The 55,578-nt window shown below is 72.3% G+C and carries 54 protein-coding genes (2 of these 54 cut by a window edge); 22 read left to right on the top strand and 32 right to left on the bottom strand.

Annotated elements, in window-relative coordinates; genetic code table 11:
* On the top strand, positions 1-553 hold the 3' portion of the coding sequence (locus IA22_RS0116240) for an HAD family hydrolase (protein ID WP_014154807.1). It extends 74 nt beyond the left edge of the window; only the last 553 of its 627 coding nucleotides appear in the window; its start codon lies beyond the left edge, outside the window; its stop codon occupies positions 551-553.
* Between the two features lie 141 nt (positions 554-694).
* Here IA22_RS0116240 and IA22_RS0116230 read toward each other — a convergent pair whose 3' ends face one another.
* Positions 695-931 carry a hypothetical protein gene (locus IA22_RS0116230; protein ID WP_014154806.1) on the bottom strand — a complete coding sequence of 79 codons (237 nt, stop codon included), beginning with the start codon at positions 929-931 and terminating at the stop codon, positions 695-697.
* Positions 932-1,098: 167 nt separating this feature from the next.
* Here IA22_RS0116230 and IA22_RS38020 point away from each other — a divergent pair, with 167 nt between their 5' ends.
* Positions 1,099-1,482 carry a cold-shock protein gene (locus IA22_RS38020; protein ID WP_014154805.1) on the top strand — a complete coding sequence of 128 codons (384 nt, stop codon included), beginning with the start codon at positions 1,099-1,101 and terminating at the stop codon, positions 1,480-1,482.
* Between the two features lie 48 nt (positions 1,483-1,530).
* Here IA22_RS38020 and IA22_RS0116220 read toward each other — a convergent pair whose 3' ends face one another.
* From IA22_RS0116220 to IA22_RS0116205, 4 genes are read right to left on the bottom strand one after another with little or no spacing between them, the layout of a single operon-like run.
* A complete protein-coding gene (locus tag IA22_RS0116220; protein WP_014154804.1) occupies positions 1,531-2,436 on the bottom strand; it encodes a 1,4-dihydroxy-6-naphtoate synthase in 906 nt (301 codons plus the stop codon).
* Positions 2,408-3,127 (bottom strand): futalosine hydrolase, encoded by a 720-nt coding sequence (locus tag IA22_RS0116215; protein WP_030123982.1) that lies wholly within the window; start codon positions 3,125-3,127, stop codon positions 2,408-2,410. The genes IA22_RS0116220 and IA22_RS0116215 overlap by 29 nt, the downstream gene beginning before the upstream one ends.
* A gap of 25 nt (positions 3,128-3,152) precedes the next feature.
* Entirely contained in the window at positions 3,153-3,635 is a 483-nt protein-coding gene (locus IA22_RS0116210; RefSeq protein WP_030123981.1) for a hypothetical protein, read from the bottom strand.
* A gap of 27 nt (positions 3,636-3,662) precedes the next feature.
* A complete protein-coding gene (locus IA22_RS0116205; RefSeq protein WP_030123980.1) occupies positions 3,663-5,105 on the bottom strand; it encodes an MFS transporter in 1,443 nt (480 codons plus the stop codon).
* Positions 5,106-5,547: 442 nt separating this feature from the next.
* On the opposite strand from IA22_RS0116205, the gene IA22_RS0116200 reads away from it, so the two are divergent.
* Both IA22_RS0116200 and IA22_RS0116195 read left to right on the top strand, forming a co-directional pair.
* Positions 5,548-6,480: a DUF3027 domain-containing protein gene (locus tag IA22_RS0116200; protein WP_014154800.1), complete on the top strand. Its 933-nt coding sequence runs from the start codon at positions 5,548-5,550 to the stop codon at positions 6,478-6,480.
* Between the two features lie 285 nt (positions 6,481-6,765).
* Positions 6,766-9,942 (top strand): sacsin N-terminal ATP-binding-like domain-containing protein, encoded by a 3,177-nt coding sequence (locus tag IA22_RS0116195; RefSeq protein ID WP_015578233.1) that lies wholly within the window; start codon positions 6,766-6,768, stop codon positions 9,940-9,942.
* Positions 9,943-9,960: 18 nt separating this feature from the next.
* Here IA22_RS0116195 and IA22_RS0116190 read toward each other — a convergent pair whose 3' ends face one another.
* Positions 9,961-10,224 (bottom strand): hypothetical protein, encoded by a 264-nt coding sequence (locus IA22_RS0116190; RefSeq protein ID WP_014154798.1) that lies wholly within the window; start codon positions 10,222-10,224, stop codon positions 9,961-9,963.
* A 252-nt stretch (positions 10,225-10,476) separates the two neighbouring features.
* Here IA22_RS0116190 and IA22_RS0116185 point away from each other — a divergent pair, with 252 nt between their 5' ends.
* Positions 10,477-11,328, top strand: coding sequence for a DUF5707 domain-containing protein (locus IA22_RS0116185; RefSeq protein ID WP_030123978.1), 852 nt, complete (start codon positions 10,477-10,479; stop codon positions 11,326-11,328).
* Positions 11,329-11,352: 24 nt separating this feature from the next.
* On the opposite strand, the gene IA22_RS0116180 is transcribed toward IA22_RS0116185, so the two are convergent.
* Both IA22_RS0116180 and IA22_RS0116175 read right to left on the bottom strand, forming a co-directional pair.
* Entirely contained in the window at positions 11,353-13,761 is a 2,409-nt protein-coding gene (locus tag IA22_RS0116180) for an HAD-IC family P-type ATPase (protein ID WP_030123977.1), read from the bottom strand.
* Between the two features lie 140 nt (positions 13,762-13,901).
* Positions 13,902-14,189, bottom strand: coding sequence for a DUF2530 domain-containing protein (locus IA22_RS0116175; RefSeq protein ID WP_014154795.1), 288 nt, complete (start codon positions 14,187-14,189; stop codon positions 13,902-13,904).
* Positions 14,190-14,365: 176 nt separating this feature from the next.
* Between IA22_RS0116175 and IA22_RS0116170 the strand changes: the two genes are divergently transcribed.
* A complete protein-coding gene (locus IA22_RS0116170; RefSeq protein ID WP_014154794.1) occupies positions 14,366-15,817 on the top strand; it encodes an NCS2 family permease in 1,452 nt (483 codons plus the stop codon).
* Positions 15,818-15,857: 40 nt separating this feature from the next.
* Here the strand turns inward: IA22_RS0116170 and IA22_RS0116165 are convergent, their stop codons facing one another.
* Entirely contained in the window at positions 15,858-16,073 is a 216-nt protein-coding gene (locus IA22_RS0116165; protein ID WP_030636013.1) for a hypothetical protein, read from the bottom strand.
* Positions 16,074-16,207: 134 nt separating this feature from the next.
* Here IA22_RS0116165 and IA22_RS0116160 point away from each other — a divergent pair, with 134 nt between their 5' ends.
* From IA22_RS0116160 to thpR, 3 genes are all read left to right on the top strand, one after another.
* A complete protein-coding gene (locus IA22_RS0116160) occupies positions 16,208-16,648 on the top strand; it encodes a MarR family winged helix-turn-helix transcriptional regulator (protein ID WP_014154792.1) in 441 nt (146 codons plus the stop codon).
* A 91-nt stretch (positions 16,649-16,739) separates the two neighbouring features.
* Entirely contained in the window at positions 16,740-18,074 is a 1,335-nt protein-coding gene (locus tag IA22_RS0116155) for an MFS transporter (protein ID WP_014154791.1), read from the top strand.
* A 130-nt stretch (positions 18,075-18,204) separates the two neighbouring features.
* Positions 18,205-18,786, top strand: a complete 582-nt coding sequence (gene thpR / locus IA22_RS0116150) for an RNA 2',3'-cyclic phosphodiesterase (RefSeq protein WP_030123976.1) — start codon at positions 18,205-18,207, stop codon at positions 18,784-18,786.
* 152 nt (positions 18,787-18,938) lie between these two features.
* Here thpR and IA22_RS0116140 read toward each other — a convergent pair whose 3' ends face one another.
* The 4 genes from IA22_RS0116140 to IA22_RS0116125 all read right to left on the bottom strand — a co-directional run bounded on the left by IA22_RS0116140 (position 18,939) and on the right by IA22_RS0116125 (position 22,598).
* Positions 18,939-19,934, bottom strand: a complete 996-nt coding sequence (locus tag IA22_RS0116140; protein WP_014154789.1) for an aldo/keto reductase — start codon at positions 19,932-19,934, stop codon at positions 18,939-18,941.
* 45 nt (positions 19,935-19,979) lie between these two features.
* Positions 19,980-20,954 (bottom strand): prolyl aminopeptidase, encoded by a 975-nt coding sequence (pip, locus tag IA22_RS0116135; RefSeq protein WP_015578240.1) that lies wholly within the window; start codon positions 20,952-20,954, stop codon positions 19,980-19,982.
* Between the two features lie 46 nt (positions 20,955-21,000).
* Entirely contained in the window at positions 21,001-21,831 is an 831-nt protein-coding gene (gene nadE, locus IA22_RS0116130) for an ammonia-dependent NAD(+) synthetase (RefSeq protein ID WP_015578241.1), read from the bottom strand.
* Positions 21,832-21,950: 119 nt separating this feature from the next.
* On the bottom strand, positions 21,951-22,598 hold the full coding sequence (locus IA22_RS0116125; RefSeq protein WP_015578242.1) for a hypothetical protein: 648 nt from the start codon (positions 22,596-22,598) through the stop codon (positions 21,951-21,953).
* 225 nt (positions 22,599-22,823) lie between these two features.
* Here IA22_RS0116125 and IA22_RS0116120 point away from each other — a divergent pair, with 225 nt between their 5' ends.
* Positions 22,824-23,318 carry a hypothetical protein gene (locus IA22_RS0116120; protein ID WP_014154785.1) on the top strand — a complete coding sequence of 165 codons (495 nt, stop codon included), beginning with the start codon at positions 22,824-22,826 and terminating at the stop codon, positions 23,316-23,318.
* Between the two features lie 31 nt (positions 23,319-23,349).
* On the opposite strand, the gene IA22_RS0116115 is transcribed toward IA22_RS0116120, so the two are convergent.
* The 3 genes from IA22_RS0116115 to IA22_RS36800 all read right to left on the bottom strand — a co-directional run bounded on the left by IA22_RS0116115 (position 23,350) and on the right by IA22_RS36800 (position 26,668).
* A complete protein-coding gene (locus IA22_RS0116115) occupies positions 23,350-24,003 on the bottom strand; it encodes a response regulator transcription factor (protein ID WP_014154784.1) in 654 nt (217 codons plus the stop codon).
* A gap of 95 nt (positions 24,004-24,098) precedes the next feature.
* Entirely contained in the window at positions 24,099-25,793 is a 1,695-nt protein-coding gene (locus tag IA22_RS0116110) for a sensor histidine kinase (RefSeq protein ID WP_030123975.1), read from the bottom strand.
* Positions 25,794-26,287: 494 nt separating this feature from the next.
* Positions 26,288-26,668 carry a VOC family protein gene (locus IA22_RS36800; protein ID WP_030123974.1) on the bottom strand — a complete coding sequence of 127 codons (381 nt, stop codon included), beginning with the start codon at positions 26,666-26,668 and terminating at the stop codon, positions 26,288-26,290.
* 192 nt (positions 26,669-26,860) lie between these two features.
* Between IA22_RS36800 and IA22_RS0116095 the strand changes: the two genes are divergently transcribed.
* The 3 genes from IA22_RS0116095 (at position 26,861) to IA22_RS0116085 (ending at position 29,450) form a co-directional block, all read left to right on the top strand.
* The gene (locus IA22_RS0116095; protein WP_030123973.1) at positions 26,861-27,700 is read left to right on the top strand and encodes an alpha/beta fold hydrolase; all 840 of its coding nucleotides are present in this window, start codon (positions 26,861-26,863) and stop codon (positions 27,698-27,700) included.
* A gap of 138 nt (positions 27,701-27,838) precedes the next feature.
* Positions 27,839-28,252, top strand: a complete 414-nt coding sequence (locus tag IA22_RS0116090; protein WP_014154780.1) for a hypothetical protein — start codon at positions 27,839-27,841, stop codon at positions 28,250-28,252.
* Positions 28,253-28,424: 172 nt separating this feature from the next.
* Positions 28,425-29,450, top strand: coding sequence for a hypothetical protein (locus IA22_RS0116085; RefSeq protein WP_014154779.1), 1,026 nt, complete (start codon positions 28,425-28,427; stop codon positions 29,448-29,450).
* On the opposite strand, the gene IA22_RS0116080 is transcribed toward IA22_RS0116085, so the two are convergent.
* Entirely contained in the window at positions 29,438-30,049 is a 612-nt protein-coding gene (locus tag IA22_RS0116080) for a TetR/AcrR family transcriptional regulator (protein WP_030123972.1), read from the bottom strand. The genes IA22_RS0116085 and IA22_RS0116080 overlap by 13 nt on opposite strands.
* 111 nt (positions 30,050-30,160) lie before the next feature.
* On the opposite strand from IA22_RS0116080, the gene IA22_RS0116075 reads away from it, so the two are divergent.
* The 3 genes from IA22_RS0116075 to IA22_RS0116065 all read left to right on the top strand — a co-directional run bounded on the left by IA22_RS0116075 (position 30,161) and on the right by IA22_RS0116065 (position 33,142).
* Positions 30,161-31,189 carry an aldo/keto reductase gene (locus tag IA22_RS0116075; RefSeq protein ID WP_014154777.1) on the top strand — a complete coding sequence of 343 codons (1,029 nt, stop codon included), beginning with the start codon at positions 30,161-30,163 and terminating at the stop codon, positions 31,187-31,189.
* 92 nt (positions 31,190-31,281) lie between these two features.
* On the top strand, positions 31,282-32,160 hold the full coding sequence (locus tag IA22_RS0116070) for a DUF4429 domain-containing protein (protein WP_014154776.1): 879 nt from the start codon (positions 31,282-31,284) through the stop codon (positions 32,158-32,160).
* A 340-nt stretch (positions 32,161-32,500) separates the two neighbouring features.
* On the top strand, positions 32,501-33,142 hold the full coding sequence (locus IA22_RS0116065; protein ID WP_014154775.1) for a TetR/AcrR family transcriptional regulator: 642 nt from the start codon (positions 32,501-32,503) through the stop codon (positions 33,140-33,142).
* Between the two features lie 59 nt (positions 33,143-33,201).
* Here the strand turns inward: IA22_RS0116065 and IA22_RS0116060 are convergent, their stop codons facing one another.
* Together IA22_RS0116060 and IA22_RS0116055 are read right to left on the bottom strand one after the other, a co-directional pair.
* Positions 33,202-34,176: an endonuclease/exonuclease/phosphatase family protein gene (locus tag IA22_RS0116060; RefSeq protein ID WP_078468403.1), complete on the bottom strand. Its 975-nt coding sequence runs from the start codon at positions 34,174-34,176 to the stop codon at positions 33,202-33,204.
* Between the two features lie 100 nt (positions 34,177-34,276).
* Positions 34,277-35,041 carry a GDSL-type esterase/lipase family protein gene (locus IA22_RS0116055; RefSeq protein WP_209443739.1) on the bottom strand — a complete coding sequence of 255 codons (765 nt, stop codon included), beginning with the start codon at positions 35,039-35,041 and terminating at the stop codon, positions 34,277-34,279.
* Between IA22_RS0116055 and IA22_RS0116050 the strand changes: the two genes are divergently transcribed.
* On the top strand, positions 35,040-36,020 hold the full coding sequence (locus IA22_RS0116050; RefSeq protein ID WP_030123969.1) for a YncE family protein: 981 nt from the start codon (positions 35,040-35,042) through the stop codon (positions 36,018-36,020). The genes IA22_RS0116055 and IA22_RS0116050 overlap by 2 nt on opposite strands.
* Here the strand turns inward: IA22_RS0116050 and IA22_RS0116045 are convergent.
* From IA22_RS0116045 to IA22_RS0116030, 4 genes are all read right to left on the bottom strand, one after another.
* A complete protein-coding gene (locus IA22_RS0116045) occupies positions 36,017-36,622 on the bottom strand; it encodes a TetR/AcrR family transcriptional regulator (RefSeq protein WP_014154771.1) in 606 nt (201 codons plus the stop codon). The two genes, IA22_RS0116050 and IA22_RS0116045, sit on opposite strands and share 4 nt — an antisense overlap.
* Positions 36,623-36,683: 61 nt before the next feature.
* The gene (locus IA22_RS0116040) at positions 36,684-37,400 is read right to left on the bottom strand and encodes an ABC transporter ATP-binding protein (protein WP_015578253.1); all 717 of its coding nucleotides are present in this window, start codon (positions 37,398-37,400) and stop codon (positions 36,684-36,686) included.
* Positions 37,397-38,521, bottom strand: a complete 1,125-nt coding sequence (locus IA22_RS0116035; RefSeq protein ID WP_014154769.1) for an ABC transporter permease — start codon at positions 38,519-38,521, stop codon at positions 37,397-37,399. Before IA22_RS0116035 ends, IA22_RS0116040 begins: the two co-directional genes overlap by 4 nt.
* A gap of 171 nt (positions 38,522-38,692) precedes the next feature.
* Entirely contained in the window at positions 38,693-39,094 is a 402-nt protein-coding gene (locus IA22_RS0116030; protein WP_030123968.1) for a PPOX class F420-dependent oxidoreductase, read from the bottom strand.
* A 151-nt stretch (positions 39,095-39,245) separates the two neighbouring features.
* On the opposite strand from IA22_RS0116030, the gene IA22_RS0116025 reads away from it, so the two are divergent.
* Together IA22_RS0116025 and IA22_RS0116020 are read left to right on the top strand one after the other, a co-directional pair.
* Positions 39,246-39,800 carry a GNAT family N-acetyltransferase gene (locus IA22_RS0116025; RefSeq protein ID WP_030123967.1) on the top strand — a complete coding sequence of 185 codons (555 nt, stop codon included), beginning with the start codon at positions 39,246-39,248 and terminating at the stop codon, positions 39,798-39,800.
* A 112-nt stretch (positions 39,801-39,912) separates the two neighbouring features.
* Positions 39,913-41,649, top strand: coding sequence for a GAF domain-containing SpoIIE family protein phosphatase (locus IA22_RS0116020; RefSeq protein WP_030123966.1), 1,737 nt, complete (start codon positions 39,913-39,915; stop codon positions 41,647-41,649).
* A gap of 40 nt (positions 41,650-41,689) precedes the next feature.
* Here the strand turns inward: IA22_RS0116020 and IA22_RS0116015 are convergent, their stop codons facing one another.
* The 8 genes from IA22_RS0116015 to IA22_RS0115980 all read right to left on the bottom strand — a co-directional run bounded on the left by IA22_RS0116015 (position 41,690) and on the right by IA22_RS0115980 (position 49,081).
* Positions 41,690-42,301, bottom strand: a complete 612-nt coding sequence (locus IA22_RS0116015) for a Uma2 family endonuclease (RefSeq protein WP_030123965.1) — start codon at positions 42,299-42,301, stop codon at positions 41,690-41,692.
* Positions 42,302-42,450: 149 nt separating this feature from the next.
* The gene (gene serC, locus IA22_RS0116010; protein ID WP_014154764.1) at positions 42,451-43,569 is read right to left on the bottom strand and encodes a phosphoserine transaminase; all 1,119 of its coding nucleotides are present in this window, start codon (positions 43,567-43,569) and stop codon (positions 42,451-42,453) included.
* Positions 43,570-43,678: 109 nt separating this feature from the next.
* The gene (locus tag IA22_RS0116005; protein ID WP_030123964.1) at positions 43,679-44,887 is read right to left on the bottom strand and encodes a cytochrome P450 family protein; all 1,209 of its coding nucleotides are present in this window, start codon (positions 44,885-44,887) and stop codon (positions 43,679-43,681) included.
* Entirely contained in the window at positions 44,884-46,119 is a 1,236-nt protein-coding gene (locus tag IA22_RS0116000; RefSeq protein ID WP_030123963.1) for a cytochrome P450, read from the bottom strand. The genes IA22_RS0116005 and IA22_RS0116000 overlap by 4 nt, the downstream gene beginning before the upstream one ends.
* Positions 46,116-46,775 carry a GTP-binding protein gene (locus IA22_RS0115995; RefSeq protein ID WP_014154761.1) on the bottom strand — a complete coding sequence of 220 codons (660 nt, stop codon included), beginning with the start codon at positions 46,773-46,775 and terminating at the stop codon, positions 46,116-46,118. Before IA22_RS0115995 ends, IA22_RS0116000 begins: the two co-directional genes overlap by 4 nt.
* Positions 46,756-47,127 carry a DUF742 domain-containing protein gene (locus IA22_RS0115990; protein WP_014154760.1) on the bottom strand — a complete coding sequence of 124 codons (372 nt, stop codon included), beginning with the start codon at positions 47,125-47,127 and terminating at the stop codon, positions 46,756-46,758. Before IA22_RS0115990 ends, IA22_RS0115995 begins: the two co-directional genes overlap by 20 nt.
* Positions 47,124-47,555, bottom strand: a complete 432-nt coding sequence (locus IA22_RS0115985) for a roadblock/LC7 domain-containing protein (RefSeq protein ID WP_014154759.1) — start codon at positions 47,553-47,555, stop codon at positions 47,124-47,126. The genes IA22_RS0115990 and IA22_RS0115985 overlap by 4 nt, the downstream gene beginning before the upstream one ends.
* A complete protein-coding gene (locus IA22_RS0115980; protein ID WP_030123962.1) occupies positions 47,552-49,081 on the bottom strand; it encodes an ATP-binding protein in 1,530 nt (509 codons plus the stop codon). Before IA22_RS0115980 ends, IA22_RS0115985 begins: the two co-directional genes overlap by 4 nt.
* A gap of 449 nt (positions 49,082-49,530) precedes the next feature.
* Here IA22_RS0115980 and IA22_RS0115975 point away from each other — a divergent pair, with 449 nt between their 5' ends.
* On the top strand, positions 49,531-51,294 hold the full coding sequence (locus IA22_RS0115975) for an LCP family protein (protein ID WP_030123961.1): 1,764 nt from the start codon (positions 49,531-49,533) through the stop codon (positions 51,292-51,294).
* 103 nt (positions 51,295-51,397) lie between these two features.
* Positions 51,398-54,226 (top strand): FAD-binding and (Fe-S)-binding domain-containing protein, encoded by a 2,829-nt coding sequence (locus IA22_RS0115970; protein WP_030123960.1) that lies wholly within the window; start codon positions 51,398-51,400, stop codon positions 54,224-54,226.
* Positions 54,227-54,274: 48 nt separating this feature from the next.
* Here the strand turns inward: IA22_RS0115970 and IA22_RS0115965 are convergent, their stop codons facing one another.
* The gene (locus IA22_RS0115965; RefSeq protein WP_030123959.1) at positions 54,275-55,168 is read right to left on the bottom strand and encodes a LysR family transcriptional regulator; all 894 of its coding nucleotides are present in this window, start codon (positions 55,166-55,168) and stop codon (positions 54,275-54,277) included.
* A gap of 141 nt (positions 55,169-55,309) precedes the next feature.
* Here IA22_RS0115965 and IA22_RS0115960 point away from each other — a divergent pair, with 141 nt between their 5' ends.
* A protein-coding gene (locus IA22_RS0115960) for an EamA family transporter (RefSeq protein ID WP_014154754.1) crosses the window boundary here: on the top strand, positions 55,310-55,578 show its beginning. 679 nt of this gene lie beyond the right edge of the window; 269 of the gene's 948 nt are visible here — the first part of the coding sequence; it begins with the start codon at positions 55,310-55,312; the stop codon falls past the right edge of the window.

Here is a 55,578-nt window from a genome sequence, read left to right as displayed (position 1 = left end):
CATCAAGGCCGCCTACGTGAGACTCGCCGCCGAGACGGGTGTGTACATCGACACGGACCTCGTCGTCAGCCGCCTCGGGCCGCCGCTCGAGGACGAGATGGCCAACTGGTTCCCGGCCGACGAGATCGCCGCGGCCTGCGACCGGTACCGCGCGATGTACCCGGACACGGCGATCGCGCCGACCACCGCGCTCCCCGGTGCCAGGGAGGCCGTGGAGGCCGTCCAGGCGCTCGGCGGGCGGGCCGTGGTCGTCACCGCCAAGTACGAACCGAACGCCAAGCTCCACCTGGCGCACCTCGGCATCGCGGCGGACGTCCTGATCGGCGGCCTCTGGGCCGAGGGCAAGGCGGAGGCGCTCCTGGAGCACGGCGCGCGGGTCTACGTCGGCGACCACACCGGGGACGTACGCGGGGCCCACGCCGCGAACGCCCTGTCGGTCGGCGTCACCACCGGCCCGTGCGACGAGGAGGAGCTGCGGACGGCGGGAGCCGACGTGATCCTTCCGGACCTCACGGCGTTCCCCGCCTGGCTGAGGACCTTCGCGGGCGCCTGACGACCGGGGCAGGGGCCGGGCCGGGAGCCGCGGACACCTGATTCGCGCCATTGTCCGGGAGCGGCCCGGTCCCCTCCCGGGAGGGCGCGCGCCCGAGGATCCGGCGCGGGAGCGGGGTCCGGCCGCGGGAGGCGTGGGCGGCTACCTCGCGGCGGCGCGCTTCGGGGAGTTCTTCCACACCGAGCGCACCACCCCCGCGCCCGCGATCAGGAAGCCCAGGCCCATCAGCATGCACACCGCGTACGCGACGGGCGGGAAGGGGTCGGTGCCCAGGAACAGGGGGGCGACGGTGACGAGGGTGGCCAGTGCGCCGATGAAGAAGACGATCGCGCCGACCTGTACGAGCCGGTCGCCTGCGCCGGAAGGAGTAGTACTCACCCGGCCAGGGTAGTTCCCAGCTCGGCGGAACCCTTCGGCGACGTCTTGTGTCCGGCTCCCGGGCCATTAGCCTGGGACACGGCGGGTCGCAGACCCGCTGTACTGCTATCCGGAGCCGTTTTCCGCGGCTCCCCCGCGCACCGACGAGATCGAGGACGAGGACAGACGTGCCCACGGGTAAGGTCAAATGGTTCAATTCGGAAAAGGGCTTCGGCTTTCTTTCCCGCGACGACGGCGCCGACGTCTTCGTCCACTCCTCCGTTCTCCCGGCCGGCGTCGAAGCGCTGAAGCCCGGTCAGCGCGTCGAATTCGGTGTGGTCGCCGGCCAGCGCGGTGACCAGGCCCTCTCCGTGGTGATCCTCGACCCCACACCGTCCGTCGCCGCCGCGCAGCGGCGCAGGCCCGACGAGCTCGCCTCGATCGTGCAGGACCTCACGACCGTCCTGGAGAACATCACGCCGCTGCTGGAGCGTGGCCGCTACCCCGACAAGGCCGCGGGCGCGAAGATCGCCGGCCTGCTGAGGGCCGTCGCCGACCAGCTCGACGTCTGACGCACCCGGCGGACGGCCGGACCCCGGCGGGTCCGGCCGTCCCCCCGGTCAGCGCCCGGTGACGGAGAACGCGTCCGGGGCCAGTGCCGGCACGAGGCCCTCGGCCGCCGCCCGGGTCAGCAGGCCGCGGATCGCCGCGTAGCCGTGCTCACCGAGGTCGGCGGTGAACTCGTTGACGTACAGCCCGATGTGCTGGTCGGCCACGGACGGGTCCATCTCCTGGGCGTGCTCCAGGACGTACGGGCGCGAGCGCTCCGGGTCGTCCCAGGCCATCCGCACCGACGTCCGGATCGCCTCCGACAGCCGGTTCAGCGTCTCCTCGCCCAGCGAGCGCTTGGCGATGATCGCGCCGAGCGGGATCGGCAGGCCGGTGGTCGACTCCCAGTGCTCGCCCATGTCGGCGAGGCTGTGCAGACCGTAGTTCTGGTAGGTGAAGCGCGCCTCGTGGATGACCAGTCCGGCGTCGACCCGGCCGTCGCGCACCGCGGGCATGATCTCGTCGAACGGCATGACGACGATCTCGCCCACCCCGTCCGGCACGACCTCCGCCGCCCACAGCCGGAACAGCAGATAGGCGGTGGAGCGCTCGCTCGGCACGGCGACGGTCTTCCCCGTCAGGTCCGTGCCCGCCTCCTTCGTGAGGACGAGCGGCCCGCAGCCACGTCCGAGGGCTCCCCCGCACGGCAGCAGGGCGTACTCGTCGAGGACCCAGGGCAGGACGGCGTAGGACACCTTCAGCACGTCGAGCTCGCCCCGCTCGGCCATGCCGTTGGTGAGGTCGATGTCGGCGAAGGTCACGTCGAGGGCGGGCGCGCCGGGGACCCTTCCGTGCGCCCAGGCGTCGAAGACGAAGGTGTCGTTCGGGCACGGCGAGAAGGCGATCCGCAGCGCGGGGAGCGGTGCCCCGGCCGGGTCGGTCGCGGTGTCAGTCACGGTGTCGGTCGAGTCGGTCATGCCGGGTCCAACTTTCCACTACGGGTGCGGTCTTCCCGAACGCCTCGGTGAGCGCGGCCAGCGCGTCCCCGATACGCCAGGCCTCGCGGTCGCGCGGCCCCACGGTGTTCGAGACGGCCCGGAGCTCCAGCGCCGGGACGCCGAACCGGTCGGCGGCCTCGGCGACGCCGAAGCCCTCCATGGCCTCGGCGACGGCTCCGGGGTGTGCGGCCAGCAGCTCGGCGGTGCGCGCCGCGCTGCCGGTCACGGTGGAGACGGTGAGGACGGGGCCCGGCACGGCGCCGGTGGCCTCCGCCACGTCCCGTACGAGGGCCTCGGGCGGCAGGAACGTGTCCCTGCCGAAGCCGAGACCGGTGACGGGCACGAAACCGTCCGGGGTCTCCGCGCCGAGGTCGGCGGCGACGATGCCGGTCGCCACGGCGAGGGAGCCGACGGGCGCCGCGGGGGCGAACCCGCCGCCGATGCCCGCCGAGACGACGAGTGCGTACGGATCGTCGGCGGGCGCGGTGGCCAGGGCCAGAGCTGTCGCCGCGGCCGCCGCGGCGGGGCCCACGCCGCCCGCGAGGACGTCGAACGGGCCGGCGCGGTGCACTTCGCCGCCCGGTACCTCACGCACCCGCCGCCCGGCCCCGAACGCACGCGTGACCGCGTCCCGCTCGGCCGGGACGGCGGTCACGACAAGCACCCGCACAGCGGTGGTCCTCGGAATCAGGGGGTCAGGACGTCTTCGTGAGCTGGAAGTGCCAGACGCCCGTGAGCTTCTGACCCTTGGTCTCCACGATGCTGATCTGCGTCTTGTCCGCCGTCGTCTCGCCCGTCTGGCTCGCGAAGAACGCGCTGCCGGGGATCGAGCGGTAGGTCTTCTTGTACGGCTCCTGCTCGGCCTGCTGGCCGTTGATGAACAGGGTCCATCCGTTGTCCGCGACCTCGGGGTCGACGCCGAAGCGGACCTTGTCGTCCATCGCGACCTTGACGGACTTCTCCGCCTTCTTGTTGAGGCAGCCCTGGATCTCGGACTCCTTGAGGGCGTTGCCGTCGTTGTAGCAGGCGGCCTCGGTGCTCACCGAGTTGTCGCCGACCGTCACGGTGGCGAGCGGCGTCGGCTTGTCGCAGGCGGACAGGACAAGGAGCCCCGCGGACACGGCACCGAGAGCGACGCCGATTCGACGGCTCTTACCGGAGAAGAACGGAACGGTCATGCGCCGAAGGTTATCGGTCGGTGCCGCTCACGCCACGCGGGGGTGCGGTGAGCCGCGCCGTGCGGCCCCGAGGAGACCCCGTACGGAGGCGCCCGCGCCCAGTGCGAGGATCCCGGCGGCGACCGACATGCCGAGTGCTCCGTTGAGGGGAAGCGCGATGCCGATCGCCCCGCCCACCACCCAGGACATCTGGAGCAGCGTCTCCGAACGCGCGAAGGCCGACGTACGCACCTCCTCCGGCACGTCGCGCTGGATCATCGCGTCCAGCGACAGCTTCGACAGTGCCTGGGTGAATCCCGCGACCGCGGCGAGCGCGGCCACCATCACCGTGCTGAAGAAGATCGCGGCGAGCACCGCCACCCCCAGGGCGAGCCCCAGCACCGTGGCGACGATCAGCTCGGGACCGCGCGCCCTGAGCCACGAGCCGACCGCCGTGCCGAAGGCGTTGCCGGCTCCGGCGGCCACGCCGACGATGCCGAGGGAGACCGCGGCGCTCTGCCCGGCCAGCGGATGCTCGCGCAGCAGGAAGGCCAGATAGAAGATGAGGAAGCCGGACAGCGCGCGGTGCGCTGCGTTGGCCTGGAGGCCGTGCAGGACGGACGGTCCGACGGAACGGAGCCCGGGCGGCTTCTCCCGCCCCTTCCTCCCGCCGGCCCTGGTGCTGCCGGACCAGCGTCCCTTCGACCCCTTGGGGACCTCGGCGGGGGCGGGCGGACGGACCGCTTCCTCGTGGGGGACGACCAGCCGGGCCTTCCGCTCCCCCTTCGCGGAGTCGACCTTGGGGGGCAGCGTGAAGGCGAGGACCGTCCCGCAGAGGAAGATCACGCAGGCTCCGTAGAGGGGCCAGGGGGACCCGATGCTCTGCAGCCCCGCCCCGATCGGCGCCGCGACGCCCGTCGCCAGGAGACCGGCCAGGGTGACCCGTGAGTTGGCCTTCACGAGGGAGAAGCGGGGCGGCAGGAGGCGCGGCACGACGGCGCTGCGCACCACCCCGTACGCCTTCGAGCAGACGAGGACACCCAGCGCCGCCGGATAGAGCTCCAGTCCGCCCGTGGCCACCGCGCCGGACATCGTGATCGCGAGCACGGCCCGCGCGAACATGGCGCCGGCCATCGCGGCGCGACGGCCGTGCGGCAGCCGGTCCAGGAGCGGGCCGACCACCGGGGCGAGCAGGGTGAAGGGGGCCATCGTGACCGCGAGGTAGAGGGCGACGCGCCCGCGCGCCTCGTCGGTCGGCACGGAGAAGAAGACCGTGGAGGCGAGCGCCACGGTGATCATGACGTCTCCGGCGCCGTTGACCGCGTGCAGTTCGATCAGTTTGCCGAGACCGGACTCGCCCGCCCCGTGGGCGTGCGTCGCCTTGCGGATCCCCCGCGCGGCGCCGGTGAAGGGGGCGCGCAGGGCACGGGCCATCGCCCGGCCCGCCCTGCGGAGCGGGCCGGATCCGTCGGACGACCTGGCGGCGGCCACGTGGTCATAGTGCCCCACCCCCTGCCGTGACGAACCCATGATCGGTCCGCGGCGCGGTCCGGTCCGCTCCGTCGGGTGAGTCCTCCCCGGCCGGAAAACGGCTGGGACACACCGGTGTTCCCGGGCGTTTCCGCCTCCGGCCCGGCCGCGGAGCCGGAGCCGGGCCGAAAGGGTTACGGACCTGTTTGGGACGGGCAGGTGGGCTCGGGGCGGCGGAGAGGGTAGCGTGCACTCACGCGCCACCGGCGGTTGTTCTTGGCCGCGCGCCTCTCCGCGATCCCGCAGAATGGGTGGCAGAAGGCGCGCCCGAGGCAGGCACAACGGGTGTGGACGTCGACGCGGCCCCCAGGTCCGCTCCGCCCACAACTGTCATGGCCGAAATCGGACATCGATGGAGCTGCTGGCGCGCTCGTGAGACGGCGTATGGAGAGAAGCGAGACCTGTGAGTGCTGCGACGACGCGAAGCCGTACGGCCCGTACCCCCGCCCCCGACCGCCTGTGCGCCGAGGCGGTAGACCTCGCACGCGCGGCGGCGGAGGAAGCCGCCGCGCCCGGAGTGGTGGGTGAGCACGTGGCCGTGGTCTCCGAGGGGGACCGGGTGGTCACGCACTACTTCGAGTCCAAGGAGCCCGGCTACCGGGGCTGGCGCTGGGCGGTGACGGTCGCCAGGGCCTCCCGCGCCAAGAACGTCACCCTTGACGAAACGGTGCTGCTGCCCGGGTCCGACGCGCTCCTCGCCCCCGAGTGGGTGCCCTGGAGCGAGCGGCTGCGGCCCGGTGACATGGGTCCCGGCGATCTCCTGCCGACCGAGGCGGAGGATCCGCGCCTGGAGCCAGGCTGGACGGGCGAGGACGAGCCCCTGCCGAACTCCGCCGTCTCCGACGTGTCGCAGGAGCTGGCCGCCCTCGCCGACGCGGAGGACGCGGAGCTGACGACGCTGCCCGCGACGAACCGCGGCTCGATCACCTCGGTCGCCGAGGAGCTCGGCACGCGCCGTGCGCGGGTGCTGTCCCGGTACGGACTGGGGCTCGCGGCGGACCGGTGGGACGAGGAGTTCGGCGCGAGGACACCCATGGCGCAGGCGGCGCCGGCGTCCTGCGTCACCTGTGCGTTCCTGGTGCCGATGGCGGGTTCACTGAGGCAGGCCTTCGGCGTCTGCGCGAACGAGTTCGCCCCGGCGGACGGCCGGGTGGTCTCCCTGTCGTACGGCTGCGGGGGCCACTCCGAGGCCGCGGTCATGCCGAAGCCTCCGAAGCCGGCGCCGCACGCGCTGGACACCATGCGGGTGGACACGTACGCGCTGCGTCCGGCGGACGACTCCGGCTCGGTCCCGGCGCAGCCCGACGGCTCGACGGAAGACCTCGGCCACTCCTGACGCCGCCGCACGCCCAGGGTCCGGCGCGGTGCCGGACCCCGGCGGCGGCATGCCGCGGACCGTTCTCCGCGGCCCCCGCGCCTCTCCGCCCTGCCCACCGCCCCCTCCGGGTGACGTCCCGCGACCGCGGCCGCCGACCGCCGGGGGCCCCGGACGGTGTCCTGGGGTGCTCCGAGGCCGGAGCGCTCCCCGTGGACGGGGCGCTGCGGGGGTTCCCGGTCGCGGTACCTTCGGGCGCACACTGGGCGTCACGGGTCACCGGAAGAGCGGAGTAGGAGCGTGGGCATGAATGCGACCGAGGGGGCCGATCCGTTCGGGACGGCGCGACTGCGGCGCGGCGTGCTCGACGCCTGGGGAGCGGGTCCCGCCCGCTTCCGGGAGGACGCCAACGCCGAGGAGGACCTCGCCCTCGGCGGCTACCGCGACCGGCTGGTCGTCGAACTGGCGCAGAACGCCGCCGACGCCGCCGCCCGCGCCGGTGTCCCCGGCCGGCTCCGCCTCACCCTGCACGCCGCGTCCGCCGACGGCCCCGCCGTCCTGGCCGCCGCCAACAGCGGTGCCCCCCTCGACGCGACCGGCGTCGAGTCACTGAGCACGCTGCGGGCCTCCGCCAAGCGTGAGGGCCACGAGGCGGCCGTCGGCCGCTTCGGTGTGGGCTTCGCCGCCGTGCTGGCCGTCAGCGACGAGCCCGCCGTGATCGGGCGCCACGGAGGTGTCCGCTGGTCCCTCGCGGAGGCCCGGGACCTCGCGCGTCAGGCGGCCGTCGGGAGTCCCGGCCTCGGCGACGAACTGCGCCGCCGCGACGGACACGTGCCGCTGCTCCGGCTGCCGCTGCCCGCCGAGGGCACGGCGCCCGACGGCTACGACACCGTCGTCGTCCTGCCGCTCCGCGACGGCGTCGCCGAGGACCTCGTGGGCAGGCTGCTCGACGGGGTCGACGACGCGCTGTTGCTCACCCTGCCGGGCCTCGACGAGGTCGTCATCGAAACCCCCGACGGTGTACGCACGTTGCGGCGCTCGCAGCAGGGCCCGTACACGCACGTCGACGACTCCGCGCGCGGACTCCACCGCTGGCGCACCGCCGCCGGCAACGGCGCGCTGGACCCCGCGCTGCTGGCCGACCGGCCCGTCGAGGAGCGGCTGCGTCCGCACTGGTCGGTGACGTGGGCCGTGCCCGTCGACGAGGACGGGGCGCCGCTGCACCCCCGCACGGCGCCCGTCGTGCACGCCCCGACCCCCACCGACGAACCCCTCGGCGTCCCCGCGCTGCTGATCGCCTCGCTGCCGCTCGACACCACCCGCCGCCACCCCGCGCCCGGCCCGCTGACCGACTTCCTGGTGGAGCGCGCGGCCGACGCCTACGCGGAGCTGCTCGCCGCGTGGGAGCCCGTCTCCGTCGCGACGATCGCGCTGGTACCGGGAGCGCTCGGCAAGGGGCAGCTGGACGGCGCCCTGCGTGCCGCGATCCTTGAACGGCTGCCCCGCGTCGCCTTCCTGGAGCCCGCGGCACCCCGGGACCCCGCCGAGGCGGACGGGCAGTGGGACGACTGGGACGGTGCCGGGGCCCCGGCCCGGGACACGGCCGCGCTGCGGCCGGTCGAGGCCGAGGTGGTCGAGGGTGTCGGCGCGGAGACCGTACGGGTCCTGGCCGAGGTTCTGCCCTGTCTGCTGCCCGCCGGGCTGGAGCGCCGCACCGAGCTGCGGGCCCTCGGCGTCGCCCGGGTCCCGCTGACCGAGGCGGTCGACCGGCTGGCAGGCCTGGAGCGTGCCCCGGAGTGGTGGCGCCGGCTCTACGACAGCCTGGCCGGTGTCGACCCCGACCGGCTCTCCGGGCTGCCCGTCCCCCTCGCGGGCTCCTCGGACGTGCCCCGCACCACCATCGGGCCCCGTCAGGTCCTCCTGCCGCTGCCGGACGAGCCGGCCTCACCCGTCCTGGACAAGCTGGCCCGGCTCGGTCTGAAGGTGGCCCACCCCGACGCCGCCCACCCCCTGCTGGAGAAGCTGGGCGCGCTGCCCGCCACCCCCCGGGCCGTCCTGACGACCCCGCAGGTCCGCGCGGCCGTCGCCGGTTCGCTGGACGCGGGCGAGATCTGGGACGAGGACACCCTGGACGCGGACGAGCTCGCCGAGACCGTCCTCACCCTCGTGCGCGACGCGGACCTGGCCCCCGGCGACGAGCCCTGGCTGGGTGCGCTGGCCCTGCCCGACGAGGACGGGGAACAGGCGCCCGCCGGTGAACTCGTGCTGCCGGGCAGCCCCTTCGCCCAGGTGATGCGCGAGGGCGAACTCGCCCTGTGCGACACGGAGATGGCCGGGCGCTGGGGCGAACAGCCCCTGACCGCCTGCGGGGTGCTGGCCACCTTCGCGCTCGTACGGGCCACCGACGTCGTCCTGGACCCGGACGAACTGGAGCCCCGCGACAGCGACTTCGCCGAGCCCGACGACGCCGGTCTGCTCGACGCCGTCGACGTGTGGTGCGAGGACGTCCTGGACCAGCTCCCGGACACCCCGGTGCCGCCGGTCGCCACCGAGCTCGTCGCCGTACGCGACCTGGACCTGGTCGACGACGACGCCTGGCCGCAGGCCCTGGCGATGCTGGCCCGCCCGCCGCTGCGCGACGCTCTGACCCAGCCGGTACGGGTGCTGCTCCCCGACGGCACGACGCAGTCGGTGCGGCCCTACACCGCGTGGTGGCTGCGGGACCACCCGGTGCTCGACGGCCGCCGCCCGGCCGGCCTGCGCGCGGCCGGGGGCGACCCGCGCCTGGAGGGCCTGTACGACTCCGCCGACGCGACGGGCTTCGACGACGCACAGGTGCTGCGCGCGCTCGGCGTACGGACCTCGGTGGCCGCGCTCCTGGACGAGCCGGGCGGGGCGGCCGAACTGCTGGGGCGGCTCGCGGACGAGGAGCGTCCGGTCGGGCCGGTGCAGCTCCACTCCCTCTACACGGCGCTCGCCGAACTGGACCCCGAACAGGTCACGCTGCCGGACGAGTTGCGGGCCGTCGTGGACGACGAGGTGCGGGTCGCCGACGCGGCGGACGTCGTGATCGCCGACGCCCCCGACCTGCTGCCGCTGACCGGGGGCCTCCCGCTGCTGCCGGTGGCCCCGGCGCGGGCGGCGGAGCTGGCGGACCTGCTCCAGGTGCGGCGGCTCGGCGAGAGCGTCGAGGCCCTGGTGACGACGGAGGGCGAGGAGCACCGGGTGCCGGACTCCGTGCGGATCCTGCTCGGCCCCGGAACCCCCGACACCTACGTCGAACACGGTGAGCTGCGCGCGGGCGGCGTCGAGCTTGACTGGCGCCGGACCCCGGACGGAGTGGTCCACGCCGCCACCCTGGAAGGCGTGGCGGCCGGCCTCGCCTGGGCGGCCGGCCAGTGGCCGCGCCGCTTCGAGGTCGCCGCGCTGCTGGAGGACCCGTCGCGTACGGAGGAGCTGGCCCGGGACCGCTGGTTCGACTGAGCGGCCCGGCGCCCGGGCTCACAACTCCTTGACGTACCGGTGCGCGTGGGCGAGCGAGGCGAGGGGGTGGCGGTCGCGGACCACCTTGACCGCCGCGACCTCGCCTCGCGCGTCGCGTACGGCGCGGACCTCGTCCGCGTCCACCTGTGTCCGGAATCCGTCATAGGTTCCGTAGCGGTCCCGGAACGCGCGCTTCCGTCGGCGGAGGACCCGGTCGCCGGCGAATGCCGCCACCGCGCCCACGGCCGCGACCACGACCACTCCGGTGAGTGGGTCGATCATCTGTGTCCTCCCGTCGAGGCACTGCGCGTGCCGGAGCGTCGGTACGAAAGGGCGGCCGCGAGGGCCACGCCGGGGCCAGCTCAGCCAAGAAGTCGTTCAGTTGATGTGATCTTCACAGGAAAGTCGCCTCGCGGGCACAACCATTCACGTGTGTGACCGGTCTGGGTCTGTGGAGTCAGCAGACTCACAGACCACATGGGGACCGTCGGACGAGGGACTTGCCACGGCCCCCCTTCTCCACCTGGGGAACACATGCGTATTCGTGCCACTGTCGCCGCTGTTTCCGGCGCCCTGGCCCTGTCCGCTCTCGCCGTTCCGGCGGCGCAGGCCGACGACGGCCGCAGCTGGACGCCGGACTTCGGATTCACCGCCCCCGAGCGGCCGACCTCGCGCCTCGCGGCCCGTGCGGCCACCTCGGACAGCGACCTCAAGATCACCAAGGCCGTCGTCAACGGTGGCAAGGCCATCGTGGTCGGCACCACCGCCCCGAAGAAGGTCACCGTCGCCATCACGGCGACGGACGACTCGGGCGTCGCCGACGCGGGAACGATCCTGTGGATCGGCAGCGACCTCGACTCCGACGACAGCTTCGGCTTCACGCAGAACGAGGAGGCCGCCAAGTGCAAGGCGGTCAACGCCACGACCTCCACCTGCACGCTCACCGTGACCGTCGACCCGGCCTGGCTCATCAACTCCGACGCCACCACGTGGAAGGTCGGAGCCGCGGTGCTCAGCAACGACGGCCAGATCGTCCAGCAGGACGCGTTCGCCAGGACGAAGCTCCAGCGCCTCTCCAAGATCACGGTCAACGCCGCCCCGGAGCCCGTGAAGAAGGGCAAGACCATCACGGTCACCGGCAAGCTCTCGCGTGCCAACTGGGAGACCGGCACGTACAAGGGCTACGCCACGCAGGCCGTCAAGCTGCAGTTCCGCAAGAAGACCAGCAGCACCTACACCACCGTCAAGACCATCAAGTCGAGCAGCACCGGCGCGCTGAAGACCACCGTCAAGGCGTCCGTGGACGGCTACTGGCGCTACAGCTTCGCCGGCACCTCCACCACCCCGACCGTCACGGCCGCGGGTGACTTCGTCGACGTGAAGTAGCCGAAGGGCGACACCTTCACGGATCTACGTGGGGAAGCGGCGGCCGACCACCCTCCAGGCCAGTTCCAGGACGGCCGCCGCGACCGCCGCGATCCCCACCGCGGCCCACGGCATCGTCGTACCGACCAGCTTCAGGGCGAAGAAGTGCTGGAGCCACGGCACCGCGAGCACGACGAGGAAGCACAGGCCCATCGCGGCCACCAGGGCGATCCGCCACCAGGTGTACGGTCGGGCGATGATCGCCAGGACCCACATGGAGACCAGGAACAGCGTGAGTGTGGCCGCGCTGGTCTCCGCGTCCAGCGCCCCCGTCCCGGCGTAGTGGTGGCGGGCCAGGAGATACGTGGCGAAGGTCGCCGCCGCCGCGATCACCCCTGACGGGACCGCGTACCGCATGACGCGGCGCACGAAGTGGGGCCGGGCACGCTCCTTGTTGGGAGCGAGCGCCAGGAAGAACGCGGGGACACCGATCGTCAGGGTGGACAGCAGCGTCAGGTGGCGCGGCAGGAACGGGTACTCCACCTGGAAGCAGACCACCAGGATCGCCAGCAGCACCGAGTAGACGGTCTTCGTCAGGAACAGCGTGGCGACCCGGGTGATGTTGCCGATGACCCGGCGGCCCTCGGCCACGACCGAGGGCAGGGTCGCGAAGCTGTTGTTCAGCAGCACGATCTGGGCCACCGCGCGGGTCGCCTCCGAGCCCGAGCCCATCGCGACCCCGATGTCGGCGTCCTTCAGCGCCAGCACGTCGTTGACGCCGTCGCCCGTCATCGCGACGGTGTGCCCGCGGGTCTGGAGCGCGGCGACCATGTCGCGCTTCTGCTGCGGGGTGACCCGGCCGAAGACCGCGTTCCGCTCGATCTCCGTGGCCATGTCGTCACGGTCCTCCGGCAGCCGGCGCGCGTCCACGGCGTGCTCGGCGCCCGGCATCCCGAGCTTCTGGGCCACCGCGCCGACCGAGACCGCGTTGTCGCCGGAGATGACCTTCGCGGCGACGTTCTGGTCGTCGAAGTAGGCCAGGGTCTCCCCGGCGTCCGGACGCAGCCGTTGTTCCAGGACGACGAGTGCGGCCGGCACGGCCTCGGAGGCGGCTTCCGGGGCGTCCAGCTCACCCCGCACCCGGGCGAGGAGCAGGACCCGCAGCCCCTGTTCGTTGAGGTGGCCGGTCTCTGCGAGGGCGGGATCGTCCGGGGCCAGCAGCACGTCGGGGGCGCCGAGGAGCCAGGCGGACGCGTCGCCGTTCCGCTCGCTGAAGGCGGCACCGCTGTACTTGCGGGCCGAGGAGAAGGGCATGGTCCCGGTGACGTCCCAGCCCTCGCCGTCCGGGTAGGCGTCGATGATGGCCTGGAGGCTGGCGTTGGGCCGAGGGTCGGACGCTCCCAGGGCGCCCAGGACGCGGTGCACGTAGTCCTCGTCCGAGCCGTTCAGCGGGCGGACCTCGGTGACGTCCATGCCGCCCTCGGTGAGGGTGCCGGTCTTGTCCAGGCAGACGATGTCGACCCGGGCCAGCCCCTCGATGGCGGGCAGCTCCTGCACGAGGCACTGCTTGCGGCCGAGCCGGACGACGCCGATCGCGAAGGCGACCGAGGTGAGCAGCACCAGGCCCTCGGGGATCATCGGCACGATGCCGCCGACCGTGCGGGCGACCGAGTCCTTGAAGTTGTTGTCCTTGACGACCAGCTGGCTGATGATCAGCCCGATCGCCGTCGGCACCATCATCCACGTCACGTACTTGAGGATCGTGCTGATCCCGCTGCGCAGTTCGGACTGGACGAGGGTGAAGCGGGAGGCCTCCTCCGCGAGCTGGGCGGCGTAGGCCTCGCGGCCGACCTTCGTGGCGGTGAACGCACCGCCCCCGGCGACGACGAAGCTGCCGGACATCACCGGGTCGCCGGGCCGCTTCACCACGGGGTCGGCCTCACCGGTCAGCAGCGACTCGTCGATCTCCAGGCTGTCGGCCTCGACGACCGTGCCGTCGACGACGGCCTTGTCCCCGGGGCCCAGCTCCACCAGATCGCCGAGGACGATCTCGGACACGGAGACCTCGGCCGGTCTTCCGTCGCGCCGCACCGTCGGTCTGGCCTCGCCGATCACCGCGAGGCTGTCCAGGGTCTTCTTGGCCCGCCACTCCTGGACGATGCCGATCCCGGTGTTCGCGATGATCACGAAACCGAAGAGGCTGTCCTGGATCGGCGCCACGAACAGCATGATCACCCAGAGCACGCCGATGATCAGGTTGAACCGGGTGAGGACGTTCGCGCGGACGATCTCGGCGACCGACCGGGACGAGCGGACCGGTACGTCGTTGACCTCGCCCCGTGCCACCCGTTCGGCGACCTCGGCGGTGGTCAGCCCGCGCGCCGGCTCCGGCGCGCGAGAGGTCCCTGCGGAGTCCGGTCGCTCACCGGAGGAGTCGAGTGCCCGCTGCGTCATGAATCCGACCGTACGGGTGTGCGGGGCTGTTCACCCGCCGGGCGACCGAAGATCAGACCGGGGGAGGAGCGGAATGGTCCCCTGGTCGTACGCGGTGGCCCCTCCCGCGGAGGGAGTGCGGCCGCACCGGGCGCAGGCCGTCAGTGGTGCGCGGTGTCCGGAGCGGACTCCTCGGCGGCGGCCCGCTCGGCCGCGCGCCTGATCGCCGCGTCACGGCCGCGGACGTACCAGATGCCGATGAGGCCGAGTCCGGCGCCGGCCAGACAGACCCAGATCCACCAGGCGTGGCCGCGGTCGTCGAACCAGCCGTAGAAGGGCACCTGGACCACGAAGAGGACGAACCAGAGGATCGTGCCCCCGGTGACGGTGGCGACGACCGGTCCCTCCAGGGGCTCGGGCGCCTCGTGCTTGGGTGTCCACTTCTCCATGCGATCAGTCTAGCCGCGGGTGCCGCGAGCCAGACGGCCCAAGGATCTACGCGCGGAGATAGCGATCTTCGACTTATGTATTCATACTGAATCTGCTTGTGGATGACTCGAATTATTCGTGTGAACATCCAAATCTGACTGTTTTCGTCCCCTCGATGCACGACTGAAGGTCATACATGTCCTCCTCGGCCACCGCTCCGGTCGATCAGCCTCCGATGCCGCAGCAGCCGCACGGCGTCCTCGATCGCTACTTCAAGATCTCCGAGCGGGGGTCGACGGTCGCACGCGAGATCCGTGGCGGATTCGCCACCTTCTTCGCGATGGCCTACATCATCGTGCTGAACCCGATCATCCTCGGCAGCGCGAAGGACATGTACGGCCACCAGCTCGACGGCGGCCAGCTCGTCACGGCCACCGTGCTGACGGCCGCGTTCTCCACGCTCCTGATGGGCGTCATCGGCAACGTGCCGATCGCGCTCGCCGCCGGCCTCGGCGTCAACACCGTCGTCGCCCTCCAGCTCGCCCCCCGCATGAGCTGGGCGGACGCGATGGGCATGGTCGTCCTGGCGGGCATCGTCGTGATGCTGCTGGTGGCGACCGGGCTGCGGGAGCGCGTGATGAACGCCGTGCCGCGCTCGCTCCGCAAGGGCATCGCGATCGGCATCGGCCTCTTCGTGCTGCTGGTCGGTCTGGTCGACTCGGGCTTCGTCTCCCGCATCCCGGACGCCGCGCACACCACGGTGCCGCTGCAGCTCGGCAACGACGGCCACCTCAACGGCTGGCCCGTCCTGGTCTTCATCCTCGGCACGCTGCTGACCCTCGCGCTGATCGTCCGCAAGGTGCCCGGCGCGATCCTGCTCTCCATCGTCGTCATGACGGTCGTGGCGCTGGTCATCGACGCCGTCGCCGACCTGCCGGCCGACGCCTGGGGCCTGACCGTCCCGGCGTGGCCGGGGAACCCCGTGTCGTCACCCGACTTCGGGCTGCTCGGCGAGGTCAGCCTGTTCGGCGGCTTCGGCAAGGTCGGTCTGCTGACCGGCGTCCTCTTCGTCTTCACCGTGCTGCTGTCCTGCTTCTTCGACGCGATGGGCACCATCCTCGGTGTCGGCGACGAGGCCAAGCTGATGGACAAGGACGGCAACTTCCCGGGCATCAACAAGGTCCTGCTCGTCGACGGTGTCGCCGTCGCCGCGGGTGGCCTCAGCTCCTCGTCGGCCTCGACCTGCTTCGTGGAGTCCACGGCGGGCGTCGGTGAGGGTGCGCGTACGGGTCTTGCGAGCGTGGTGAGCGGTCTGCTCTTCACGGTGGCGCTGTTCCTGACACCGCTGGCGACGATGGTCCCCTCGCAGGCGGCCACCCCGGCCCTGGTCGCGGTCGGGTTCCTGATCCTGGCGGGCAATGTCCGGGACGTCGACTGGGGCGACATGACCCTCGCGATCCCGGCGTTCCTCGCGATGCTGATGATGCCGCTCACGTACTCGATCACCAACGGCATCGGCATCGGCTGCATCGCCTTCAGCCTGATGCGCCTGGCGGCCGGCCGCGGCCGCGAGGTCCCGGCGGCCATGTACGTGGTGTCCGCGGTCTTCGTCTTCTACTACGCGATGCCGGCGCTCGGCCTCACGTGAGCGCCTGAGGACGTCTCCACCCCTGCGGGGCGGAATCCCGTCATGTGACCCGGTCGGCCGGGTCCGCGTGACGGGGTTCCGCCCCGTAGAACTTCTCCGTCTCGTCGACGGCGGCGTGGAAGCGCTCGTCGAAGTCGTCACGGACGAGCGTCCGGACCACGTAGTCCTGGACGGTCATGCCGCGTCTGGCGGCGTGCCGGCGGAGCCGCTCGAGCAGCTCACCGTCTATGCGCAGGCTGAGCACTGTCGATCCCATGCCATGCAGGGTCGCGGCACACACGGCACTTTCGCGCCTCTTTCCGCCCCATACTCACTCGTTCGGGTGATCAGTTTCTCGCGCGTGTACCACCAGTTGGTATTTAGCATTGCTAATGAGTTACGCTAAGGAACATGCCTGACCTGATCCACGACGGCGACAGTGCCGCCGCCGTGAGCTCCCTCCGCTCCGCCGTGATGCTGCTGGGCCGTCGCCTGAAGCACCAGCGGGTCGACGAGTCGCTGAGCCCCACCGAGATGTCGGTGCTCGGCACACTCGCCCGTTGCGGTTCGGCCACTCCCGGTGAGCTGGCCCGCAAGGAGCACGTACAGCCGCCGTCGATGACCCGGATCGTCGCGCTGCTGGAAGCCAAGGGCCTGGTCAGACTGGAACCGCACCCCGATGACCGTCGGCAGAAGATGGTCAGCCGGACCGAGCAGGCGGAAGCCATGCTCGCCGAGAGCCGCGACAAGCGGAACGCCTGGCTGGCCGACCTCGCCGAGGGCCTGGACGAGGAGGAGTGGGAGAAGCTGCGGGCCGCCGCGCCCGTGCTGGAGAAGCTCGCCCACCTGTGACACCGGTGGGGCGCGCGGGTCGGCAACCCGCGGTGCCCCGCCCACCTCCCGTCGGACCGCACTTCGTATACGCCTGAGGAGGCGAACTCTTTTGAGTACGGGATCCGGAGCAGACTCCGCCCCCGCACCGACTTCCACCCACGAGAGCAAGACCGGCGGGACCTTCTCGTCGCTGAAGATCCGCAACTACCGCCTGTTCGCCACGGGCGCCGTGATCTCCAACACCGGTACCTGGATGTCCCGCATCACGCAGGACTGGCTCGTCCTGAGCCTCACCGGGTCCGCAACCGCCGTCGGTATCACCACGGCCCTCCAGTTCCTCCCGATGCTCCTCTTCGGCCTGTACGGCGGCGTCATCGCCGACCGGCTCCCGAAGCGGCGGCTGCTCCTCATCAGCCAGGCAGCGCTCGGCCTGTGCGGCATCGCACTCGCCGTCCTGACCCTCTCCGGCGTCGTCGAGGTCTGGCATGTCTACCTGGTCGCCTTCCTCCTCGGCATGGTGACCGTCGTCGACAACCCCGCCCGCCAGTCGTTCGTCTCCGAGATGGTCGGCCCCGCGCAGCTGCGCAACGCGGTCAGCCTGAACTCGGCGAACTTCCAGTCCGCCCGGCTGATCGGCCCCGCCGTCGCGGGTGTCCTGATCACGACGGTCGGCAGCGGCTGGGCGTTCCTCCTGAACGGCCTGTCGTTCGCGGCGCCCCTCATCGGCCTGATGATGATGCGGACGGACGAGCTCCACCCGTCCGTGACGGTCAAGCGTGCCAAGGGGCAGCTGCGCGAAGGACTGCGCTACGTCTCGGGCAGGCCCGAGCTGATCTGGCCGATCGTCCTGGTCGGCTTCGTCGGCACCTTCGGTTTCAACTTCCCGATCTGGCTGACGGCGTTCGCCGACGAGATCTACCACGGCGGCGCCGGGATGTACTCGTTCTTCAACATCCTCATGGCCGCCGGTTCCCTCGCCGGAGCCCTGCTCGCCGCCCGCCGCCGCTCCTCGCGGCTGCGGATGCTGGTCGCCGCGGGCACCCTGTTCGGCGCGCTGGAGATCGCCGCGTCGCTGTCGCCGTCGGTCTGGCTGTTCTCGCTGCTGCTCGTCCCGATCGGCATGATCGGGCTGACGACCAACATCAGCGCGAACACCAGCGTCCAGATGGCCGCGGACCCGGAGATGCGGGGCCGGGTCATGAGCCTCTACATGATGGTCTTCGCCGGAGGCACCCCCGTGGGCGCCCCGATCGTCGGCTGGATCAGCGACGCCTACGGCGCCAGGACCGGCATGGCGGCCGGCGGTGCGATCTCGATGCTGGCCGCACTCGGCGTCGGCTTCGCGCTGACCCGCGTCGGCGGCCTGCGGCTCAAGGTCGACCTGCGTCCGGGCCGCCCTCACGTGCGGTTCGTCCCGCGCGAGCAGCTGGCCACGGCTGCCTGAGCGCCGCTCCCGTACCCGCCGTCCCCTCCGCGCCGGAGGGGGCGGCGTCCGCGTTCCGGCCGCGCGGAGCCACGGACGGCGAGGGGCCGGGGCCTTCCCGGACACGGGGCGGCGCTGGGACACTCGCCGCATGAGCGGTACGCGCAGTCAGAGACTCTTCGTCGCCGTCCTGCCGCCCGGCCCCGCGGCGGACGAGCTCGCCGGAGCCGTCGCCCCGCTGCACCGGCTGCCCGGAGCCATGGACCTCCGCTGGACCGCGCGTGAGGGCTGGCACTACACGCTGGCCTTCCTCGGGAACGTCGACGAGGAGCTGCTGCCCGCGCTGCACACACGACTGGAGCGGGCCGCGCACCGCACCGAGCCGTTCCCGCTCCGGATCCGCGGCGGCGGCCGGTTCGACGGGCGCGTCCTGTGGGCGGGGGCGGAGGGCGGCCTCGGCACCCTGCGGCTGCTGGCGGAGCGGGCCGCGGCCGCCGCGCGCAGGTCCGGGATCCCGATGGAGGAGCACCAGCGCCACACCCCGCACCTCACCCTGGCCCGCAGCAGGGCGCAGGCAGACCTGGCCCCGTACACGGCCGCGCTGGAGGACTTCGACGGCACCCCGTGGGAGGTCGGCGAGATCGGTCTCGTACGCAGCGACCTGCCGGTGGACGGGGTGCCGGGGGAGCAGCCGAGGTACCGGGTGGTGCGGGCCTGGCCGCTGGGCGGGTGAGCGGGCCGGTTACGCTCGTCGGGTGGATCCCAAGACCAGAAACCGCATCATGGCCGCCGTGCTCGTGCTGATGTTCGTCGTCGTGGCGGCGGCCTCCGCCCTCGGGGGCTGAACCCCGGGGCGGAGACCGCACACGCACGGCCCTGCCGTTCCTACCAGGCGAAGTTCTCCGGCGACGGGCCCGGGCCGGGGAAGATCTCGTCCAGGGCCGTCAGCACCTCGTCCGACAGCTCCAGCTCCACCGCGCGCAGCGCCGAGTCGAGCTGCTCCCGGGTGCGCGGGCCGGAGATCGGTCCCGTGACGCCGGGCCGGGTCAGCAGCCAGGCCAGGCCCGCCTCGCCGGGCTCCAGGCCGTGCTTCTCCAGCAGGTCCTCGTACGCCTGGATCTGCGCCCGCACCTTCGGGTCGGCCAGTGCGTCGCCGGACCGGCCGGAGGTGGACCGGGCGCCGCCGCCCTCGCGCTCCTTGCGGATCGCGCCGCCGAGCAGCCCGCCGTGCAGCGGGGACCACGGGATGACGCCGAGGCCGTACTCCTGGGCGGCCGGGATGACCTCCATCTCGGCCCCGCGCTCCATCAGGTTGTAGATGCACTGCTCGCTGACGAGGCCGTAGCTGCCGCGCCGGGCGGCCCGCTCGTTGGCCTGGGCGATCTTGTAGCCCGAGAAGTTGGACGAGCCCGCGTAGAGGATCTTGCCCTGCTGGATCAGTACGTCGACGGCCTGCCAGATCTCGTCGATCGGGGTGTCCCGGTCGACGTGGTGGAACTGGTACAGGTCGATGTGGTCCGTCTGCAGCCGCTTGAGGCTGGCGTCGACGGCCCTGCGGATGTTCAGGGCGGACAGCTTGTCGTGGTTGGGCCAGGCCTCGCCGTCGGCACCCATGTTGCCGTAGACCTTGGTGGCGAGGACGACCTTGTCGCGGCGGTCGCCGCCCTGGGCGAACCAGGTGCCGAGGATCTCCTCGGTGCGGCCCTTGTTCTCACCCCAGCCGTAGACGTTCGCGGTGTCGAAGAAGTTGACGCCCGCCTCCAGGGCGGCGTCCATGAGCGCGTGGCTGTCGCTCTCGTTGGTCTGGGGGCCGAAGTTCATCGTCCCCAGGACGAGGCGGCTGACCTTGAGTCCGGTGCGTCCGAGCTGCGTGTACTTCATGGTCCAACCCAACTCCTTCGAGCGCGCTCTATGCAAGCGTCGGTCTCATACGCGCCGCGCGAACCGGTCCAGAGCGGCCAGGACCGCCCGGGAGGTGGCGGGGCCGCCCAGGTGGCCGGCGGCGTCGATCACCGTCAGCTCGGCGTCCGGCCAGACCTTCGCCAGCTCCCAGGCCGTGGTCAGCGGTCCGCCCAGGTCGAAGCGGCCGTGCACCAGGACGCCGGGGATCCCCGCGAGGCGGCCCGCGTCGCGGATCAGCTGTCCTTCCTCCAGCCACGCGGCGTGCGCGAAGTAGTGCGCGCAGATCCGTACGAACGCCAGCTGGTCGCGGCCGGGCCGGCCGGCGTACGGGGGCGGGCCCGTGTACGCCTCCATGGACAGCACCGCGTCCTCCCAGGCGCACCAGTCGGCCGTCGCCCTCGCCCGCACCTCCGGATCGGGGCTCTCCGTCCGGCGTGCGTACGCGGCGACGAGGTCACCGGGGCCCTCGGCCTCCGGGACGCCCGCCCGGAACAGGTCCCAGGCCTCGGGGAAGATCTGACCCGCTCCCCGGTACAGCCAGTCGATCTCGCTGCGCCGGGTCGTCGTCACGGCGGCGATCACGATCTCCGAGACCCGTTCCGGGTGCTGCTCCGCGTACGCCAGGATCAGGGTGGAGCCCCAGGAGCCGCCGTACAGAAGCCACTTGTCGATGCCGAGGTGCTCGCGCAGCCGCTCCATGTCGGCGATCAGGTGCGCCGTCGTGTTGTGCGAGAGGTCGGCGGCCGGGTCGCTCGCGTGCGGGGTGGAGCGGCCGCAGTTGCGCTGGTCGAAGAGCACGACGCGGTAGCGGTCCGGGTCGAAGTACTGCCTGGGGCGGGTGCCGCATCCCGAGCCGGGCCCGCCGTGGACCACGAGGGCGGGCTTCCCGGCAGGGTTCCCGCAGACCTCCCAGTGGACGAGGTTGCCGTCGCCGACGTCCAGCATCCCCTGCTCGTAGGGCTCGATCGGCGGATACTTCTCGTCGGGCTTCCTGTCCACGGCGGCGGTTCCCTTCGGTCGGCCGTCCGGAGTGCCGTCCCGCGTGTCAGGGGGCGATGGGCAGCCGGCGCTTGTGGTCGGTGAGGCGGTAGCGGCCGACGATCGTCTCGAAGGTCTGCTCGTCCACCGGCTTCCCCTCCAGGAAGTCGTCGATCGCGTCGTAGGTGACGCCGAGCGCGTGTTCGTCCGCCTTGCCCGGGGCGAGGGTCTCCAGGTCGGCCGTCGGCACCTTCCCGACCAGCTCGGCGGGTGCGCCGAGCGTCTCGGCGACGGCCCGCACCCGGCGCTTCGTCAGCCCGGTCAGCGGCACCAGGTCGGCGGCGCCGTCGCCGAACTTCGTGAAGAACCCGGAGACCGCCTCCGCCGCGTGGTCCGTGCCGACGACGAGGCCGTTGTGCGCGCCGGCCACCGCGTACTGGGCGATCATGCGCTGCCGGGCCTTGACGTTGCCGAGGACGAAGTCCTGGTGGTGGGGGTCGCGGAAGGCCACGTCGCCGGTGAGCAGGGACTCCCGCGTGGCGTCGGTCGCGGGCCTGATGTCCACGGTGAGCACGTGGTCGGCCCGGATGAAGGAGAGCGCGAGCTGGGCGTCGTGCTCGTCGGCCTGGACCCCGTAGGGCAGACGCATCGCGTAGAACCGCGCCTCGTGGCCCGCCGCCCGGGCGCGCTCGACGGCGAGCTGGCACAGCCGGCCGGCGGTGGTGGAGTCCACGCCTCCGCTGATGCCGAGGACCAGGGAGCGCAGGCCGGTGGAGGTCAGCCGCTCGGTCAGGAACGCCACACGGCGTTCGATCTCCTTCTCGGCCTCGAAGGTCTCCGCGACCTCGAGCTCGCGGGCGATCTCCTGCTGCAGGGCGATGGCCGCCGACTCGCTCACGTCTGTTCCTCGTTCCGGTTCACGATGCGCTGTCGGGCCCACCCTACCCAGGGGCCGCCGGCCGGGGACGGGCGGCGGCCGGGCCTGACCGGGTGCCGGGTTCCTGTTGCGTGGGACCGTCAGCCCTTGACGGCCACGTGGTACGCGGACGCCCACAGCGTCACCGCGGAGGCCAGCCCCACCACGGCGCGCACGCTCTCGTCCGAGAACCCGGCCGCGAGGAGCGCGAGGCCCAGGACGGCGACGGCGCCGAGGAGCGCCGCCGTGCCCTTGTACTGCCACTGGTCGTAGAGACGGGCCAGCGGGACGAAGTGCAGACCGACCACGAGCGCGATGCACGGCGGGATCAACCCGGGGTGGCCCGACGCGTTGGACGCGGCGATCACCGCGAAGATCGCCGCGAGTTCGACGACGTTGACGATGCCGACCGAACGCGCCCAGTTCGCGGGCAGGTCGACCACGCGGGGTGACGGGGCGGCGCCCTTGCGGTAGGCGAGCACGATCGCCGCCGCGGTGACCGGCACCGCGAGGATCTCGACGGCCAGGGCGGCGCCCGGCGAGGCGAGCCCCGACGCCCCCGCGAAGGTCCAGACGAGGGCGAACACCGAGAGGACCACGGTGCCCCGGCGGCGCAGGGTCCGGGTGAGCGCGACGCACTCGGCGTCCGGGACCGGGGCTGTCGAGGGCGTCGGCTGGATCATGGGGCGAGAGTACAGCGGCCGCCCGGCCCCTCCCAGGGATTCCGTCCGGTGGGCGGAGGCCTCCACTTACGGAGGAACTCCGTCCGCCCTGTGCCCTCTTGACCTGCGGGTTTCGCAGGTCACTCCGTCCCGCGGCCCCGGGAGGAGTTACGCTCCTCCGGTAAGTACGTACCTCGTGGGCGTCGGCCGCCCGCAGGTGGGAACGGCCCCTCTCCGCCGTGCGGCATCGGGCGGAGAGCGACTTCGGCCCGGCCACGAGGCCTGCGAGCGCTACGACGAGGAGGCCGCGGCGTGAACGCCACCCCGCAGGTGCTGGCGGTGCTGGACGAGGTCCTCGCCTCCGCCGCCCCCGACGAGCGCGGTGCGCTCTGGCGACTCGCCGAGCAGGGGCGGGAGTTGGACGCCAACGTCGTCCGCCTGCCGCCGGGCGACAGGGTCGGTGAGCACCAGGAGGACGTCCTGGACGTCCTCCTCGTCGTCCTCGCGGGCACCGGCACCCTGCGCACGGAGGCCGGCGGCACACTGAGCCTCGTCCCCACGACGGTCACCTGGCTGCCGCGCACCTCGCGCCGCTCCCTGGAGGCCGGACCCGTGGGGCTGACCTATCTCACGGTGCACCGCAGACGTCCGGGGCTCGCGGTCGGGGCGGCCGTACGCGCTCCCGCCCACGAGGGCGGTGAGGCGCCGTGCATGCTGGACCTGGTGTGCCCGGAGTGCGGGCGGCTGTCGGCGGACCGTACGCCGAAGTTCTGCAGTGCGTGCGGGGAGCCGTTCCCGGAGCGCTGACGGGACGGAAGCGGCGCCGCCCGGCCGCCGTTCAGGTCCCGAGGCCCGCGTCCCGGGCCAGCAGGGCGGCCTGCACCCGGTTGTCGCACTCCAGCTTGGCGAGGATGCGGCTCACGTAGGTCTTGACCGTCGCCTCGCTCATATGGATCCGCTGCCCGGCGTCCGCGTTGGACAGCCCCTCACCCAGCAGGGTCAGGACGTCGCGTTCGCGGACCGTCAGCTTCTCCAGCCTCCGGCGTGCCCGCTCGGCACGGTCGGCGGTCCCCCCGGACGCCAGGGAGTCGACGACGTGCCGGGTGGCGCCGGGCGACAGATAGGCCTCTCCGGCCGCCGCCGCCCGCACCGCCCGCATGAGTTCCGCGGGTGCCGAGTCCTTCAGCAGGAAGCCCGCGCTCCCCGCGCCCAGGGCCCGCAGGACGTTCTGCCGCTCCCCGAACGTGGTCAGGATCAGCACCCGCACCTCGGGGGCGGACCGGCGCAGCTCGGCCAGGGCCGTCAGGCCGTCCATGACCGGCATCTGGATGTCCAGCAGCGCCACGTCCACCCGCTGCGACCGGGCGATGTCGACCGCCTCGCGTCCGTTCGCCGCCTCCGCGACGACCTCCATGTCGTCGGCCGAGGAGAGGATCATCCTGATGCCCGCCCGAATGAGCGGCTCGTCATCCGTGACAAGAACCCTGATCACGACTCTCCTGCACGGTCCTGAGCGGTCATACCTGCGGGCACCCCGTCATCATCCTCGATCCGGCGGGCGTGCCGGACACCGAGGGGCCGGCCCCCTCAGCTCTCGACCTCGAAGGTCGTCTTCTCGATCAGTCTGCCGTCCTTGAAGCAGAACCGGAACACCGGTTCGGTGTCCATGCTGCTCCCCAACTCCGTGGAGAGGAGGACGAGACAGGTCGAACCCTCGGGTGCGGGCGGCGCGTCCGCGAGCGATCCGGGACGCATGAGGGAGTCGCCGCTCGGCAGCTGGGCGCGTACCTCCGCCTCGGACTGACCGACCTTCACCGCTTCGTACTGCTTGGGCTCGATCATGGCCTTGTCCGCCTCACGCATGAGGAAGATCCCTCCGACGACCACCGCGCCCACCAGCACGACGCCGGCCAGGGCCGCCAGCCCGCAGCCGATCGCTATTCCGTTGCCCCTCTTGGTCCTGCTCATTGCTCTGGCCAACTCCTTCGGGAGACAGTTCCGGTCGGTGACGGCATCACTGTCGCCCGGGTGACCCGCCGGATTCTGCGCCCGAAAGTCGTCCGTGGCCGCTACGAACGTCGTCACGGCGTCGTCGTGCGGAGCGCTCGCGGGATCGCCGCCCTGCGCGGTGTACGGAAGCACGGCCGCCAGCCGGAATCCGCCGTGCGGGGTGGGGCCCACGTGCACCATGCCGCCCACCAGCCGGGCCCGTTCCTCCAGCCCGGTCAGCCCCTGGCGTCCGCTCGGCACCCCGCTCACCGGCTCCGCGGCGGGGCCGTTGGCGACCTCCACCACGAGCGAGTCCGGTTCGTAGCGCAGCCCGACGACGATCGCCGCGCCGGGGGCGTGCTTGTGCGCGTTGGTCAGGCCCTCCTGGACCACGCGGTACGCGGCCTGACCGGTGGTCGGGGCGAGCGTGCGGACGTCCCCCGACCGGCGCAGCTCGACGTCCGCCCCCGCCCTCCGGGACGCGTCCACCAGGCCGTCGACGCCGGCCACCCCGCGTGCCTGGGTACCGGGGTCCTCGCCGTACGCGCCGGTGTCCCGGACGCCGGCCGGGCCGGGGGCCGCGACCCCGTCCCTCAGCACGCCCACCACGTCCCGCAGTTCGTGCATCGCGGCCACCGACGCCTCGCGCAGTACACCCACGGCCTCGCGCTGGGCCCCCGTCAGTTCGCGGTCCACCTCCAGCGCCCCCGTGTGCACCGCGATCAGGGCGAGCTGGTGGCCCAGGCTGTCGTGCATGTCCTGGGCGATGCGCTGGCGCTCCCGGATCCGGGCGTGCCCGGCGATCATCGCGCGCTCACGCAGCAGTTGGGCGTTGTACTCGTCGAGGGTCTCGGTCAGGGTCCTGCGCTGCGACCAGTAGCGGCCGGCGAGTCCGGGCAGCCCGACCGGGATCAGCAGCAGCAGTCCGGCGAACGCGGTGAGCGACAGCGAGAAGTGCGGCAGCTCCCACACGACGGACAGGCCCAGGAGCGCGCCGTAGGCGAGGGTGAAGACGCCGGCCGCCCTGCCGAGCCCGTCGATCCGGCGCCCCGCCGACCAGGACGCCACGACGAGGAGCGGTGTGAAGCCGCTGATCCCGGCGCAGCCGACGGCGGTCACCAGCAGGACCGTCGCGGGCAGCACCCGGCGCAGCGGTGACAGGAGCGCGACGCCGAGCCCGATGCCGACGGCCCCCGCGGTGCCTTGGTGGTCCACGACCGCTGTACCCGCGGCCAGCAGGGCCAGGAAGAGGCTCAGCAGCGGTTCGCCGACGACGCGCCCGGCCGGCCACATGCGGGCGGTGAGGAGAGCCCGCCCCGGCACGGCCCGGAACGGCCTCACCGTGCGCTTCTGCTCGGAAGGTGCTGGAGAGGTCATGGTTTCCACACGAGTCACGCGGCCACGGTAGGGCCCCCGGGCCCGGTAGCGCTGTGGCCGTTGGTCGCGGCCACCGACGACGAAAGTCGTTCGCCGACGGCCGGCCGGTGCGAGCGCGGGGGCCTCCCCCCGGGCCGGGTGTACCCAGCGCCACCCCCAGGTCCGGGGCGTACGCCCCATGTGTCCCGCCACGGTGGTCACCTTCGGCACGAGCCTCGGGACCGCACGCAGGACGCTCCGCGCGCCGGCCGTCGACGCGGCCGCCGTGGCCGCGTGACGGCGGGGCCACGGGCTCGGCCGTCCCGGGGGAGTCACGTCATGGGGCGCCGGGTGAGGACACAGGGCGAGGGCCATGTCGAAGGACCGGGAGCCGTCCGGCTCGGCGCAGGAGCCGACCCGCCGGAGACCGCCTAGCTCGTGGCCGCCCGGTCCGACTCGCTGCGCAGGACGCAGAACTCGTTGCCCTCGGGGTCGGCGAGGACGGCCCAGCCCGAGCCGTCGGGATTCCGCAGATCGTCGACCAGCGTGGCTCCGAGGCCGGTCAGCCGCTCCACCTCCGGGTCGCGTGAGGTCTCCGGGCGCAGACACAGGTGGACACGGTTCTTGACCGTCTTGGCCTCGGGTACCTGGTTGAAGTAGAGCATCGGGCCCTCCGGCAGCAGCACCTGTGTCTCCCGGCTGCCCGGCGCCGCCTCCGGATCCAGCGGGCTGCCGGTCACACTGCTCCAGAACCGGGCCAGCCCATAGGCATCCGCACAGTCGATCGCCACGTTCTGCACCACCGAGACCATGGGCGCGAGCCTCCCCGATATCCGGGGCGGACGCCACCGGATCGCACGGATTCCTCCGGGGCGGCCGGCCTCGTGCGCCCTCCGACGTCCGCGGCACCGATGAGTTCCGCGCTCTGCGAGGGTCGTATCAGCAGCACCTCACGACCCAGTGATACGGCCCCAGTTGGCCCTGCACGCAACGGAGAGACACACATGGCATCAGCCCGAGAGCGGTCGGCCGGTACCGGAGACCTGGTCGTCTCCGCCGACGGTACGGAGATCGCGTTCGACCGGTCCGGCACAGGGCCGGCCGTCATCCTGGTGGCCTCGGCGCTGGCGGACCGCTCCGACACCGCCAAGCTCGCCGCGCTCCTCGCGGAGGACTTCACCGTGATCAACTACGACCGGCGGGGACGGGGTGCCAGCGGTGACGCGGACTCCTACACCCCCGACCGGGAGATCGAGGACATCGCCGCCCTGGTCGCGCACGTCGGCGGTTCGGCGTCGCTGTTCGGCTCGTCCTCCGGAGCGGTCCTCGCCCTGCGCGCGGCCGCCGCCGGAGTGGACGTCGACCGTCTGGCGCTGTACGAGCCGCCGTTCGTGGTCGCCGACGGTGACGACGGGCCGCCCGGGGATCTCGCGCAGCAGGTGAACGCGCTGCTCGCGGACGGCCGGGACGGCGACGCGGTCAGGTACTTCATGACCAGGGTGCAGGGCATGCCCGGTGCCGCCGTGTTCTTCATGAAGCTCATGCCCAAGGTCTGGGCGAACCTCACCGGCATGGCCCGTACCTTGCCCTACGACATCGCGGTCATGGGTGACACCCAGCGGGGCGAGCCGCTGCGCCCCGAGGAGTGGCAGGGGGTGACCGTGCCGACCCGAGTGCTGACCGGCGGGAAGAGCCCGGCCGCCTTCCGGCGTGCCGCCGATGCCGTGACGGAGATCCTGCCGCGGGCCGACCACCGTGTTCTGCCCGGACTCGGCCACGGTGCCGTCGTCATGACACCGCGGAAGATCGCCCCGCAGATCACCGAGTTCCTGAAGATGAGCTAGGGCGGCCCGGAAGTGCGGGGGCGCGCGTCACCACTTCCGACTCCACCGGAGCGCACAACTCCACCTCCTGAGTACACAACCGTGCACAGTTGGCTTGTGACGCTGGTCACGTCGCCGGTTCGTCGGCACGCTTGGCTCATGGATCAGAGGAGTTCACCGGGCCCCGCCCCCTGCTGGGTTCCCGCGAGCGGACACGCGCTCCGGCACGTCGGCGTCCACTTCGACGCCGTACGCGTCATCGGGTCCGCGGGCGACGAAGTGGCCTACGAGCTGATGCAGTTCACCGATTTCCGAGCGGGCCCGATCGTGCGGTCGGGGGTCGGTGACAGGAGTACGTACTTCCTGCTGCCGCCGCAGAGTGCCGCCGCGTACCGGTGGCCGATCAGGGCGCGGCTGATAGGGCGGGACCTCCGCTGCGACGCCTTCGTGGGGATCCCGGCGCTGGAGGGCAGGACGTGGCCCCTGGACTGGCGTTCGCGGCCCACCAGGGAGGCGCCGTTCGTGGAGGTGAAGCTGCTGCACGAGGTGGCGGTGGCCCTGCTGGCGGGGTGAGTCGGGCCGTCATCGGTGCCATCGGGGCATATGCGAAACGGTACTCACGGCGTGCGGTACCGTAATCGCGTCATCACGTTCCGTGCATATGCAGTGCGCGGGCGGCCCCCGGGAGTGCTACCAACACTCGGCCGAGGGCCTTCACCCACGAGTGGATCAGGAGTCCACCGAGATGCTTCGGCATGCTATCGCGCCCTCCCGGCGCTACACGAAGGCTTCGCACGACGTCGTCCGTCATCCGCGGCTCACCAGCGACGCGAAGATTCTGCTCCTCGCCGTGCAGGGGCTCCCCGAGGAAGCGGCCGCGCGGCCGCTCAGCGAGCACGCCCGCAAGCTCGGCATCACCGGCCGGGCCTACCAGAGGTCCAAGGAACAGCTGGTCGCGCACGGTTACGTCCATGAGTGGCGCGATCAGGGGGAGCGCGGGCGCTGGGTGACGGAGCAGCTGCTGTCCAACGTCCCCCTCACGCCGGAGGAGGCCTCCGTGCTGCGCCACGGCCGGACCGAGGAGCCTCCGGGTGCCCGGAAACCGACGGTCGGTGGACCGGTCGGCCGGGTGGCCGGTCGTCAACTACCGGTGGAGGAAGAACGGGAGAAGAACTCTCCCCACCCACCCTCCGAAGCCGGGCCGGAAATCCTCTGCGGAGCCGGGCTCCAGGACGCCGGGCTCCAGGACGCGCTCGGTCCGGAAGCGGCCGAGGGTGAGCGTGTCCTGCTGTCGCTGCGTCATGTGCGGCGGGAGCTGTACCTCGGGGCGAAGGAGGCGCGCGGACTGGCGGAGCTCGCGGGCCGCTGGCTGCTCCGCGGGGTGTCGGCGGGCGAGCTGCGGCGTGCGCTGACCACGGAGCTGCCCGGCGGGGGTGTGCGGTCGGCGGTGGGCTTCCTGCGGTTCAGGCTGCTGCACAGGATGCCGCCGGAACTCCCTGTCGCGCCTTCTCCGGAGCCCGCCGCCGCTCCGCCCCGCGTCGCGGAGCTGGTCGCCTGCACCGCGGCCGGCCCGGAGGACGACGTACACGTCTTCCGGCCGCTCTCCGACGAGACCGAGTGCGGCCCCTGCCGTCGCCGCGCGGCGTGGGAACGCTGGGAGCAACGGAAACACCTGGTCGAGGCCGAGCCCGAACCGCTGCCGTGGCGGGAGCGCTTCGCGAAGCTCGGCGCGTCACGCGCCGGGGGCGAGGGCGCGGTTCACCGCGCCTGATAGCGGAGCCCGTCGACGAGCAGGGCGATCATCCGCCGCGTGTGCCCGGTGTCGTCCTCACCCTCGGGCACGGCCAGATTGCGGGTCGCGACCAGCAGGTCGTCCGGCGTGACGTCGGAGCGGATCTCGCCCGCCTCGGCCGCCGCGTCGATGAGTCCGGTCAGCGCGGGCATGAAGCGCTGCTCGAAGTAGGCGGGGAGGCTGTCGTAGGTCGAGTCCCCCGAGTGCAGCGCGGCGCTGAGCCCTCGCTTCGTGGCGAAGAAGAGGGCCAGGCGCTGCAGCCACCGGGTGAGCGCCTCGGCCGGTCCGTACTCCGCCGCGAGGGAGGGGGCCGCGTCGGCGCAGGCGTCGACCTCGTGCCGGAAGACCGCCGCGATGAGGTCGGAGCGCTGCGGGAAGTGACGGTAGAGGGTGCCCGCGCCCACGCCGGCCTTCGTCGTGATCTGGCGTACCGGCGCGTCCACCCCCGAGGTGAGGAAGACCTCCGCCGCCGCTGTGAGCAGGGCGTCCGTATTGCGCCGCACGTCGGCGCGCACCTTCTTCGGGGCCGCTCCGCCGGCGGCGCCGGGGTCGGCTTCCCGCGTCGTGTCCTCGCGCACGGCACTTCCCTTGCTAAACGGAACACTGTTCCGTATTGTCGTTGCTGAACGTTGTTCCGTTTATTCAGCCTAACGTCCGCACAGGGCGTTCACCAAGGGGCGAGGACCGTCATGAAGTACCGCACGCTGGGCCGCACCGGCATCAAGGTCAGTCCGTACTGCCTGGGCGCGATGATGTTCGGCGCCATGGGCAACCCCGACCACGAGGAGTCCGTCCGGATCATCCACAAGGCACTCGACGCGGGCATCAACTTCGTCGACACCGCCGACGTCTACTCGCGCGGTGAGTCCGAGGAGATCGTCGGGAAGGCGCTCAAGGGCCGCCGGGACGAGGTCGTGCTGGCGACCAAGGCCCATCTCCCGATGGGGGACGACCCCAACCAGCGCGGCAATTCGCGCCGTTGGCTGGTCCGCGCGCTGGAGGACTCCCTGCGGCGCCTGGGTACCGACCACGTCGACCTGTTCCAGGTCCACAGGCCGTCGCCGGACACCGACGTGGAGGAGACGCTCTCCGCGCTCACCGACCTCGTGCGCGCGGGAAAGGTGCGCAGCATCGGCGCGTCCACGTTCCCCGCCTCGGACATCGTCGAGGCGCAGTGGGTCTCCGAGCGGCGCGGCCTGGAGCGCTTCCGCACCGAACAGCCGCCGTACTCCATCCTCAACCGGGGCATCGAGCGCGAGGTGCTCCCCGCCTGCGAGCGTTACGGCATGGGCGCCCTGGTCTGGAGCCCGCTCGCCGGCGGACTGCTCACGGGCCGCTACCGCAAGGGCCTCACGCCCGACACCCACCGTGCCGCCTACGGCTTCAAGCACCTGAGTGACGAGCGCCGACTGGACGCGGTCGAGGCGCTGATCCCCGTCGCGGAGGACGCCGGGATGCCGCTGACGCACCTGGCGACCGCCTTCGCGATCGCCCACCCGGGCGTCACCTCGGCGATCATCGGCCCGCGCACCATGAACCACCTCGACGACCTCCTCGCGGGCGCGGAGACCGAGCTGGACGACGAGACCCTCGACCGGATCGACGCCATCGTGCCCCCGGGCACCGACATCGGGACGCTCGACATGGCCTACGCCCCGCCGGCGATCGAGCACGCCCATCTGCGCCGCCGCCGGATCGAGGAGCGCTCGGCCGCCTGAGCGGGCGGTGCGGGGCGCACCGTGCCGGGGGCGCCCGCGAGGAGGGGCCGGGCCCCGCCACGAACGCGGGCACGCCTGGCAGAATCCGCCGTATGGCGGACATCATCTCGCGCGACGGAACGTGGAGCTTCGACGGGGACACGGTGCGCATCGTCCCCGGCGGCAAGGCACACCCGGTGCGCCAGGACCTCGGCGAACTCGCCGTCCCGCTGCACGCGGTGGCGGGAGTGTCGTTCGAGCCGGACCGCAAGGGCGGCCGTCTTCGACTGCGGCTGCGCGCCGGTGCCTGCCCCGTTCTCCGGGCGGCGGACGGACGGCTCAAGGACGCCGCCGACCCGTACCAGCTCGTGGTGGAGAAGGACCGCACGGGCGTGGCGGAATACCTCGTCGACGAGATCCGCAACGCCCTGCTGATCGAGCAGGTGCCCGACGGGCCGGTGGACGGCTTCCTGCTGCCGGGGCCGTCGGTACCGGTGTCGGGCGGCGGCGGGGACGGCACCGCGTCCTTCGACGGGCAGACGGTCCGCCTCACCTGGAACTGGAAGGCCGAGGAGTCCAAGACGGCCGGCGGTACCGTCACCCTGCCCCTTCCCGAGGTGACGGGGGTGCGCTGGGTACCCGCGATCGGTCTGGAGAACGGCTCCCTGCGCTTCGACCGGGGAGGCGCCGTCTCGCCCGCGCCCGCCAAGTTCGACCCGTACTCCCTGGAACTGTGGGGGCTGTCGAAACGGGAGTACACCGCGGTCCTGGTCGCCGCGGCCGTCCTCGTACGGATGCCGGCGCCCGCTCCTGCCGCCGCCCCCGCGCTCGAAGCCGCCTCGCCGCCGCCCGTACCGGCCCCGGCCCCGCCCGCCGACGACCACGACGTCCTGCTGCGCCGGCTCCGCGAGCTGGGCGCGCTGTACGAGGCGGGGATCCTGACGGACGAGGAGTTCGCCACCGCGAAACGAGCCGTGCTGAAGCGCCTCTGAGCAGGCCGGCGCCGTCCCTCACCCTGCTGGGACTCGGCGCGATGGGTACCGCGCCGACCCGCTGACCCCCGCCGCACGGAGCTCGGCGCCGGTGTCGCCCGGTGTGGCACGCGCACGGACACACCTGACCGCTGACCAGGCGGTTTCGGTACACCAGTGCGAGCAGTCACCGGTACTGGCGGACTGTGCGCTCGGCGGCGCGGCGTGGGACGCCGATGCCGGTGCGCACCACGACAATGGCGCACGCGCCATCCAGAGGCGCCCGACGCTCTCCGGCCCGCACGGCACCGCTCTCCGGCGGCCGTGCGGCACCGGGTAGGTGGCAGACCAAGGAGGACCCGTGGTGGATGTCCCGGTGGACCAACTGACCGGCGCGGTCGACGGTGTACGCGCGCGGGCCCGTGGGCAGCTCGTCGAAGCCGGCCTGGAGCTGTTCGGGGTCTACGGCTACGCGCAGACGTCGGAGCAGGACCTGTGCGAGATGGCCGGGGTGCCGGTCGAGGCGCTCCGGGACGAGTTCGGCTCCCGGGAGGGTCTGCTGATGGCCCTCCACAACCAGATCACGACCGCCGGACTGCGGGCGTCCGAAGTGGCCCTGCTCTCCGAGGGGATGGACGACTGCCCCCTGGAGCAGCGCTTCCGGCGGCTCTTCCACGCGTACGTGTCGGCGGTGACCCGGGATCTGCGTGAGGCGCGGGTGACGTTCGTCGAGGTCCTGGGTGTGAGCCCGGCGGTGGACGCGCACTGCAAGCGGTGGCGCGACCTGTGGACCGACTTCCTGACGGGGGAGGCCGAGCGCGCGGCGGTCCGTGGCGAGGTGGCGGAGCGGGACCACCGGGTCGTCGTGATGGTGATGGTGGGCACGGTCCACGAGCTCATGGCCCACCACGCCCGACGCCCCCGCAGGGCACGGCCCGACGAGGTGACGGAGGAGCTGACCAAACTGGGGCTCGCGATGCTCGGCGCGGAGATGGCCGACTGACCGGCGCGGGCCGCCCGTACGCCGTCCCGGCGGCCGTTCGGTGGACCGGGGGCAGGAGTTCACAGCCTGACGTCCGCCACCACGGGCAGGTGATCGCTGCCGGTGGCGGGCAGGGACCGGATGCCGGTGACCGTCGCCGAGCGGGTGAGTATCTGGTCGATCCGGGCCACCGGGAACGCCGCCGGCCAGCTGAAGGCGAAGCCCGGCCCCGGCTCGTCCATCAGCTCGGTGACCGGCTCCAGACCCCGGTCGTCCAGGGTGCTGTTCAGGTCGCCGAGGAGGATCACCCGCTCCAGGGGTTCGGCGGCCAGCGCCTCACCCAGCAGGGCGGCACTCTCGTCCCGCCGTCCTGACGTGAGGCCGGTCGTCGGGCCGATCCTGACCGACGGCAGATGGGCGACGTACACGGCGACCTCGCCCCGCGGCGTACGGGCCGTCGCCCTGAGCCCCCGGTCCCAGCCCTCGCCCACACCGCTCGGCCTGATGTCCACCGGGCGCACGGCGCCGAGGGGGTGCTTCGACCAGAGTCCGACCGTGCCCCTCGTCGCGTGGTGGGGGTAGTCCCCGGCCAGCGCCGCTTCGAAGGCCGGTACGGCCGGGGCCGTCAGCTCCTCGACGGCTATGAGTTCGGCTCCCGTCCCGGCCAGCGCGTGTGCGGTGGCGGCAGGGTCGGGGTTCACGTCGCTGATGTTGTGCTGGACCACCGTGAACGCGTCGTCGGGAGTCGGGCCCGCGCCGGACAGCAGGGGTCCGAACACGGCGGACCAGGAGACGACGGGCAGCAGGAGCGCGGTCACCGCCAGGAACGAGCGGCGCAGCAGCGCCGCGACCAGCAGGACGGGCACGGCCAGGCCGAGCCAGGGCAGGAAGGTCTCCAGCAGACTGCCCATCCGGCCGGGGCCGTCAGGGACGAGGCCGGGGAGGGCGAGCAGCACGGCGACAAGCAGGCACAGCGCGGCGAGCACGCGGCCCCGCCCCCAACTCCAGCCCCGCTCGACCGCGTTCCGCCGTTTCGCGCCCTGCTTCCCGGCCACTGCTCCGTGCTCCCGTCCGGGCGCCTCCCACGGCGCCCCGCCCGGAAGGAGAACGCAGCGGTCCCTGATCCGGTTCCGGCAGCTGCGGCCGGGCCGGATGTCAGTGCCCGGCCGTCGCCAGCGCCCCGGCGTAGGGGCCGCCGACGCCCCAGGCCCGGTGCATGGCGTCCGCGAAGGCACCGGCCAGCTTGTGCTCCCCGGTAGGGCCGGGGTGGGTCCCGTCGTAGGTGTCCGTGTGGATGTCGTAACCGGCGGGGTGTTCCGTCAGCAGGACCGGCGACGCGGGCGTGTCCAGGTCGGCCACCGTCTCCGCGAGCAGGGCGTTGAAGCGGTCGCACTCGGCCGCGAAGGGGCCGTCGGACTCCGCCCGGACATTCGGTATGACGGGCAGCAGCACCAGCTTGATCCGGGGGTTGGCGGTGCGGGCCGCCGTGATGAAGTCCCGTGCGTTCGCTGCCGTTTGCGCGCTGTCCGTGTAGAAGCCGAGGTCTATCAGGCCGAGCGAGACCAGCAGGACGTCGGCACGGGCCGCCGTCACCGTGTCTGCGATGACGGGAGCCATGTGGAGCCACCCCTCGCCCCAGCCCGCCAGGTGCCGCCGCGCGGACGCGGGGAAGGCCGCGTCGCCGTACGCGTGGGAGAGCGGGGCGTTCGCCTCGGTGTCGTACAACCCGGTGCGCGGGCCCGTGATCGCGTACCCGCCGTCGCCGAGGGTCGCTTCGAGGTGCTGCCACATGCGGTAGCGCCAGGTGAAGTCGCCGGCCTTGCCCACGGTCATGCTGTCGCCGACGAAGAGAAAACGCATGGCGACATCATGGCCGATCACCGCTCCGGCCTGCGACGTGACAGTGGACACTTGTCCCATGAGATCGCTGCTGACCGTCTCCGCCGCCGCTGCCCTCCTGTTCCTGACGGGACCGGTGCCCGCCGTGGCGGACGAAGGGGACGGGGCGGACCGGACGTTCACGATCGAGGACCCCCGGATCACCGAGTCCAGCGGTCTCGCCGCCAGCAGGATCCATCCGGGCGTCTACTGGACGCACAACGACAGCGACGACGGGCCGTACGTCTACGCCGTCGACTCCCGCACCGGGAAGACCGTGGCGACGATCACCATGCAGGGCGTCGGGGAACCGCGTGACGTGGAGGCGATCTCGCTCGGACCCGACGGGAACCTCTACGTCGGTGACATCGGCGACAACCTCGACGGATCCTGGGACCACGTCTGGATCTACCGCTTCCCGGAGCCGAAACGGCTCGCGGACGCCACGGTGCGGGCCACGCAGTTCGACGTGACGTACGCGGACGGGGCGCGCAACGCCGAGGCGCTGATGGTCCATCCGGTCACGGGCCGGGTCTACATCGCCTCGAAGAACGAGGACGGCGGCGGTCTCTACGAAGGTCCGCAGAAGCTGACGACCGGCGGGAACAACGTCTTCCGTCGCGTGGGCGAGGTGCCGTGGGTGACCGACGGCGCGTTCTCGCCGGACGGCCGGAACCTCGTGCTGCGGTCCTACTTCAGTGCCCGGGGCTACGCCTTCGAGAACGGCCGGCTGGGCGAGGACCGGGCCGTGAGCGTGCCGCTCCAGGGGCAGTCCGAGTCGGTGACGTACACCGCCGACGGCTCGGCGATGATGTTCGGCTCCGAGGGCGAGCGCAGCGAAGTGGTGCGTGTGGAGGTGGAGGGCGGCGGTAGAACGCCCTCCGCCGGCGGAGGGGGCGGCGGGACGTCGGCCGGGGACGGCGAGGACGACGACGGGCGGACGGGCACCGTGACGGGCGGCGCCGTGGCCGTCGTCGTCATCGTGCTGGCGCTGCTGGCCGCCAAGCGGCGCCGGGGTTAGGAGGCGTCCTCCCGGACCGTGCCGCCGGTCGGGGTGAGACAGCGGCGCACGAGCGTGAGCGTGCGTTCCGTGACCGTGTCGAGGGGCGTGCCGTGTTCGACGGCGGCGAGGGCCGTGTGCAGCATTCCGGCGACCAGGTCGGCCGTGAGAGCGGGCTCGGGAGCGCCGAGCTGCCGGACGGCGGCGCGGAACGGTTCGACCTGCTCCAGGTGGAGTTCCATCAGCCGCTGCTGGCAGGCGGGATCGAGGCCGGCGTTCATGAGGGCGGCAGCGGGCCGGTGCGCGCCCTCGGCGCCGAGGCGGAGGCTCTCCCTGAAGAACGCCTCGACGCGTTCCAGCGGGCCGTCCGCCGTCGCCAGGGCGCGGGCGAGTGCCTCGTTGGAACGCCGGAAGGCCTCCTCCGTGATCGTGCCCAGGAGGGCCGCGGAGGAGTCGAAGTACTGGTACACGCTGGAGCGGGCGAGGCCCGCGCGGGCGCCGACCGCCGCCGGTGTGACGGCGGCGGCGCCCTCGTTGACCAGGATGTCGATCGCCGCCTCGATCAGCGCCTCGCGTTGCCGGGCGCGGTGTTCGGCGACGGTGGAAGCGTTGATCTTCGGCATGCGGGGAGGGCTCCTGGATGGCGGACGGGGCCGGGAGCGAGGTTCCGGCCCGCGGCGCCGGTCAGGACAGGCGGCCGTCGACCATCTCGTGGACCCGGTCGGCAGCGTCCATTATCGCCGTGTCGTGGGTGACCATGACGGTGGCCGTCCCACGCTCGTGGGTCTGCTCGGCGATCAGCCGCACCGCCTCGGCCGAGCGTACGCGGTCCAGCGCCGAGGTGGGTTCGTCCACCAGCAGGACGGCGGGGGAGGTCATCAGGGCGCGGGCCAGCCCCGCGCGCTGGCGTTCTCCGCCGGAGAGCTGATGCGGGCGGGAGCCGGCGCGGTGCGTGAGCCCGACCGCCTCGACGAGTTCGTCGGCCCGGGCCCGGGCCGCGGCGTCGAGACGGCCGTCGATGTGCAGGGGCAGCAGGAGCTGCTCCCTGACGGTGAGGGAGGCCAGCAGATTCGACTGCTGGAAGACGAAACCGATGTGGCGGCGGCGCGCGGCGGTGCGTTCCCTGTCCGGCAGGGCGGTCAGCTCGGCGCCGGCGATGTGCACGGTGCCCGAGGTGGGCCTCTGGAGGCCGCCGGCGACGGCGAGGAGGCTGGACTTGCCGGATCCGGAGGGGCCGACGACGGCGACGAACTCGCCGGGGGCGACGTGGAGGCCGACGTGGTCGAGGGCGGTGACGGCGGTATCGCCGTCGCCCAGGGTGAGGGTGACGTCGTCGAGGCGCAGTCCGTCGGAGCCCGCGGCGTCCGGGGCGGTCCGGCGGTCGGTGGCGGGTGTCGTCATCGGGTGGCTCCCAGAGCGGTCAGGGGGTCGACGGCGGTGATGCGGCGGACGGCGACGACGGCGCCCACGGTCCCGAGGACGATGAGGAGGCCGGAGGAGGTGGCGATGGCGGGGGCGGAGAGGGAGAAGGGCGCCTTGCCGATCATCGCGCTGCCCAGGGCCAGGCCGACGGCGGTGCCGAGGGCCGTGGCGCCGACGAGCACGGCGACGACCTGGGCGAGCGCGTCGCGCAGGATGTATCCGGTGGGGGCGCCGAGCGCCTTGAGCAGGGCGATCTCGGCCTTGCGCTGCACCGTCCAGACCGTGAAGAACGCACCGACGACCAGGGCGGAGATGGCGTACAGGAAGCCCTTGATCAGGGCCATGGTGCTCGACTCGGCCGCGTAGCCGGGGGACGCGTCGAAGGTGGCCTCCCTGGTGTCGGCGCGGGTGCCGGTCGCCTTCTCCACCGCGGCGATGTCCGCGCCCGGCTCCAGGGTCAGCGCGACGGCCGTGGCCTGCCGGCCGGCGGCCTCGGGCAGGTCCCCCGGCAGGCCGTAGTGCAGGTGCCGCCAGGTGTCGAGGTCGGTGTAGGCGACGCCGATGTGGCCGTAGGAGACGGTCTCGTCGACCAGGCCCACGACCTTCAGCGGCACCTCGCTCTTGTCCGCGGTCAGGACGTCTCCGATCCGCACGCCCAGATCGGCGATCTCGCGGGTGATCACGATGCCCGAGCCGCCCTCCTTCAGGCCCTCACCCTCGCTGGGGGCGGGTGCGAGGGAGCCCGGCGCCATGCCGAAGACGGCGAGGTTGACCTGCTCGCCCTTCCTGGAGCCCTGGGTCACCTGGGCGTTGGCCAGGGTGTTCCCGAACGGCTCCGCGCGCTCCACGCCCGGGGCCTCGGACCATGCCCGCCAGTCCTTCTCCTCCACGGTCGAGCGGGAGAACTGCTCGCTGGTCGCCTTCTCGTCGAAGGCCAGATGGGTCACGGGCAACGCGCGCAGACCGGATATGCCGGCATCCGCCAGGCCGGAGGCGAGCCCGGACAGCAGGACGCCGAGCACGGCGATGAGCGCGACCACCGCGCCCATCAGGGTGAAGCGACCGCGGGCGAAGCGCAGATCGCGTAGGGCGAGGAACACGGAATTCTCCGAGTGACGAAGGTGATGGAGGCATGACTGCTCGGCTCGTCAGCTTTGCCAAAAGTTGACGACGCGAGTGTCGGCATCCTATCGAATGTTATCGACACACCTGTCGGCACGTTGCGTTCGGAGTGCGGCGGCGCGGTCGGGCGGGGAGGGTCGCGCCCCACCTCAGATGTCGTCGACGACCGGGCGGAGTTCGTAGTGGAGTGTGCGGTCGCGCTTCAGCCGGTGGACGAGCGGGACCGCCACGCCCTGGAGCGCCGGGTACTTCCTCGACATCGTCCGGGAGGCGTGCGTGTCCTCCTTGGACCCCTCCGGCAGGAGCCGTGCCCACGCCTTGACCGGCGGCCCCGTCGGTGCGCCCCGGACGGTGCACGGGGCGATCTCCACCACCGGGTGGTTGCGCATCCGGTCGACCTTCCAGGCCGAGGAGAAGGTGCGGATGTAGGCGTGGTCCCCCTCGACGGCGATGCTGACGGGGGTGTGGGCGGACGATCCGTCCGGCCTGCGACTGCTCAGCAGGACGGTGTACTGCCTCACGAAGGGCTCCAGCTCATGGATCGTCTCCATGTATTCCATGGTGCAGCAAAAAAGGGTGATCCGTGCTTTTCGGGCACTTCTCATGTGATCGTCCGCCGAGGTTCCCCGGCCGTTCCGGCGGTACACGGACTCCTCCGGCTCGGCCGCCGGCCCCGGGCGGTACCGGCGTAGGCTCCGGCCCATGCAGGTCAACGGTGCCCCCGAGCCCTTCTCCACCTCGCGCCTCGACGCGCTGCCGCTCGACGTCGCGCACGCGCAGGAGATGGCCGCGGTCCTCTTCGACCCCGCCCTGCACACCTACACGGGAGGTGCCCCCGAGGACGCGGCGGCCGTACGGGCCCGCTACGAACGTCAGAGCGCCGGCTCGCCCGATCCGGCCGAGCTCTGGTGGAACTGGGTGCTCCGGGTGCGCGGCGAAGGACGTCTGGCCGGGTACGTCCAGGCCACCGTGCGCGGTGAGCGGGCCGAGGTGGCCTGGGTGGTCGGGACGCCGTGGCAGGGCAGGGGCTACGCGAAGGAGGCGGCGGCCGGGCTGGTCCGGCACCTGCTGGAGCGGGGCCCCGTGACCACCGTGGTCGCCCACATCCACCCGGAGCACACGGCCTCGGCCGCCGTGGCCTCCGCCGCCGGACTGCTGCCCACGGGGGAGTGGGAGGACGGCGAGGTGCGGTGGCGGAGGGAGATCCCCCGGGAATCCGCACCGGAGCGGGCGGCGGAGCTCCCGCGCCTGTCCTGATCATTTCCCATACCTACCCTGATCACGACATGGCGCGAATTGTCTTATACCTTCATAGGAGACGGTGCGCGGGCACCGCGGATCCTGCCAGGCGAGCGACGGAGGCCCTGGGGTGGGTGATCTCGGGAGGGTGGAGGCCCTGAGACTCGCAGGGCTGTCGGCGGCGGCCGACCCCGGCATGGACCGGTTCGCCCGGCTCGTCTGCCGGCTGCTGCGCGTCCCGGTCTCCCTGGTCTCGCTGCTGGAGACCGACCGGCAGGTCTTCCCCGGCATGGTCGGACTCGCCGAACCCTGGGCGACGCGGCGCGAGACCCCGCTGAGCCACTCGTTCTGCCAGCACGTCGTCGTCGACGGCCGACCGCTGGTCCTCGAGGACACCCGGCTGAATCCCCGCACCTGCTTCAGCCTGGCCATCCCCGACCTCGGGGTGGTCGCGTACGCGGGCCTGCCGCTCACCGACGCCGACGGACACGTGCTCGGCTCGCTCTGCGCCATCGACCACGAGCCCCGGAAGTGGACCACGGGCGAACTGCAGGACCTCGAGGACCTCACCGCGGCCTGTTCGGTGGAGCTGCGCATGAGGATCGCCACCGAACTGCTCCGCCGGGACCGCGACCACGCCGGGCTGCTGCTGCGCGCCTCGGTCGAACTCGCCCACGCGCGCGACCTGACGGACCTCACCCGTCGCTTGCGCAATCTGTTCCGGGGGCCCGCCGAACCGTCCTTCGTGGAGCTGCTCCTCGCGGACGGCCGGGGCCTGTGGCGCGTGATCGACCCGGACGACGTGCGGCCGGTGGAGCAGGCGGTCGACCGCCTGGACCTGGATGCCGGTTACCCCAGCGCCGAGGCCATGCGCGAATCGCGCACCGTCTTCGTACCGGACCACGAGGCCCTGGTGTCCGGCTACAGCCCGGAGGCCGTCGCCGGATACGACTCGCTGGGGCTCCGGTCCGTTTTGAGCGTCCCGCTGCTGAACGGCCGCGGGGTGCTGACGTGGTGCTGGTCCCGCCCCCACGCACCGGCCCTGACCGAGGAGGCGGTACTCACCGCGGTGGCCGGATACGTGAGCCAGGCGGTGGAGCGCACCAGGTTCGTGGCGAACCGGCTCAGCACCGCAGAACAGCTCCAGGCCTCCATGCTGACCGACCTGCCGACGGTACCGGGCCTCGACATGGCCGCCCTGTACCTCCCGGCCGCCGACCAGGACATGGTAGGAGGAGACTGGTACGACGCCTACCAGCTGCCGCCGCCCCCGGCCGCGACGCAGCCCGGCGTGATGCTGTCCGTCGGCGACATCATCGGACACGACGTCCAGGCCGCGACCGTGATGGGCCAGGTCCGCAGCATGCTCCGACAGGCCAGCCTCGACCACCGCACGCACTCACCCGCCGCCGCGCTGGACGCGGTGGACCGCGCCCTCGACGTGCTGCCCCTGGGACCCGGCGCCACCGCGGTGCACGCCCGCCTCGACCTCGACGCCGGCCGGTGGCGGCTGACCTGGTCCAACGCGGGACACCCGCCGCCGCTCCTGCGCGCCCCCGACGGCCGTGTCTCGGCCCTGGGCGACCACGATCTCCTCCTCCTCGGCACGCCGAGCGAGCTGCCCCGGCACGACCACACCCACGACCTCCCCCGGGACAGCGTGCTCCTGCTGTACACCGACGGGCTGGTCGAGCGCCGCGACGCCGACATCGACAGGGGAATCCGGCAGACGGCGTCCACCCTCGCCGAACACGGCGACAAGCCACTGCCGCTGCTCCTGGACGCGCTCTCCCACGGGCTGAAGGACGCCCCGCAACGCGACGACGTGGCGGTGCTCGTCGTCCGCGTCAACCAGGGCGAGCGCTGACGCCTCCGGGACGGCGCGATCCCCTGCGGGCCGTGCGCTCTCAGGTACGGGGGCGGCCCGCCTCGACCAGCTCGGCGACGTCCAGAGTCAGGTCGGCACCGATCGACGGGGGGAGCTCGGCCGACTGGCCGGGGGCGTACACCTCGTGACTGTCGTACGTGCAGCCGGTGGGTTCCGTGAGGACGTGCAGGCGCCCGTGGCGCCGGTCCAGGACCACGTACACCGGGATCTTGGCCTCGGCGTACGCGGAGACCTTGTGCCGCAGGTCGCTCTTGTAGTTGCCGGAGGTCACCTCCAGGACGAGGCGGAAGACGGCCGGGTCGTAGCAGCTGTTCTCGACGCGATGCTCGTCGAAGTCCGCGTCCACGACGGCGAGGTCCGGGATGGCGTAGTCCTCCGGGCCTCCGGGCAGCCACAGGCCGATCGCCTGCAGGACGCGGGTCTCCTCGCCGTGCAGGCCGGCTGCCAGAAAGGGGATCATGAGTGTGGTCAGCGCATTGGCGTGCGGGCCGTCCGGGGGTGGGGCCACGGTGATGACGCCTCCGACGATCTCGACGCGATGACCCGGAAGCTGTCCCATGAGACGGTTCGCCGTCACGAGCATGGGTTCCGGCTCATCGTCACAGGGGTGCTCGACTGCTGCTGCAGACATTGCGGGCCTCCTGGGATCGCTGGTGTCGAGAGCATCATCGTAGGACGACGGACCCCGAAGGGGCGTCCTCAGGCGGCGCCACCCGGTCGGGTGAAGCGGGAACGGCCCCGCACACCGGGGTGTGCGGGGCCGTTCCGGACGGGGAGCCGTCAGAGCTTGTCGATCACGTAGTCGATGCAGGCCGTGAGCGCCTGGACGTCCGCCGGGTCGATCGCCGGGAACATCGCCACGCGCAGCTGGTTGCGGCCCAGCTTGCGGTACGGCTCGGTGTCGACGATGCCGTTGGCGCGGAGCACCTTGGCCACGGCCGCCGCGTCGATGCCGTCCTCGAAGTCGATCGTGCCGATGACCTGCGAGCGCTTCGCGGGGTCGGTGACGAACGGGGTGGCGTACTTGGAGTCCTCGGCCCAGCCGTACAGGGCCTGCGAGGAGGCGGCCGTGCGGCCGGTCGTGAAGTCCAGGCCGCCCTGCGAGTTCATCCACTTCAGCTGCTCGTTCAGCAGGAAGAGGGTGGCCAGCGCCGGGGTGTTGTACGTCTGGTTCTTCAGCGAGTTGTCGATCGCCGTGGGCAGCGAGAAGAACTCCGGGACGTGCCGGCCCGAGGCGTGGACGCGCGCGGCGCGGTCCAGGGCCGCCGGGGAGAACACACCGATCCACAGGCCGCCGTCGGAGGCGAAGGACTTCTGCGGGGCGAAGTAGTAGACGTCCGTCTCGGTGATGTCGACCGGCAGGCCGCCCGCACCGGAGGTGGCGTCCACCAGGACGAGGGAGCCCTCGTCGGCGCCCGCGACCCGCTTGACCGGAGCCGCGACACCGGTGGAGGTCTCGTTGTGGGTGAAGGCGTAGACGTCGACGCCCGCCTCGGCCTTCGGGTCCGGGTGGGTGCCCGGGTCCGAGGCGATGACCGTCGGGTCGGCCAGCCACGGGGCGAGCTTGGCGGCCTTCGCGAACTTGGACGAGAACTCACCGAAGTTCAGGTGCTGGGACTTGTTGTCGATCAGACCGTGCGTCGCGACGTCCCAGAAGGCGGTGGAGCCGCCGTTGCCCAGGATCACCTCGTAGCCCTCGGGGAGGGAGAAGAGGTCGCGTACGCCGTCACGTACCTCGCCGACCAGGTTCTTCACCGGGGCCTGGCGGTGGGACGTACCGAGGAGAGAGGTGCCGGTCGCGGCCAGCGCGTCGACCGCCTCCGTCCGCACCTTGGAGGGCCCGGCGCCGAAACGTCCGTCGGCGGGCTTGAGGTCAGCGGGAATCTGGATGTCAGCCACGGTCCGGAGCGTAGTCCCTCCGGAAAGCGGTCGAGGACCGTGTCCGCCGGATGAGACTCATGCTCCGGACCGCGGGAGACCCGTCGGAACGGACAAATCGACGCCCGGATCAGCGCAGATCGACGGGCAGTTCGTGCAGGTCGTTCTGGGTCACGATCGGCTTGTTCCGCAGGTCGGAGGGGGGTACGGCGAGGTCCAGGTCCGGGAAGCGCTCGTAGAGCGCGGGGAGGGCGACCCCCGCCTCCAGCCGGGACAGGGCGGCACCCGGGCAGACGTGCGGACCATGGCCGAAAGCGATGTGTCGGTTCGGGGAGCGGGTGACGTCGAACTCGCCGGCGGTCGGGCCGTACTGCTGCTCGTCGCGGCCCAGCGCGCCGAAGGAGACGATCAGGCCCTCGCCCTTCGGCAGGACCTTGTCGCCGACCTCGATGTCCTCGGTCGCGAAGCGGATCAGGACGTGCGAGGTCGGGGTGTTCCAGCGCAGCGTCTCCTCGATCACGTTCTCCCACGGCACCTCACCGCTCAGCACGCGCCTGCGCTGCTCGGGGTGGGTCTGGAGCGCCTCGACGACGTTGACGACGAGACTGATCGTGGTCTCGTGACCGGCGGCGATGATCAGCTGGAGCGTGTTGACGATCTCCTCGTTGGTGAGGTGGTCGCCGTCCTCGGACGCCGCGATCAGGGCGCTGGTGAGGTCGTCGCCCGGGTTCGCCCGCTTGTCGTCGACGATCTTCGTGAAGAGGGTGCCGAGGTCCGCCATCATCTGCGGGACCTCCTCCGGCGGGGTCTGCGTCGAGAAGAACTTCTCGAACAGCTCCTTGAGCCGCGGGTGGTCGGCCGGGTCCACGCCCATCAGCTCACTGATGACGTTCATGGGCAGCGGATACGCGAACTCCGCCTTGAGGTCGACCGGCTGGCCCTCGGGCAGTGCCGCGAGCCGGTCCAGGGAGGCGTTCGTGAGCGCCTCGATGCCGGAGCGCAGCCGCTCCACCCGCTTCACCGTCAGGGCCTGGGCGACGAGGGTGCGCAGCCGGCGGTGGTCGGCACCGTCGACGGTCAGCATGGAACGGCCCGGGTTCACGAGACCGATCAGCGGCCAGTCCATCGGGATCTCGCCGCGCTGCCAGGCGTTCCAGACGTTGATGTCCTTGACCACCCGGCTGTCGGTGAGCAGCTGACGCGCCTCGGCGTGGTGCGTCACCGCGTAGCAGTGCACCCCGCCGGGAAGCTCCACCTCGGCCAGCGGGCCGGCGGCGCGCAGCGCGGCGCTCTCGGCGTCGAGGTCCGCGACGAGGGGATCGAGGGCGATCCGGGTCATTTCTGGCCTCCAAGTGCAGGGGTGGGCGTGAAGTGCACCGGCAGGTCCGTCAGCCCGCGCAGCCACGGGGACGGGCGCCGGCTCAGCCGGTCCTCGGGGATGTCGAGGTCGATGTCCGGGAGCCGGTCCAGGAGCACCTCGATGCCCGTACGCGCGATGACCTCGGCGGTCTCCTGCGCCGGGAACGGGCAGCGGTGCTCGCCGTGGCCGAAGGAGAGGAAGGCGTTGTTGCCGCCGGTCAGGGTGGAGCCGTCGGTGCGCACCTGCGGGTCGGCGTTGGCCGCGGCGATGCCGAGGAGCAGCATGTCGCCGGCGCGGATGTGGCGTCCGGCGAGGTGGGTGTCGCGGGAGGCCCAGCGGCCGGCCACGTTCTGCGTCGGGGTGTCCTCCCAGAGGACCTCGTTCATCGCCTCGGCGACGCTGTGCCGGCCGCCGGAGAGCGAGGCGGCGAAACGGTCGTCGACCAGCATCAGCCGCAGCGAGTTGCCGATCCAGTCGGCGGTGGGCTGGTGGCCGGCCGCCATCATGACCATGAGGTCCTGGACGATCTCCTCGTCGGTGAAGCCGCCGGGATCCTCCAGCATCCGGGTCGCGACGTCGTCGTCGGGCTCGGCGTGCTTGTCGGCCAGGAGCTGGTACATGGCCCCGCCGAGGTACTGCTGGCCCGCCAGAGCCCGTTCACGCCCGTCGATCATGTCGTTGAGCGCGGCGACGAGCGGACCGCCGATCTCGTCGCTGAACCCGTAGAGCTTGGCCAGGACGCGGGCGGGGAGCAGCATCGCGTACTCGGCGATGATGTCGGTCCGCCCGGTCGCGCAGAACCGGTCGATCAGGCTGTCGGCGAACTCCTCCGCGTACCGCTTCAGCGTGAACGGGTCGACGGCCTCCAGCGCGTTGCTGATCATGGCCGCGCGGACGGTGTGCCGCTCACCGACGGTGTAGAGGATGGACGGCTGCTTCCGGCCGATCATCGGTCGCAGCGGCCAGTTTTCCGGGATGTTGTCCCACTGGTTCCACAGGTCCGAGTCCCGGCTGAAGAGCACCGGGTCGTTGGTGACCTGGTGGAGTTCGCGGTAGCCGACGATCAGCCAGGCGGGGATGTCGCCGTCCAGCACGACCGGCGCGACCGCGCCGTGGTCGCGGCGCATCTCCCGGTACACCTGCACGGGGTCGGTCTGGAACCGCGGCCCGGACAGGGGAACGGGGCCGTGGGACACGGGGCACTGGGTCACGTCGTCGGCTCCGGGGTCATCGTGGCCGCCGGGGCAGGGCTCCCTGCCAGGGCCGCGTCCGCGCCCTTGCTCCGGGCGACGGAGAGGGCGTAGAGGTGCTCGACCAGCGTGATCAGGACGTACTTGCTGGACGAACGGTCCCGGGCGTCGCACTCCACGAGCGGGACGTCGGGGGAGAGGTCGAGGGCCTCGCGGATCTGCTGCTCGGTGTGGAACGAGCCGCCGAAGTCGTTGCACGCGACGATGAACGGCGTGCCGTGGTGCTCCAGCCGGTCGATCGCGTACCAGGAGTCGGCGAGACGGCGGGTGTCGACGAGGACGACGGCGCCCAGGGTCCCGGAGAACAGCCGGTCCCACAGGAACCAGAAGCGTTCCTGTCCGGGGGCGCCGAAGAGATAGAGGACCGAACGCTCGTCGAGCGTGATGCGGCCGAAGTCGAAGGCGACCGTGGTGGACGTCTTGGAGTGCACGCCGTCGAGGTCGTCGACGGCCTCGCCCGCACGGGTCATGGTCTCTTCCGTGTTGAGCGGACGGATCTCGCTCACGGATCGGACCATGGTGGTCTTGCCGACCCCGAAGCCGCCGACGACGACGATCTTCAGTCCGTTGTCGGCCGTCGCCTGCAGGGCGGCACGGTCAGAGGTTGCGGAGTCCAACGAGCACCTGTTCCAGGGTGTCGGTGTCGGGGAGCCGGTCCGCGACACGTGCAGTACGGGGGTGGCGGGCGCTGATCCGGCCGGTGTCGAGCAGGTCGCAGAGCATGATGCGGACGATGCTGACGGGCAGTTTCAGGGTGGCCGAGATCTCGACGACCGCGGTGGGGCTGTCGCACATCCGCAGGATCGCGACATGCTCCGACTGCATCCCGGGGTTCGGTTCGCACTCGGCGACGACGAGCGTCACCAGGTCGAACGCGGCCGAGTCGGACCGGCTGCGGCCCCCCGTGAGGGTGTACAGCCGGTCCGGGTCGTCGTCGCGTCCGGGCCGGGGGCGCGGTACGGACGTCATACGTCCGCGGTTTCCGCGGCCTGGGCCGCCGTGTCACGCGGCGGGGCGACGAGGTACTCGCCCAGCTGCTCGACGAGTTCGCTCATGTTGTGGCCCACCAGGCCGACGTCGGAGTCCTCGGCCGCCACGACCGCGAGGTGGGCGCCCGCCCCCGCCTCGACGATGAACAGCACACCGCCGTAGAACTCGGTCATCGCGGACCGTACGCCGCCGGTGCCGTCACCGAACTCGATGGACGCGCCGTGCGACAGGCTCTGGATGCCCGCGGAGATCGCGGCCAGCTGGTCCGCCTGGTCGACGGAGAGTTCGGGCGTGCGGCAGAGCTTCAGGCCGTCCCTGGACAGGACAAGGGCATGCCGGGCTCCGGGCGTGCGGTCGAGCAGCCCCTCCAGCAGCCAGTTGAGCTTCTCGTCGGTGGTCGCGGTCATCGGGTGTTGCCTTCCGGGTGCGGGGAATTGGCTCGTACCGCCTGGCTGAAGGTGCTGAAGCGGGCAGCCTGGACCTTCGGGTCGGTGGCACGGGACCGGGGGGATTCGGCTTCGCCGGGGGCGGCTCTGCCGGTACGTGCTTCGGCGGCGGCCAGAGTGCGGCCCCGACGACGCTTGGGCAGACCGCTGTCGCCGATCTGGGGGACGGTACCGGTGGACTCCGACTCCGACTCCGGCTGCCCGGGCGAGGCCTCCGCGCGGGTTCCGGCGCCGGTCTCCGCGGGGGGCGCGGGACGGAAGTCCGCGGGTGCCGCGGTACGCGGGTCCGGCGCGGCGGCCGGGGCCGGCGTCGTGTGGTCCGGCTCGGGCTCGGGGTGCCGCGCGGCACCCGGGAGCGGAGCGGGCGTACGGGAGATGAGCTCCTGCGGCAGCATCATCAGCGCACCCGTACCGCCGCGGGCCGACGGACGGAAGGAGACGGTGAGCCCGTGCTTCCTGGCCAGCCGGCCGACGACGGCGAGGCCGAGCCGGGTGCCGGAGATACCGGTCAGGTCCTGGTTGTCGGCGGACACGGCCCGCTCGGCGCGGCGCAGCTGCACATCGCTCATCACCAGGCCGCTGTCCTCGACGGTGACCACGATGCCCGCCGGGACCTCCTCGACGTACACGTGCACCTCGGCGGTGGGCGGCGAGAAGTTGGCAGCGTTGTCGAGGAGTTCGGCCAGGGCGTGCATGACGCCCTCGGCGGCGTGGCCCGCGATCGCCACGTCGCTGGTCGAGTGCAGGCGGATGCGCTGGTAGCCGCCGATACGGCCCATGGCGCCACGCAGGATCGACTCCATCACGATCGGCTTGGCCCAGCGGCGGCCGGAGCGCGCGCCGGTCAGTACGGCGATGGAGTCGGCGAGGCGGCCACCCTGGGCCGTGCGGTGGTCCAGGTGCAGCAGGTCGCCCAGGACGTCCTCGGCGGTGTGCCGGTGCTCCATCTCGCGCAGGTCGGCCAGCATGCTCGTGGACAGGGCCTGCATCCGGCCGGCGGCGTTGGCGCAGGCGGCGATCGCCGCGGAGCGCTCGTTCTCGGCGCGCCGGGCGCGGGCGGTGAGGCGGGCGGCCTCCGCGGTGAGCCGCTCGTGCTGCTCGACGGCCTCGACGGTGACCCGGGCGACCCGGTCGTCGGCCTCGGCGGTGACTCTGGCCGCCTCGGCGGAGGCCGCCGCTCTGATGCGAGCGGTCTCGGCCGTGAAGCGCTGTGCCTCGGCGGCCGAGGTCGAGACGAGACGCGAGGTCTCGGCGGTGAAGCGCTCGGAGTCCGCGGCCCGCAGGGCACGCAGATTACGGGCGGTGGCCAGCGTGTGGACGGTGACGGCCACCGCGACGCACAGCAGCGCCGCCGTGCCGGCGGCCCCCCAGGTGAGCGGCGTCCGTACCGAGGCCGGAGCGGCGGCGACCGCCCACAGGCACAGAGCACCGGTAACGGCTGCCGAGATCAGCAGGGCGAGTGCGGTCGGCCGGAGTGAAGGGCGCAATCGGAGTCCTCGGGGCGGACGGTGCGGAGGAAGGGACAGGTGCAGCCGGTGGGACAATCAGGGCATTCCGGTGTGGTGATGGTGAAAGGCCCACATCTGGAGCTGATTGTTCCTGATCAAGTCACGGCAACTATAGGAGAATTGGCGACTTGTTTGGGGATTCCTTGTGGCCACTTCTGTTTGAAATCTGGCTTGAACTGATCTGATCGAGGCCTCAGGGCGCCTGTGATCCGAGTCGATCGGCGATTCGGAAGGGTAAGTAGTGGCGAATGTGGCCCTATGTCCCATGTGTGAGGCTTGATTTGTCACGATCGTCGCTCCTGGGCCGGTGGCCAGCTAATGTGAGCGCTCCGGTGCAGTCGGCCTTCCCGGCCGGCACCGCCGTAAGACACACCGCGCGCCTTGAAGGGGGAGGCGCCGCGTGGCCCCGACGGAGGACGCAAGCAACCGTGGACGCGCAAGGCCGTGGGCGGGACGAGGGCATCGACCCCGCAGACCAGTGGGTACTCAACCCCGATACCGGTGATTACGAACTGCGACTGACCCCCTCCTCAGGGCGATCATCCGCGGCGGCCGGTACCACCGATGCCAGAACCGCCGGACCGCGTCGAAGGTCGAAGCCGGAGGCGAAGCCGTCCGGCGACCGTGCCTCCGTTCCCGGTCAGCGCGGCAGCCGCCGGGCGGCGGGCGACGGACGCGGCGGCCGGGACGAGGCGCGGAAGCCGGGGAGCCGTGCGGCCGCTCCGGCCGCCGGGCGCCGCAAGGCGAAGCCGAAGAAGTCGGGCAAGAAGAAGGCCCTGGTGTGGACCGGCGGTGTGCTCGCCTTCCTGCTGGTGGGCGTGGGCACCACGGGCTACTTCGTGTACCAGCACTTCAACGCCAACATCACCGCCGTCTCCACCGACGGTGCCAGTACCGGCGGCTTCAGCAAGGACCGCGCGATCAACGTCCTGGTGATCGGGACGGACAAGCGCACCGGCGCGGGCAACGAGGGCTACGGGGACGCGGGCAGTGTCGGCCACGCCGACACCAACATCCTCTTCCACGTCTCCAAGGACCGCACGAACGCCACCGCGCTGAGCATCCCCCGTGACCTCATAACGGACATCCCCGACTGTCCGACGCAGCTGGAGAACGGGGAGACGAAGGACATCCCGGCGACGCCCGGCGGACGCTTCAACACCAGCCTCGGACAGTCCGAGCGCACCCCCAGCTGCACCATGCGCACCGTCACCGAGCTCACCGGCATCACGCCCGACCACTTCATGGTGGCCGACTTCAACGCCGTCAAGTCCCTGACGACCGCCGTCGGCGGTGTGGACGTCTGCCTCGCCAAGGACATCGACGACAAGGACTCCCACCTCAAGCTGTCCCAGGGGGAGCACACCATCGAGGGCGAGCAGGCCCTGGCCTTCCTGCGCACCCGGCACTCCGTGGGCTTCGGCAGCGACCTGAGCCGCATCGAGATCCAGCAGCAGTTCCTGGGCTCCCTGATGCGCAAGCTGAAGTCCAACGACACCCTGACCAGCCCGTCGAAGATGTGGTCGCTCGCGGAGGCCGCCACCAAGGCCCTCACCGTCGACGAGAAGATCGGTGACATCAACCAGCTCCGCAAGCTGGGCATGGAACTGGCGTCGGTCGACCCCAAGAACATCACGTTCACCACGGTCCCGGTGCTGGACAACCCGAACGACAAGGCCACCGTCATCCTCGACAAGTCCAAGGCGCCGCAGGTCTTCTCGATGATGCGCGAGGACGTCTCCTTCACCGCGGTGGAGAAGCAGGAGAAGGCCGAGGAGAAGGCCAAGGCGGAAGCCAAGCTGAAGGGCGAGATGGCCGCCCCCGCCGACGTCCGGGTCGACGTCTACAACGGCGGCGCCCCCGCCGGCTCCGCGCAGAACGCCCTGGACTGGCTCCAGAACGAGAAGAAGGTGCTGAAGTCCACGAACAAGGCGAACGCGCCGGAGAACGTGAAGAAGACCCAGCTCGTCTACGGCCCCAACCAGGCCGACCAGGCCCGCCGGCTGGCCGACCTGATGGGGATGTCGGCCTCGGCCCTCAAGCCGACGACGACGGACGCGGGTGAGATGGAACCGATGAAGCTGACCCTGGGACCGGACTTCACCGAGGCGGGCAGCCCGCTCTCCGCCCCGGCGAAGGCCCCGGACGAGATCCAGCGCGTGGAGGCCGACAAGGCGGTCTGCGCGAAGTAGACCGGACCCGGTCCCGTGGCTGCCCGCCGCGGGACCGGTCGCCTCCCCACCTCGTCCGGCGCTCCGGAGGGCCTCGGGCCCCCGGGCCCGGCATGCTGGGCGCATGTCCGCCACCGATCTCGTCCGAGCCCTGGCCCGGTCCGTCCGCGGCGAGGTGGAGTCCGACGCGACCGCCCGCGCCCTGACGACCATGGACGCGTCCAACTACCGCCGCGTCCCGCAGGCGGTCGTGGCCCCCCGCGACGCCGACGACGTCGCCGAGACGCTCCGCGTCTGCCGGGAGCACGCCACCCCCGTCGTACCCCGGGGCGCCGGCACCTCCATCGCCGGTCAGGCCACCGGAACAGGCGTCGTCCTGGACTTCACCCGCCACATGCGGCGCATCCTCGAACTGGACCCCGGCTCCCGCACCGCGGTCGTCCAGCCCGGGGTGATCCTGGACGACCTGCGCGCCGCCGCCGCCCCGCACGGGCTGACCTTCGGGCCCGACCCGTCCACCCACAGCCGCTGCACCCTCGGCGGCATGATCGGCAACAACTCCTGCGGCTCCCACTCCGTCGCCTGGGGCACCACCGCCGACAACCTCCGCAGCCTGCGCGTCGTCCGCTACGGCGGGGGCGAGGCCCTGCACGTCGGACGCGGGCTGCCCGACGCGCCGCCCGGTCTCGACGGGTTCGCCGCCGGCCACCTCGCCCTCCTGCGCACCGGCTTCCCCGAACTCCCGCGGCGCATCTCCGGATACGCCCTGGACGCGCTGCTCCCGGAGAACGGCCCCGACCACGCCCGCGCCCTCTGCGGCAGCGAGGGGACGCTCGCCGTGGTCACCGAGGCGACCGTCCGCCTCGTCGAGACGCCCGCCGCCCGGGCACTCGCGGTCCTCGGGTACGCAGACGAGACCGCCGCCGCCGAAGCCGCCCCCGGTCTCCTCCCGTACGGCCCGCTCACCGTCGAGGGGATGGCCGCCGACCTCGTACGCGGACCGGCCGGTCTGCCACGCGGGGCGGCCTGGCTGTTCGTGGAGACGGGCGGCGCCACCCCCGCTCAGGCCCGCGACCGTGCGAACCGGATCCTGCGCGCGGCCGACGCCCTGGACGGCACCGTCGTCACCGACCCCGCGGGCATGCGGACCCTGTGGCGCATCCGTGAGGACGCCGCCGGCACGGCGACCCGCATGCCCGACGGCACGGAGGCCTGGCCCGGCTGGGAGGACTGCGCCGTCCCGCCCGCCCGGCTCGGCCCCTATCTGCGCGACTTCCGGGCCCTGCTCACCGCACACGGGCTGCACGGAACCCCGTACGGGCACTTCGGCGACGGCTGCATCCACGTACGCATCGACTTCGACCTGCTGACCGAACAGGGCGTGGCCCGCTTCCGCCGCTTCTCCGAGGAGCAGGCCGGCCTCGTCGTCGCGCACGGCGGATCGCTGAGTGGCGAACACGGCGACGGGCAGGCCAGGGCCGAACTGCTGCCCCGGATGTACGGGGACGAGATGGTGCGCCTGTTCACCCGCTTCAAGGACCTCTGGGACCCCGACGGCGGGCTGAACCCCGGCATCCTGGCCCGCCCCGCACGTCTCGACGAGAACCTCCGCTTCGCGGTCCTGCCCCGGCGCCCCGTCGACGTGACCTTCGGCTACCCGCACGACGGCGGTGACTTCTCCGCGGCCGTACGCCGCTGTGTCGGCGTCGCCACGTGCCGCACGGCCACGCCGGGTCCGGGTGCGGACGTCATGTGCCCCTCCTTCCGGGCGACCGGGGAGGAGGCGCACTCCACCCGGGGCCGCGCCCGGCTGCTCCACGAGATGCTGGCCGGCGAGGTGATCACGGACGGCTGGCGGTCCACGGAGGTACGGGACGCGCTCGACCTCTGCCTGTCCTGCAAGGGCTGCCGCAGCGACTGCCCGGTCGGCGTCGACATGGCCACGTACAAGGCGGAGTTCCTCCACCACCACTACCGCGGCCGGCTCCGTCCGGCCGCCCATTACGCGATGGGCGGCCTCCCCCGCTGGCTGCGGACGGCGGCCCCCTTCGCGAGCGTCCTCAACGCCCTGGCGAGGATCGGACCGCTCGCCGCACTCGCGCGGCGGCTCGGCGGCGTCGACCCGCGCCGGGCGCTTCCCGTCCTGGCGCGGCGGACGTTCCGGTCCTGGGCGGGCGCCCGCCGGACACCGGCGACGGGGGAGGCCGTCGTGCTCTGGCCGGACACCTTCACCGACCACCTCTCCCCCGAGGTCGGACGGGCCGCGGTCTGGGTCCTGGAGGCGGCCGGACGGACACCGGTGCTGCCCGCCCGGGGCGTGTGCTGCGGCCTCACCTACGTGTCGACGGGCCGGCTCGACGCGGCCCGTGCCGTCATGCGCCGCACGCTGGACCGGACGGGACCGGCCGACGGCGTCCCGGTCGTCGTGCTGGAACCGAGCTGCGCCGCCACCCTGCGCACCGACCTGCCGGAGCTCTTCCCCGACGACCCGCGCGCCGCCGCGCTCGCGGCCTCCGTCCGCACCCTGGCGCAGTACCTGGAGGAGTACGCCCCCGACTGGACGCCGCCCCGCCTGGACCGGCGGGTCGCCGGACAGACCCACTGCCACCAGCACGCGGTCCTCGGCGACGCGGCCGAGCGCAGGCTCCGCGAAAGGGCGGGGCTGACCGGCGAGCTGAGCGGCGGCTGCTGCGGACTGGCCGGCAACTTCGGTTTCGAGAAGGGGCACTGGGACGTCTCGGTGGCCTGCGCCGAGGAGCGGCTGCTGCCCGCCGTGCGGGAGGCGGAACCCGGCACGGAGCTGCTGGCCGACGGGTTCTCCTGCCGCACCCAGCTCGACCAGCTGGCGGGGCGTCGTGCCCGGCACCTCGCGGAGGTCCTGGCGGAGGGGCTGCCGCCGGAGACCGGGGAGGGGCCGCCGGGCAGGGCGGAGCGACGACGGGGACAGTCGTAGGTACCCGACCTCCCCTGCGGTTCGGGCCCGTTCCCCGGCGTCGGACGTTCAGGGCCGCGTTGGCCGCTCGCGCGCCACGATCTCCCGGGCGAGCTCCGCCAGCCGGGGCAGCGCCGGGTGGCCGGGGCCGTCCCGCCGGGCCAGCAGGACGGGCAGGGGAGGGGCGTCGTCCAGCGGCACGTAGGTGACCCCGGCGTGCGGATGCATCTGGGCGGTGGAGTTGCCCGAGACCCCGCAGCCCCGCCCGGCCGCGATCGCGGTGAGCCAGTCGTCGGTGTTGGCGACGGTGAGGGTGGCGGCCGGACGGGCGTCCGGGGGCCACAGGTCCAGCGTGGTGGCGCCCGAGACGGTGTTCAGGACGACCGCGCCGCCGGTCAGGTCGGCCAGGGAGAGGGAGGTGCGGGCGGCGAGCGGACCGTCCGCCGCCACGGCCGCCACCCGCACCTCGGTGAACAGCACCTCGGTGACGAGTCCCGGGGTGTTCACGGGGCCGCGGAGCAGCGCCGCGTCCACCTCGCCGCGGGTCAGGCCGGCCGTGCGGTCGTCGATGCGCAGGAGTTCGAGCGGGGTCTCCGGGTGCCGCTGCTGCCAGGTCCGCAGCAGGGGTGTGGTGTACGGGCCGAACGCGGACCAGGCGTGCCCGAGCCGCAGCGGCCAGCCGCGCAGCCGCCCGGGGTCGAGGGCCTCGTCGAAGGCGGCGACGGCAGCGGCGGCCTTGTCGCGGAAGGCGACGCCCTCCGAGGTCAGGGCGAGGTGGTGGGTGGAGCGGTCGACGAGCCGGACGCCCAGATGCCTCTCCAGGGCGGCGAGCGTGCGGGAGACGACGGGCTGGGTGACCCGCAGGCGGGTGGCGGCGCGCGTGACGCTGCCCTCGTCGGCGATGGCGAGGAAGGCCCGCAGATGCCGGACCTCGATGCTCCCGGTGCGCTGTCCAGTGCTCATGCGCCCGGAGCATAACGGGAGCGCAATGGGCATTTCACGGGAGGCGCGCGGGTCTCTACCGTGAGGGCGTGAGCGCCTACCCCGTGGTGCCGTATCGTGTACCGGTGAGTGCACTCCAATGAACTGAAGGAAAGGTGTCCGGTGAACGACCGCCACGTTGTCGCAGAGTCGGCCGCAGCCGTCGCCGTCCCCGAGGCGGTGTCCGCGCTCGACGGGACGGGCCGGGGCCCGTCCCGACGCGGAGCCGCGCTCGGTCCGGTCGCGCTGGTGGTGGCGGGCGGTCTGTCCGTCCAGTTCGGCGCGGCGGTCGCCGTCCTGCTGATGCCGAAGGCGGGCGCGCTCGGTGTCGTCACCCTGCGTCTCGCCGCCGCCGCGGTCGTCATGCTGGTCGTCTGCCGGCCGAAACTCCG

It is taken from the genome of Kitasatospora papulosa (assembly GCF_000717245.1).
Lineage (GTDB): Bacteria > Actinomycetota > Actinomycetes > Streptomycetales > Streptomycetaceae > Streptomyces > Streptomyces papulosus.
The sequence above is the reverse complement of the archived record's forward strand: the minus strand, read 5'-3'. Positions and strand labels throughout refer to the sequence as shown.

Bases quoted from the DNA above. Each gene is read 5' to 3' on its own strand.
- IA22_RS0116220 (WP_014154804.1), bottom strand. From the start codon at position 2,436: ATGACCGACTCGACCGACACCGTGACTGACACCGCGACCGACCCGGCC.
- IA22_RS0116210 (WP_030123981.1), bottom strand. From the start codon at position 3,635: ATGACCGTTCCGTTCTTCTCCGGTAAGAGCCGTCGAATCGGCGTCGCT.
- IA22_RS0116195 (WP_015578233.1), top strand. From the start codon at position 6,766: ATGAATGCGACCGAGGGGGCCGATCCGTTCGGGACGGCGCGACTGCGG.
- IA22_RS0116190 (WP_014154798.1), bottom strand. From the start codon at position 10,224: ATGATCGACCCACTCACCGGAGTGGTCGTGGTCGCGGCCGTGGGCGCG.
- IA22_RS0116185 (WP_030123978.1), top strand. From the start codon at position 10,477: ATGCGTATTCGTGCCACTGTCGCCGCTGTTTCCGGCGCCCTGGCCCTG.
- IA22_RS0116180 (WP_030123977.1), bottom strand. From the start codon at position 13,761: ATGACGCAGCGGGCACTCGACTCCTCCGGTGAGCGACCGGACTCCGCA.
- IA22_RS0116175 (WP_014154795.1), bottom strand. From the start codon at position 14,189: ATGGAGAAGTGGACACCCAAGCACGAGGCGCCCGAGCCCCTGGAGGGA.
- IA22_RS0116170 (WP_014154794.1), top strand. From the start codon at position 14,366: ATGTCCTCCTCGGCCACCGCTCCGGTCGATCAGCCTCCGATGCCGCAG.
- IA22_RS0116165 (WP_030636013.1), bottom strand. From the start codon at position 16,073: ATGGGATCGACAGTGCTCAGCCTGCGCATAGACGGTGAGCTGCTCGAG.
- IA22_RS0116160 (WP_014154792.1), top strand. From the start codon at position 16,208: ATGCCTGACCTGATCCACGACGGCGACAGTGCCGCCGCCGTGAGCTCC.
- thpR (WP_030123976.1), top strand. From the start codon at position 18,205: ATGAGCGGTACGCGCAGTCAGAGACTCTTCGTCGCCGTCCTGCCGCCC.
- IA22_RS0116140 (WP_014154789.1), bottom strand. From the start codon at position 19,934: ATGAAGTACACGCAGCTCGGACGCACCGGACTCAAGGTCAGCCGCCTC.
- IA22_RS0116110 (WP_030123975.1), bottom strand. From the start codon at position 25,793: ATGTGGCCGGCCGGGCGCGTCGTCGGCGAACCGCTGCTGAGCCTCTTC.
- IA22_RS36800 (WP_030123974.1), bottom strand. From the start codon at position 26,668: ATGGTCTCGGTGGTGCAGAACGTGGCGATCGACTGTGCGGATGCCTAT.
- IA22_RS0116095 (WP_030123973.1), top strand. From the start codon at position 26,861: ATGGCATCAGCCCGAGAGCGGTCGGCCGGTACCGGAGACCTGGTCGTC.
- IA22_RS0116090 (WP_014154780.1), top strand. From the start codon at position 27,839: ATGGATCAGAGGAGTTCACCGGGCCCCGCCCCCTGCTGGGTTCCCGCG.
- IA22_RS0116085 (WP_014154779.1), top strand. From the start codon at position 28,425: ATGCTTCGGCATGCTATCGCGCCCTCCCGGCGCTACACGAAGGCTTCG.
- IA22_RS0116075 (WP_014154777.1), top strand. From the start codon at position 30,161: ATGAAGTACCGCACGCTGGGCCGCACCGGCATCAAGGTCAGTCCGTAC.
- IA22_RS0116070 (WP_014154776.1), top strand. From the start codon at position 31,282: ATGGCGGACATCATCTCGCGCGACGGAACGTGGAGCTTCGACGGGGAC.
- IA22_RS0116050 (WP_030123969.1), top strand. From the start codon at position 35,040: ATGAGATCGCTGCTGACCGTCTCCGCCGCCGCTGCCCTCCTGTTCCTG.
- IA22_RS0116055 (WP_209443739.1), bottom strand. From the start codon at position 35,041: ATGGGACAAGTGTCCACTGTCACGTCGCAGGCCGGAGCGGTGATCGGC.
- IA22_RS0116045 (WP_014154771.1), bottom strand. From the start codon at position 36,622: ATGCCGAAGATCAACGCTTCCACCGTCGCCGAACACCGCGCCCGGCAA.
- IA22_RS0116040 (WP_015578253.1), bottom strand. From the start codon at position 37,400: ATGACGACACCCGCCACCGACCGCCGGACCGCCCCGGACGCCGCGGGC.
- IA22_RS0116030 (WP_030123968.1), bottom strand. From the start codon at position 39,094: ATGGAGACGATCCATGAGCTGGAGCCCTTCGTGAGGCAGTACACCGTC.
- IA22_RS0116025 (WP_030123967.1), top strand. From the start codon at position 39,246: ATGCAGGTCAACGGTGCCCCCGAGCCCTTCTCCACCTCGCGCCTCGAC.
- IA22_RS0116015 (WP_030123965.1), bottom strand. From the start codon at position 42,301: ATGTCTGCAGCAGCAGTCGAGCACCCCTGTGACGATGAGCCGGAACCC.
- IA22_RS0116005 (WP_030123964.1), bottom strand. From the start codon at position 44,887: ATGACCCGGATCGCCCTCGATCCCCTCGTCGCGGACCTCGACGCCGAG.
- IA22_RS0115990 (WP_014154760.1), bottom strand. From the start codon at position 47,127: ATGACGTCCGTACCGCGCCCCCGGCCCGGACGCGACGACGACCCGGAC.
- IA22_RS0115985 (WP_014154759.1), bottom strand. From the start codon at position 47,555: ATGACCGCGACCACCGACGAGAAGCTCAACTGGCTGCTGGAGGGGCTG.
- IA22_RS0115970 (WP_030123960.1), top strand. From the start codon at position 51,398: ATGTCCGCCACCGATCTCGTCCGAGCCCTGGCCCGGTCCGTCCGCGGC.
- IA22_RS0115965 (WP_030123959.1), bottom strand. From the start codon at position 55,168: ATGAGCACTGGACAGCGCACCGGGAGCATCGAGGTCCGGCATCTGCGG.